Origin of the sequence: Glycomyces harbinensis, from assembly GCF_900101745.1 — a bacterium.
GTDB classification, from domain to species: domain Bacteria; phylum Actinomycetota; class Actinomycetes; order Mycobacteriales; family Micromonosporaceae; genus Glycomyces; species Glycomyces harbinensis.
The window spans coordinates 57,672-115,342 of the sequence record NZ_FNAD01000006.1 but is presented as its reverse complement, the minus strand read 5'-3'; the positions used below and the strand labels follow the sequence as shown (position 1 = coordinate 115,342).

Below are 57,671 nucleotides of genomic sequence, written 5' to 3'. Positions count from 1 at the left end.
GTCGACGAAGACGTGGACGAAGTCGGGCTTCACGTACCGCAGGATGCGCGTGTAGTGCGTGATGAGCAGGACGCCGGGGTTGCTGGTGGCCTTGGCGTGGTTGATGCCCTCGGAGACGGTGCGCAGCGCGTCCACGTCGAGGCCGGAGTCGGTCTCGTCGAGGATGGCGATCTTGGGCTTGAGCAGCTCCATCTGGAGGATCTCGTGGCGCTTCTTCTCGCCGCCGGAGAAGCCCTCGTTGACGTTGCGGTTGACGAAGGCCTCGTCCATCTTGAGGTCGGCCATGGCGCCCTTGAGGTCCTTCATCCAGGTGCGGATCTTGGGGGCCTCGCCGTCGACGGCGGTCTTGGCGGTGCGCAGGAAGTTGGAGACGCTGACGCCGGGGACCTCGACCGGGTACTGCATGGCGAGGAACAGGCCGGCGCGGGCGCGCTCGTCGACGGTCATCGCCAGGACGTCTTCGCCGTCGAGGAGGACCTCGCCGCCGGTGATCTCGTACTTCGGGTGCCCGGCCAGCGAGTAGGCGAGCGTGGACTTGCCGGAGCCGTTGGGGCCCATGATGGCGTGGGTCTCGCCCGAGTTGATGGTCAGGTCGACGCCGTGCAGGATCGGCTTGGCGCCCTCTTCGGTGTTGACCGAGACGTGCAGGTCGCGGATCTCAAGCTTGCTCATGACTGGTGTTCCTTCTCGGCGTCAGTTCGCGGTTTCGGTGGTCTTGGGTTTCAGGCTGAGGTACACGTCGCCCTCGCGCAGCTCGACCGGGTAGGTCGGGACGGCGACGGTGGCGGGCGGCCCGGACGGCTTGCCGGTCCGCAGGTCGAAGCTCGACCCGTGGAGCCAGCATTCGATCGAGCAGTCCTCGATGTCGCCTTCGGAGAGCGCCACGGCGGCGTGGGAGCACTCGTCGTGGAGGGCGAACACCTCGTCGGCCCGGCGGACGAGCACGATCGACGTGCCGTGGATGTCGGCCGCGACGGGCTCGGCCTCCGGCAGGTCGTCGAGCGCGCACACGCGCAGGAAGTCGGCGTCGGTCATCTAGGCACCTGCCTCGATGTCTCCCGGCGCGACGAAGGCACCCGAGTCGAGGCGGGCGACGACGAGCTCGGTGAGCTCCTCGCGCAGGCCCTCGTCGGGGATCTTCTGGAGGACTTCGTTGAAGAAGCCCTTGACGACCAGGCGGCGGGCCTCCGGCTCGGGGATGCCCCTGGACTGGAGGTAGAACAGGTGCTCCTCGTCGAAGCGGCCGGTCGTCGAGGCGTGTCCGGCCCCGGTGATCTCGCCGGTCTCGATCTCCAGGTTGGGGACCGAGTCGGCGCGGGCGCCGTCGGAGAGCACGAGGTTGCGGTTGATCTCGTAGGTGTCGGTGCCGGTGGCCTTGTCCTGGATGAGGACGTCGCCGATCCACACGGTGTGCGCGTCCCGGCCCTGGAGGGCGCCGCGGTAGTTGACGTTGGAGCGGCAGTCGGGGACCGAGTGGTCCACGAGCTGGCGCTGCTCCAGGTGCTGGCCGGCGTCGGCGAAGTAGAGGCCGTAGGCGTCCACGGAGCCGCCTTGGGCGGCGTAGTCGACCGACAGGTACTGGCGGACCAGGTCGCCGCCGAGCGTGACGGCGATGTGGTCGAGTTTGGCGTCGCGGCCCAGGCGGGCCTTCTGGTGCTCGACGTGCGTGGACTCGCGGTCCCATTCGGCGACGACGACCAGGCGCAGGTGCGCGCCGTCGCCGACGGAGATCTCGACGTTGTCGCCGAGGCGGGCCAGGCCGGTGTGGCGCACGATCAGGGTGGCGTCGGCGTGGTGGCCGACCTCGATGAACGTGTGGGCCCAGGTGGCGCCGTCGAGGCCGCCGCCGGTGACGTCGATCCAGACGGGTTCGGACACCCGGGTCTCGGGCGCGACGGCGACGAGGAGGGCCTTCTCGCTCTTGGCCCAGGCGACGGCGCTGGGCCGGTCGAAGGGCGTGAGGATGGAGCCGAGGCGCTCGTCGTCCTTGCCGACGGCCGCGGCGGTGACCCCTTCGGGCAGGCTGCGGATCGCGTACTCGGCGGCCTTGGCCGCGGGCGCGGTCTCGGTCGACTCGAGCCCGGCGAGGCGCTTGACGGGCGTGAAGCGCCAGTCCTCTTCGCGGCCGGTGAGGGCCGGGAAGTCGGCGGGCTCGAACGAGCGCAGCAGCTGGGACTTGGTCTTCGGGGGCACTTCTCCGGCGCCGTGGGTGTGCGGCTTGGCGACTGCCAATTCGATGCTCATGAAATCTCTGGTTCCTAGTCCTCGACCGGTCGCTTAACCGACCGCGCCTTCCATCTGGAGTTCGATCAGGCGGTTCAGCTCGAGGGCGTACTCCATCGGCAGCTCCTTGGCGATGGGCTCGATGAAGCCGCGCACGATCATGGCCGCCGCCTCGTCCTCGGTGAGGCCCCGGCTCATGAGGTAGAACATCTGGTCTTCGCCGATCTTGGAGACCGTGGCCTCGTGGCCCATGTCGACGTCGTCCTCGCGGATGTCGACGTACGGGTACGTGTCGGAGCGCGAGATGGTGTCGACCAGCAGCGCGTCGCACTTGACCGTGGACTTCGAGTGGTGCGAGCCCTCGTCGACCTTGACCAGGCCGCGGTAGGAGGTGCGGCCGCCGCCCCGGGAGATCGACTTGGAGACGATCGTCGAGGAGGTGTGCGGCGCGGCGTGCGTCATCTTCGCGCCGGTGTCCTGGTGCTGGCCCGCGCCGGCCATGGCGACCGACAGGACCTCGCCCTTGGCGTGCTCGCCGACCATGACCACGGCCGGGTACTTCATGGTGACCTTGGAGCCGAGGTTGCCGTCGACCCATTCCATGGTCGCGCCCTGCTCGGCGATGGCGCGCTTGGTGACCAGGTTGTAGACGTTGGACGACCAGTTCTGGATGGTCGTGTACCGGACGCGGGCGTCCTTCTTGACGATGATCTCCACGACCGCGGAGTGCAGCGAGTCCGAGGAGTACACCGGGGCGGTGCAGCCCTCGATGTAGTGCACGAACGAGCCCTCGTCGGCGATGATGAGCGTGCGCTCGAACTGGCCCATGTTCTCGGTGTTGATCCGGAAGTAGGCCTGGAGCGGGATGTCGACGTGGACGCCCTTGGGCACGTAGATGAACGAGCCGCCGGACCAGGTCGCGGTGTTCAGCGCGGCGAACTTGTTGTCGCCCACCGGGATCACCGTGCCGAAGTACTCCTTGAAGAGCTCGGGGTGCTCCTTGAGCGCGGTGTCGGTGTCCATGAAGACGACGCCCTGCTGCTCCAGGTCCTCGCGGATGGAGTGGTAGAGGACGGTCGACTCGTACTGGGCGGCGACGCCGGAGACGAGCTGCTGGCGCTCGGCCTCGGGGATGCCCAGCTTGTCGTAGGTCTTCTTGATGTCCTCGGGCAGGTCCTCCCAGGACTCGGCCTGCCTCTCGGAGGCCTCGACGTAGTACTTGATGTTGTCGAAGTCGATGCCGGACAGGTCGGCGCCCCAGTTGGGCATGGGCTTGCGGCCGAAGAGCTTGAGGCCCTTCAGGCGCAGGTCGAGCATCCACTCGGGTTCGGCCTTGCGCGCGGAGATGTCGCGGACGACCTCTTCGGTCAGCCCGCGGCGCGCGTTCTCGCCGGCGGCGTCGGAGTCGGCCCAGCCGTACTCGTACCGCTCCAGGGAGGCGAGCGCCTCTTCCTGGCTGAGCGGCTCGGGCTTCTGCGTGTCGGTCATCTCAAGTCTCACCTTTGACCTGTCGGGTTATCGGTCCGCGCGTCCGGGGTCGGGCAGCGGAACCGGTCCGCTTCCCCCGTCGGCGCCTGTGGCCTTGCGGCCGTGGGTCTTGCCGGGCACGTGGGTGGTGCACACCCCGTCCCCGTTGGCGATCGTGGCCAGCCGCTGGACGTGGACGCCCAGCAGGCGGCTGATCACCCGAGTCTCCGCCTCGCACAGCTGCGGGAACTCCGCGGCCACGCCCGCCACCGGGCAGTGGTGCTGGCAGATCTGCCCGCCCGAGGCGATGACCGACGCCGTTGCGGCGTAGCCCTCGCCCGACATGGCGGTGGCCAGCGCCTGGGCGCGCGCCATCGGATCGTCCGGGTCGACCGCGTCGAGGGCGGCCCGGCAGCGGGCCTCCAGGCGCGCGACCTGCTCGGCGGCGAAGCCGCCGACGGCGTCCTCGCCTTCGAAGCGGCGGATCCAGCGCAGGGCCTCCATCGCGAGGTCATCGTAGGTGTGGCCGATGTTCGTGCGGGCGGCGGCCGTGAGCTGGTAGCTCTTGGCGGGCCTTCCGCGGCCGGCGGTCCTGACCACGCGGGTCTCGACCTGGCCTTCGGCCTCCATCGCGTCGAGATGGCGGCGGGTGGCGGTGGCGGTGATGCCGAGAGCCTGCGCGAGGTCGACGGCCGTGGCGGGGCCGTGTTCGAGCAGCAGCCTGGTCACTCGGCGGCGGGTGTCCCCGTCCGTCGAGTGGCTGGTCGCCCTCGTCACCATTTCCACAAGGTAAATGTTACTTAATTCGCGGCGGCGCGTCGAGACGACCCGAGGTGAGACGTGGCACTCAGGCTTGCCTAACCTCACCTGTCACGCAAGGCGCGGCCCACACCCGGCGGACCGCGGCAAGAACCCTGACGGGCTTGAGGATAGATTCGCGGCGTGAAGCTCTTGCAGCGGTGGTTCGGTCAGCCCAAGGCGATTCGGCGGTGGGCGCTCGCCAGCGTGGTCGCGAACGTCGGCATCATCGTGACCGGCGGCGCGGTGCGCCTGACCGAGTCGGGCCTGGGCTGCCCCGAATGGCCCAAGTGCACCGCCGATTCCCTGGTCACGACCCCTGAGATGGGGATCTACGGGGTGATCGAGTTCGGGAACCGCGTGCTGACGTTCGCGCTGGTGGCGATCGCGCTGGGCGCCCTGGTGGCGGCGTGGCTGCGCATCCCGCGGCGGAGGTCGCTCGTGAAGCTGGCGCTGCTGGGGATGCTGTACGTGCCGGTGCAGGCGGTCATCGGCGGGATCACCGTCTGGACGAACCTGAACCCGTGGGTGGTGGGCCTGCACTTCCTGGCCTCGATCCCGCTGGTGGCGCTGTCGGTGGCGCTGTACGCGCGCTCGGGCGAGCCGGACGGCGCGGTCGTGCCGCTGGTGCCGCGGGCGGTGGTGCTGCTGAGCAGGGGCCTGGTGGGGGTCGCGTTCGCGGTGATCGTGCTCGGGGTGGTCGTGACCGGTTCGGGCCCGCACGCGGGCGACGCCGACACGCCGCGCAACGGCATGGACCCGGCGCTGATGTCGCAGCTGCACGCGGACCTGGTGTGGCTGCTGCTGGGGCTGACGGTGGCGCTCATCGCGGCGCTGCACGCGGTGAAGGCGCCGGAGGCGGCGAAGCGGACGGCGTACGTGCTGCTGGTCGTGGAGCTCCTGCAGGGGGTCATCGGCTACACGCAGTACTACCTGGACCTGCCGGTGCTGCTGGTGGGGATGCACATGCTGGGCGCCGGGGTGCTGTGGGTCGCGGCGATGGCGGTCCCGTTCAGCCTGCGGCGGCGCGAGCCGCTGGTGGAGGGCGCGCAGGTGCTGCACTACGAGATCCACGGCGAACGCGAGGGCGACCGCATCGTGGAGAAGGAACCCGCCGCCTGACCGAGGGGTCATGACAGGGCCTCCTCGTCCCGACGTCATCGTCCTCCGCCGAGGGGCCGGTGCGCCGCGTCGAACGGAGGAGGCGCTGCGGGCAACGCCCCCATAGAATCCGGGCGTGACTGAAGCGATCACGCGAGCAGACCGCGTTCTCGGGAGCCTGGTCGGCGGCGCCGTCGGGGACGCCCTCGGCTACCAGGTCGAGTTCGAATCCTGGGCCCGCATCCAAGACGAGTACGGACCCGGCGGCATCACCGAGCTGCGGTACAACCGGATCTCCGACGACACCCAGATGACCCTCTTCACCGTCGAGGGCCTGCTGCTGGCCCAGCCCGGCGCCGAGGTCGAGGCCGTCCGGGAGGCGTACCTGCGCTGGCTCCAGACCCAGCGCGAACCCATGCCGCCCATGGCCTCCCAGGGCCTCGCGGCCCAGCCGTGGCTGTACGCTCGCCGCGCGCCGGGCAACGCCTGCATCTCCGGGCTCGCCCACGGCGCGAGGCCCGGCGTCAACCCCAACTCGAAGGGCTGCGGCACCGTCATGCGCTCGGCCCCGTTCGGGCTGCGCTACGGCCCCGAGCGGGCGTTCGAGCTGGCCGAGCGGTGCTCGGCGCTCACGCACGGACACCCGACCGCCGGGTCCTCCGCGGGGGCGTTCGCGATGATGGTGGCGCACCTGGCGAACGGTGAAACGCCGCAGCGGGCGGTCTCGGCGACCATGCTCCACCTGCGCAAGGACCTCGACCGCTCCGAGACCGTCGACGCGCTCCAGCAGGCCTACGAGCTGGCCGGGAACGTCCCTCCCGCGCCGAACACGTGCGCGCCGCTCGGCCAGGGCTGGGTCGCCGAGGAGGCGCTGGCCATCGCGGTCTACTGCCTGCTCGGCACCGACGACGTGCGGGCCGGGCTCATCGCCTCGGTCAACCACAGCGGCGACTCCGACTCGACCGGCGCGATCCTCGGGAACCTCTACGGGGCCGCGTACGGGCACGGCGCCCTGCCGCCCGAGTGGGCCCGGCAGGTCGAGGGGCGGGAGGTCATCGTCGCCCTCGCGGACCTGCTCGGCCCGGTCGATGAGACCGATGCGGTCGCGCCGCAGTCGATGAGCTGACACGAGAACGGCCCGACCGGTCGATGCCGGTCGGGCCGTTCAGGTCCGTTCGTCAGGCGGCAGCCTTGACGGCGGCGGCCACCGCCGGCGCGACCCGCGGGTCCAGCGGCGAGGGGACGATCCGGTCGGCCGCCAGGTCCTCGGCGGCGATGTCGGCGATGGCCCCGGCCGCGGCGAGCTTCATCGCCTCGGTGATCTGCTCGGCCCCGGCGTCGAGCGCGCCGCGGAAGATCCCGGGGAACGCGAGCACGTTGTTGATCTGGTTCGGGTAGTCGCTGCGGCCGGTCGCCACGATCGCGGCGTGGCGCGCGGCGACCTCGGGATCGACCTCGGGAGTCGGGTTGGCCAGCGCGAAGACGATCGCGCCGTCCGCCATGCCCTCGAGCGCGCTTTCGGGGACGCGGCCGCCGGAGACGCCGACGAGGACGTCCGAGCCGCGCAGGGCCTCGGTCGCGTCGCCCTTGCGCCCGTGGCGGTTCGTGGTCTGGGCGAGGCGTTCCTTCACCGGGTTGAGGCGGTCGCGGCCCTCGTGGATGATCCCGGTCGAGTCGCAGACGACGATGTCGCCGACGCCGGCCTCGTTGAGGATCTTGGCGATCGCGACGCCGGCGGCGCCGGCGCCGACCACGGTCACGGTGAGGTCCTCGGGGCGCCGGTCCTGGAGCCGCAGCGCGTTGGTGAGCGCGGCGAGCACGACGACGGCGGTGCCGTGCTGGTCGTCGTGGAAGACCGGGATGTCGAGCAGGGCCTTGAGGCGGTCCTCGATCTCGAAGCAGCGCGGCGCCGAGATGTCCTCGAGGTTGATGCCGCCGAAGGAGGGCGCGATGGCCGCGACGGCGGCCACGATCGCGTCGGGGTCCTTGGTGTCGAGGCAGATCGGGACGGCGTCCACGTCGGCGAACTGGCGGAAGAGCGCGGCCTTGCCCTCCATGACCGGGAGGGAGGCGGCCGGGCCGATGTCGCCGAGGCCGAGCACGGCGGTGCCGTCGGTGACGACGGCGACCAGGTTGGAGCGCCAGGTGTGGGTGCGCGCGAGGGATTCGTCCGCGGCGATGGCCTCGCAGACGCGGGCGACGCCGGGCGTGTAGGCGACGGAGAGGTCTTCGCGGGTGGCCAGCGGGACGGTGGCGGTGGTGCGCAGTTTCCCGCCCAGGTGGGCGAGGAAGATCGGGTCTTGCAGATCGATCACGGATTGAGATGGCACGGAAAGCCTCATTGCTTCGATGATGATCGCCGACTCAGCGGGCGCGGAACGGATGGTTCCGCCGGGATTCGAGTGGCAGGAGAAGACGGCGCCGACGTTTCGGCTCGCGGGCTTGTGGCCCGCGGATGGCACCGAGACTGGGATCACCCAGGCGGTCAGTGTAGCTCAGCGGTGACCGCGATCCGGACGGCGGCGGCGGTCCAGGCCGCGCATTTCGCGGCCTGGTCGTCCTCCCCCAACGCTTTGGACAGTTGGACGAAATCGGTTGCGGCCCTTTGGAGGCCGACGCGTTGCAGCGAGGCCGCGACGGCTTCGACGCGGACGCGCGAGGGCTCGCGGGAGCGGCGCAGGCCCTGATGCGCGAGGTCCGCGCAGGCGGTGATCGCGCCTTCGATCGCGGCCGAGACGGGGTCGCCCACGGGCCGGTCGCCGCCGGCGGCGAGCTCGGCGCTGTCGTCGCCGGGGGCGAGGTCGGGGACGACGGGGCCGTCGGCGGTGAGGATCGCGGTGGGCTCGACGATGAGCTCGCCGCGGTGGCGCCGCACGTGCCCGGCGACGGCGAGGGGCTCGCCGGTCAGGGCGCGCTCGGCGGCCTCGAGGGCGCCGGGGGTGGCGGAGCGGTGCTCGATGCGCAGGCGCGCGGTGCCGCCGCCGGGGGCGGTGACGATCGCTTCGAGGCGCTGCGAGGCGGGGTCGTAGCCGAGGAGTTCGCAGGAGGCGACGGCGATGACGCGCAGGGACTCGGCGGCGACGCGGGGCCTGATGAGCGAGGGCGGCCGGTCGGCGAGTTCGGCGGCGAGGGCGTCGAGGTCGGTGGCGCGCAGCGAGGCCGGGAGGTCGTTCCAGGCGAGGCCGAGCGGGAGCACCTGGGTCTTGGCGAGGCGGCCGGTGCCGAGCTTGAGCGCGCGGGCGGCGGTGCGGGTGGCGGCCTCGGTGACGGTGTTCCCGCCCGCCAGAGCGCCGATCTTGCATCCGGCGAGGCGGCGGCCGGCGAGTTCGGCGCCGGTGAGGGCTTCGGCCGCGTTCTTCGGGTCGGCGGGGACGGGCCAGTCGCGCTGGATGGCGAGGACCATGCCGGTCTCGGGCTGGGCGAAGTAGAGCTCCAGGGTGCGGCGGTCGCCGTCGGTGCCGATGCGGGCGCCCAGGCCGGTGAGGCGGACGAGGGTCAGCGGGGTCGCGTCGGCCTCTTCGCTGCCGAGGACCTGGGCGGCGGGGGTGCCGCCGGGGTGCCCGGCGGCGTTGGCGCGGGCGGGGATCTCGGTGAGGAGGGCGGCGAGTCGCTGCGGGTCGTAGGCGGCGGAGCGGTCCTCGTAGCGCTGGAGCTGGTCGATGAGGTCGTTCACGGCGCCGGCGGGCCAGTGGGCGCGGCGGCGGGTGAGGGCCTTGGACTCGCGCTGGAGGGCGGCGCGCAGGACCGCGTCGGCGCCGTCGGCGCCGTCCAGGAGGACCTGCTCGGTGAGGTGGAGGGCTTCGGCGAGGCTGCCTTCGGGGTCGGTGCCGCCGACGCTGACGGTGGTGGAGCGGTCGGCTTCGCCCTCGCGGAAGGCCCAGACGGCGAGGACGACGGCGGCGGCGCGGGCGGGGCCGGTGGCGTCGGTGTGGGCGTAGCCGACGTCGCCGGGGACGAGGAACTTGACGGTGGCGGCGGGGAGTTCGGCGGTGGCGTGCCGGTCGGGGTCGGGCCAGACGAGGCGGGCGGTGTAGCCGGCGCGGCGGGTCTGCTCGGCGGCTTTGATCGCGTGCGGGCCGAGCGCTTCGCGCAGCTGCTCGTCGGTGATCGAGGCCGGGGTGGCGAGCGCCTGCGGTTCGGGCGGGGCGGTGTCGGTCGGTGCGCTGTCGGCCTGGGCCGCTTCGGCGTCGGCGGGGGCCGCGGCGCCGCGCTGGTAGGCGAGGACGGCGCCGACGCGGTGGCGGCACTTGCCGGGGGCGCCGCAGGTGCAGGTGGCGGTGTCGAGGCCGCCGGTGGCGGGCAGGACCGCGGTGGCGCCGTCGGGGAAGGCGGCGGTGAGGGCGCCGTCGGCGGCGAGGTCGAGGACCGGGACGGCGCCGGCGTCGAGGTCTTTGGCGGCGCGCTTGACCAGGCCGCGGTTGGCGAGCGCCGCGAGGGCGTCGGCGGTGAGGGCGAGGAGGTCGCTTCTGGACACGGTGTTCACTCCGGTTCGGGGAAGGCGGGCGGGGCCAGGGGGTGTCTGGTGATGTCGGGCGAGGCTGGATGCGGGCCGTTCGACATCACCAGACACCCCCTAGGGGCGCGGGCCTCATGTGCCGAGCCTTTCCGCTACGAATTCGACCAGGTTGGAGGGGGTCATGGCGCCGATGTGGGCGCCGACGTCGGCCATGCGCCCGGCGAGTTCGCGGTCGTAGTTGGGGTTGGCGTCCTCGTCGAGGGCGGCGAGGCCGAGGAACTGGGTTCCCTGCTGGCACAGCTGCTTCGTGGTGTGGACGAGCCGGGACGGGTTGCCGCCCTCGTAGAAGTCGGTGATGAGGGCGACGATCGAGCGGCGGGGGTTCTCGATGAGCCCGGCGGCGTATTCGACGGCGCTGGAGATGTCGGTGCCGCCGCCGAGCTGGACCTTCATGAGCAGTTCGACCGGGTCGTCCACTTCGGAGGTCAGGTCGACCACGGCGGTGTCGAAGGCGACCAGGTGGGTCTTCAGGCCGGGGAGGGCGTACAGGCAGGCGGCGGTGACGGCCGAGTGGATCACCGAGCCGGCCATCGACCCGGACTGGTCGACCACGAGCACCATCTGCCACTGCTCCAGGCGTTTGGACGTGCGCGAGTGGAAGTGGGGCCGCTCGATCGCGACGCGCTGGTCCTCGGGCCGGTAGTGCTTGAGGTTGGCGCGCAGGGTCCGCTTGAGGTCGAAGTCGCGGGCGCGGCGGTGCTGGCTGGGGCGGCGGTTGCGGCTGCCGGTGAAGACGGTGCGGACCTGCACCGAGAGCTTCTCGACCAGCTGGCGCACCACCTCCTCGATGATGCGGCGGGCCGCTTCGAGGACCTGCGGGTTCATCAGGTGCTTGGTGCGCAGGACCGCTTTGAGCAGGGCCGGGTTCGGTTCGATGCGCGCGAGCACTTCGGGGTCGGTGAGCACGTCGTGGATCTCGTAGCGCTCCACGGCGTCGCGCTCGAGCCGCTCGATGGTCTCCTTGGGGAAGAGCCGGTGGATGCCGTCGAGCCAGTCGACGGTGGTGAGGATCGAGGGCTCGTCGCCGGCGCCGCGTTCGCCCGAGCGCGCGCCGCCGCGGCGGACGCCGCGCTTGCCGAGGTCGTCGTCGCGGCCGTAGAGCCAGTCGAGGGCGGCGTCGCGCCCGGCGTTCTCCTCGCCGAGGCCGCCGGTGGCGCCTTCGGCGGCGGGCCCGAGGATGAGGCGCCAGCGTTCAAGGTCGGCGCCCATCAGGACTCCGCTCTGCTCGTGGGGACGGGGAAGAGGAGGTTCTCACGCGCGAGGACGTCCTCGACGCGCGATTCGAGGGCCATGGAGGCCGCGACGGTGAGCGGGTCGACGTGGAGGCGCGCGGTCAGGTCGCGGGCGTCGCCGCCGCCGCGCAGCTCCACCACGCGCTGGGCGATGAGGCCCCGCTCGCGCGGGGGGAACATCGCGAAGGCCTGGCGCATCGCGGGCAGGGCGATGAAGAACTCGGCGTCGGTGAGGTCGGCGACCAGGTCGTCGACGGCGCCGATGACGCCTTCCTCCTCGGCGATGACCTCTTCGCGGGCGAGGGAGAACAGTCCGGCGAGCCAGTCGCCGAGCTGGTCGGGTCCCGAGGCGCCGTCGGCCGCGGCCGCCGCGTCGGCGGGCGCGCCGAGGGCCCAGGCGAGGCCGAGGGCGCCGCCGCGCAGGTCCGGCGGGGCCTGCGGGTCGAGTGCGATCCGGTCGGCCGCGCGGGTCACCGACTGGGGCGGCGGCGCCAGTCCGGGCGCGTGGCGCACCGCGTCCCGCAGCGCGCACAGGGCCGCGAGCCGGCCGAGGTCGGCCGGTCCCGGCGGCGCGTGGAAGCCCTCGACGAGCCACAGGATGCGGTCGCACCCCGACGAGACGACCGCGGTGTACAGGTCGCTCCCGGCGGTGCCGAACAGGTGGTCGTGGCGCCACAGCGCCAGGGCCACCGCGAGGGCCCGGCCGACGGCGGCGACGTCGCCGCTGTCGGCGACGGCCGACTCGACGGCCTGGCCGAGCCGGTCGGTCAGGCGGGCCCGGCCGCACAGGGCCGCGTCGAAGAGGATGGCGGCCAGCACGTCCAGGGCGCCGTCGCTGTCGGCGCGCTGTTCGAGCACGGTCTGGGCGGCGTCGCCGAGGGTCGCGCCGAGCGCGCCCGCCTCGATGAGCGACGGCAGGCGGTCCTCGTGCGGCTGCAGGGACCACTGCTCCTCGGCGGTGACGTCGGCGCCGGCGTTCGGGCCCGCGCCGCGGCGCACTCCGGGGATCTTCAGCAGCCGCAGGCAGTGCAGGACGCGGCTGCGCGCGAGGTCCTTCGGCTTGGTGAGGTCGAGCGTGAGGGTGCCGTCCCGGTCGAGGCCGAGGCGTTCGATCTCGGCCTCGGCGTCGGCCACGAGCGGCGGGGCGGGCGTCTCGGGGTGGAGGCGCCCGACGCGCTCGCCGGTGAGGGCGGCGGTCATCTCGACCACGACCGGATGCGTTCCGGCCGTGAGGGTTCCGCGCCTCGTCCACGGCAGCGGCTGTTCGAGGTCGTCGCTGATGAGGGCGCTGGCGAGGCCGTCGAGGAGGTCGGTGCGACCGGGCCGGGAGTGGCCCCGGAGGCGGGCGAGCCCGTCGGTGAGGCTGCGCGCGCCGATGAGGTCCGAAGTGGAGACGTGGAGTCCCTTGCGGCGCAGGCGCGCGGTGATGCGCTCGACGAGGCCGCCGGCCGCGGCGTCGGGCCCGTCCTCCCAGAGCCGCTGGTAGTACTCCGGCGAGGGCATCCCGGACTGGTAGCCGGCGAACGAGTCGAGGCGCCGGAACGAGTAGGGCACCAGGAAGCCGCCGGTCTCCGTGCCTTCGGCGGGGAGCGGGACCTCGGGGGCCTCGGCCGGCCCGGACTCGGCGAGGCGGCGCAGCGCGGGGGCGTGGAAGCCGCCGCACACCACCAGGACCGGGCCGTCGGTCTCGGCGAGCGCGGCCCGGATCCACTGGGCCATATAGGCCTCGCGGGCGGTGTCGGACTCGCTCGCGTCGGATTCGCCGCGCACGAGGTCGAAGTACTCGTCCAGGCGTTCGGCGAGGCCGTCGGGTTCGGCGATCTCGACGAGGTGGTCCCACAGCGCGTCGGTGTTGTCGACGGAGAAGGCGCGGCAGAGCCGTTCGGCCGCTTCGGCGTAGCGGCGCTCGGCGTCCGAGTAGCGGTTCTCGACGCCCTCGAAGGACTGGTGCCAGGCCGGGAAGTCGATGAACCGGACGTCGGCGCCTACACGGCGGCCCTCGCTCAGCGCGATCCACTCGGGCGAGTAGTCGCACAGCGGGGTCCACGAGCGGCGGACGGCGAGGTCGGCGCTGGCGTAGGAGTAGATGGCGACGGGCAGCTCGTGTTCGAGCGCCAGCTCGCCGAGCCGGTCGTTGAAGTCCGCGGGGCCCTCGATGAGCACCGCGGCGGGCCGCAGCCGCTCGATCCGCTCGGCGACCAGGCGGGCGCAGGCGGGCGAGTGGTGCCGCACGCCCTGGACGTGGAGTCGCTCGATCATCCGGGCAGCAGGTTCCGGGCCTGGTAGAGCGACTGCCAGTGCGGGCCTTTGCGCTTGGGGGCCTTCTGCTCCAGGTAGCGGCGCAGGCGCGCGAGGTCGTCGGCGTTGTCCTTGGCGGCGGCGCCGGCCATGCAGTCGACGATGTCGCCCGCGTCGGCCTCGCCGCCGCGCAGGTACCAGGCCTTGATGCCCACGGCGTGGGCCACGGACACGGCCTCGGCGGTGGACATGACCGCCTGCGGGCGCCCGCTGCCCTGGTCGCCGGAGCGGAGGTCGCGGAAGACCCGCACGAGCACTTCGAGGACGTCCCGGTCCGGGGGCGCGGGCACGCCGGAGCGCGCGAGCGCGGCGGCGGCCTCGTTCTCGACCAGGTCGAGTTCGGTCTTGAAGTCGGCGATGGGGAAGACGGTCTCGAAGTTGAAGCGGCGCTTGAGGGCCGCGCTCATCTCGTTGACGCCGCGGTCGCGGGTGTTGGCCGTGGCGATGATGTTGAAGCCTTCGCGGGCGAAGACCATCGGGTCGGCTTCGAGTTCGGGGATGGCGAGCACCCGGTCCGACAGGGGCGACAGCAGGGAGTCCTGGACTTCGAGGGGGCAGCGGGTGATCTCCTCGAAGCGGACGACGCGGCCCTCGGCCATGCCCCGCAGGAGCGGCGCGGGCACGAGTGCGCGCTGCGTGGGGCCCTCGGAGACGAGCAGGGAGTAGTTCCAGGAGTAGGCGATCTGGTCCTCGGTGGTGGAGGCGCCGCCCTGGATGGTGAGGGTGGAGTCGCCGGAGACGGCGGCGGCGATGAGCTCGGACAGGAGCGACTTGGCGGTGCCGGGCTCGCCGACGAGCATGAGGCCGCGGTTGGTCGCGAGGGTCACGAGCGCGCGGTCGATGAGCGAGGGGTCGCCGACGAACTTCTTCGCGATGCCGCGCGACTCGTCGCCGACGACGAAGGTGCGGGCGGCCTGGAGGCTGAGGGCCCAGCCGGGCGGACGGGGCGCGTCGTCCTCGGCGGCGAGCTTGGCGAGCTCTGAGGCGTAGCGGCGCTCGGCGGGCGGTCGCTGGAGGCGCGGTTCGGGTGTGGCGGCGGTGTCGGTCATGGCGGCCTTCTAGGTGAGGAGTCCGGTGGCGCGGGACAGCCCGGCCAGGATCTCGGAGACGGTGACGGGGTCGACGGCGTCGCCGCGCAGGGTCGGGACGTCGCTTCGGCGGTTCTTGGTGGTCGAGAACCAGATCGCCAGGACGCGGTGGCGCCCTTGCGGATCGGGTTCGGCGAGGTCGGGGCTGGGGTCGATTTCGGCCATGAGGCGGGCGCCGCCGGGCAGTTCGCGGTCGAACAGGTGGGTGCCGCGGCGGTGGGTGACGGACTGCTGCTTCCCGCCCCAGTAGAGGAACTTCCAGGTCATGACCTCGCGCATGGCGCCGAAGACGGCGGTGCGGCCGGTGAAGCGGTGGAGGACGCCGCTCTCGGCCTCTTCGGGGGTGAGGACCATCGCGGGGCGGGCGAGCTGGTCGAACGGCTGGAGGACTTCGTAGTCGGCGAAGACCTCGGTCCACCGGGCCAGGTCGGGGCCGAGCAGCGCGGGGTGGGCGAGGCGGACGCGGGCGTCGGGGCCCAGTTCGAACGGCTTGTCGTCGGCGTCGGCGAGGCTGCCGTCCTCGGCGAGGCGGAAGCACCGCGGGTCGGTGTCGGTCTCGCCGAGCCACAGGAGGCGGCGGGCGAGCGAGCCGATCACCGGATGGGCGGCGAGGCCGGCGAACTCGGCGGGCTCCCAGACGCGGCCGGTGTGCATGGCGTCTTCGAGGCGGCCGCTCTGGACGGTGATCTCGGCGGCGAGGTCCTTGGCGAGGCCGCGGAAGCGGGCCTGGGACGCGGCGGCGAGGGCGGGATCGTCGCGGACGCCGGGTTTCGGCGGCTTGGCGCGGGTCTTGCCGGAGGCGTCGGTGACGCTGAGGTTGAGCCGGTCGTCCACGTCGACGCGGAAGGAGCGCGGCCCGAAGTCGAGCGTCAGCGCCTCGTCGAGGCCCAGGCGCGGGGCGCGGCGGTCGGCCAGCGCTTCGGGGGCGTCGCCGAGCCGTTCGGCGACGATCGCGCAGCGGCGGGCGGCGGCCTCGCGCACTTTCGGCTGCTTCGCGGTGCGCGACAGGCGGTGGAGCGGGTCGAAGGCGTCTTCGGCGGGCAGGGCGGTGAGCGTCTCGAGTGCGATGTCCGTCCACTCGGGATGGCGGGCGTGCCAGCGGGGGGCGTGCTCCTCGATGAGGCGGGCCGCGTCGGCGCCGCCGAAGAGCGCCAGCTGCTCGACGGCCCAGAGGTCGCCGTCGGGTGTGCCGGCGCTGATCCACATCTCGGCCAGGGCGAGTGAGAACCGGGCGAGCGATTCGCGGTCGAGGCCGGCGGCGGCGAGCGCGACCCCGGGGTAGGGGACGCGGGGCGCCCACTGGGAGAGGACGTCGAACAGGTTGATGACGGCCCTGCGGCCGAGGACCGCCGAGCGGTCCTTCAGCAGGACCGGCGGCAGGTGGTCGGGGTCGGCCCACGGCCGCGCGTTGGGCGCGCTCAGCAGGGGCTGGGTGAGGTCGGGGTCGAGGACCGCGTCGACGGCCGCGACCGCTTCGGGCCCGTGGGGTTCGACGGCGCGGAGCACGGCGCCGGTGCCGTGGCGCCAGGCGACCAGGCGCAGGCCCGCGCGGGCGGTGGTGCGCTGGTAGGCCTTGGGGCCGAAGGCGTGCGGGACGAGGAGGGTCGCGGCGTGCGGCCCGTGGCGGTCGAACCAGTCGAGTGCGGCGCTGCGGCCGTTCTTGATGCGCACGAGCCAGTGGGCGGCGATCTCCGCGGCGGCGGCGCTGCGGATCGGCGTGAGGGCGCGGCCGTGCCAGGGGGCGCGGCGCACGGCTTCGGCCACGTCGTCGGCGATGGCGGGGCCTTTGCGGGCGAGCTGGGCGAGGCCGCTGTCGCCGAGGTTGAGTCCGTCGCGGTAGCCGGCGAAGTGGTCGTCGTCGCCCCAGAATTCGTCGTCCCATTCGATGACGTTGGGTTCCAGTGCCAGGGCGCGCTCGTGCTCCCCCGGTCGGCCGACGATCACCGGGTCGGGAGCGGTGAGCCCTTCGATCGCTCCGGGGGCCTTGGTCTTGCGGCGCTCGTTCCACGACGGGGAGACGAGGATGGCGGGGAGCCGCTCGGGTTCGGCCTCGGGCAGGCCGGTGTCGGCGGTGAGCGCGGCGAGGGCGTCGCGTTCGGCGCCGGTGAGCCCGGGGGCGGTCAGGCAGGCGGGCGACGCGGCGACGAGGGCGGCCAGGCGCGCGCGCTCCAGCGGTGTGGCGGTGGGGAGGCGCGCGGCGGTGAGGCGGGCGGCGCGGGCGGGGAACCGGGAGGCGGCCTCCGCCGCCGCGGCGGCGGCGCGGGGTTCGGCGCCGCGGTCGAGCAGGAGCGACATCGCCTCGTCGGCGGGGAACACGGCGAGGCCGTTGTACAGCTCGCCGCGGGCGGGGCCGGCGATGAGCTTGTACTGGAGGGACTTCTCGATGACGGGCAGGGCCGCGCGGCCGAGTCCCGCGATGGCTTCGGCGACGGCTTCGCGCGAGACGTAGTAGGGCTCGAAGGCCTTGCGGCCGATGAGTTTCAGGTGGGCTGGTGTGCTGACGAGCGACCAGGTGAGGCGTTCGACCAGCGTGCTCTCGCGCGGCAGGACGCCTTCGGTGAGGACTTCGGCGGCCCAGTCGGCGCGGTCGGGCACCAGGAGCGAGGCGGCGAGGCGCTTGAGGGGCGTGTCGCGGTGCTCGGCGGCCCGGGCGCAGATGCGGGCGTGCTCGGCGTCGTCGGCGGCGGCGACCAGGGCGCGCACCGCGGCGAGCGGGCCGTCGCCGGGGGCCCAGACGTTGATCTTGTTGCGGAAGTACATGGGTACGACGGGGCGGAGGAAATGGCCCTTCTGGCGGTGGGTCGTGCTGGTCGCGGCGAGGTCCTCGATCGCGGCGGCGACGGCGAAGGCCGGGCCGTGCTCGGCGACCCAGGAGTCGAGGCTCTCGCGGATCGCGGCGTGGGAGAGGACGAGGCGGTCCTTGCCGATGCCGGCCGGCGAGTCCGATATGCCGTGTTCGGCGCCGCGCAGGATGATGGCGGCGACCGCGGCTCCGGCCGGATCGGGTCGGCCGCCGAGGTGTTCGCGGGCGCGCTCGGCGAGCGCGGGGTCGGTGAGTTCGTGCGACAGCACCTCGTCGACCACGTCCTGGTGCCGCTCGGTGAGGGTCGCGAGGTCCTCGAACACGCCGATGCGGTAGGCGTGGCGGAAGCCGTCGCCGCGGCGGGGAAGCGCCAGCTGCCGCCACTCGGGCGGTGGATCGAATCGATCCTCTTGGGGCACAACGTGTTCGGTCATGTACTTCTTTTCATGAGGCGGTCGCGTCCACACGAGCATAGAGTCCGGGTGCGACATCGCATGCAGACCCGTGGGGCGCGCATGTACGAAGACGCCCCGGCCGTCGGCCGGGGCGCGCCGGTCTCACTCGCTCTTCGCGACCCGCGCCAGCGTCGCGATGACCTCGGAGAGCGCCACCGGGTCGGCTCCGGTCGGGAAGCGGACCGATTGCAGGACTTGGACTTCCTCGGCGTCGAAGAGGTAGCCGCCGCCGAAGCCCGGGGACAGGTCGACCTCGACCGCTCCCCCGCCGGCCAGGCGCCGCGACAGGCCGGACGTCCAGCCCGAGCCCTCCTTGCGGACCGGGCGCCAGCCCTTGCGGGTCAGGTTGAAGAGGGCGCCGGTGCCGCCCTTCCCGCCTTCGAACCGCGTCAGCCTCCCGGCCGAGGCCTCCGCCCCGGTGGGGGCGTGCACGGGCCGCGCGAGCTGGTCGAAGGGCTGGAGGATCTCGTAGTCGGCCAGGATCTCCGCCCAGACCGGGAGCGCGTCGCCGAGCAGGACCGGGTGCGCGAGCCGGATGCGGGCGTCCTCGGGGAGGGCGAGCGCGTCCTCGTCGGCGCCGGTGCAGGTGCGGTCCTCGGCGAGCCGGAACACGACCGCGCCCGCGGCCGACTCGGCCCGCCAGACCAGCCGCTTCGCCAAGTGCCACATCAGGGCGTGGTCGACCAGGTGGCGGCGGAACTCCGGGAGCGTCCAGGTGCGGCCGTCGACCATGGCCCGCTCCAGGCGCGGGACCTGCTCGGTCGCGACGGACTTCAGTCCTCGCGTGAGGCGTTCGAACCGCTTGGCGGCCTCGGCCGCCGCTTCCGGGTCGTCGTCCGCGTCCGGTTTCGGCAGGCTCCTGCGGACCTTGCCGCGCTCGTCGATCACGAAGGGCCGCAGGCGCTCGTCGAAGCCGACCTTGAAGCGGCGCGAACCGTAGCCGAGCTCGAGGGTCGCGTCCTCGCCCAGTTCGAAGTCGGGGACGAGACTGTCGGCCAGCTGCTCGACGTCCAGGCCCATGCCGGCGGCGATGAGGTCGATCTGGTCGGCCGCGGACTCCTTGAGCGCCTTGGAGTCGACGGTCCGCCGCAGCCGGTGGACGGCGAGCAGTGCCTCTTCGGCGTCGACGGCGCCCAGCACCTCCAGCGCGGTCTGGGCCCGCTTGACCAGGCCCGCGCCGGTCCAGGGCCCGATCAGCGCTTCGAGCCGTTCGACGGTGCCGGCGTCGGCGAACCGGGCGAGCTGCGTGAACGCCCACGAGTCCTTGCCGGGGGCGTCGGCGATGAGCCAGGACTCGAAGACCGCCCAGGAGAACTCGCTCAGGCTCGCGGCGTCGCAGTGCTCCTTGGCCGCGTCGAGGCCCGCATAGGGGATCGCGAGCGAATCGAGCGCCATCGCGCCGACGAGGTGGCCGACGGCGGCCCGGGGCAGGCGGTGCCCGCGCCCGGCGAGGAGCACGGGCATGCCGAGGACCGGCTCGACCCATTCGGGCACGCGGGGCGCCTTGCGGCCGTGGAGGTCGAGCGGGTCGGCGGTGAGGATCGCGGTGACGGCGGCCTCGGCGCCGTACCCGGCCGCGGCGGCCAGGACGGCGGCGTCGCCGTGGGCGCGGGCGAGGTGGCGCAGGACCGCTTCGGCGGCGCGCTGGGTCTTGCCGGCCGGGCCGATCGCGTCCGGGGTCAGCCAGGCGGCGGCGTCGGTGCCGTGGCGGGCGAGCCAGGCGGTGACGCTGGCGCGGGTCGAACGCAGGCGCACGAGCCAGTCGGCCGCGATGCGGGCCGCCTCGACGCCGCCGATCGGCGGGAGCGCCCGGTGGTGGCGGGGCGCCTTGGCGAGGGCCGCGAGCACTTCCGGCACGGCCTCGGCTTCCCCTTCGGCGAGGCGGCGGCGGGTCTCGTCGACGATCTTGCCGCCTTCGGCCCAGGTCTCGCGCTCGCCGTCGCGCCAGCGCAGGACGGCCGCGTCGACCGGCGCGACCTCGATGACGGTGCGCTTGACCTTGGGGCGCTTGAGGGTCCAGGGCGGGTTCGCGAGGAACGCGGGGACGTCCGGGGTCTCGGGCGGGGCGTCGTCCAGGTGCACGAGGCGGTCGATCGCCTGCCGCACTTCGGGTTCGGCGGCGGCGACGGCTTCGGCGAGGGCCGGGACCGCGGTGGTCAGGTGCGCGTACCGCGAGCGCTGCGCCGCGGCGGCGCCGTCGGCGAGCCGGACGACGGCGCGGACGGTGCGGCGGGGGAACCGCTCCGCGGCGAGCCGGGCGAGGTGGGCGGTCTCCTCGCCGACCCAGCCGGTGAGGAGGTATTCGACCGCCGCGTCGTGGGGCAGGGTCGCCAGCATCGTCTTCAGGGTGCCCCTGCCTCGGGGTTCGGTGCCGCGGTTCAGGGTCTCGACCAGGAGGGGGACGGCGTCGGGGCCGCAGGACTCGAGCAGGGACCTGATCGGACGCTCATAGCGGTTGTACTCGTCCAGGATGGTGATGCCGGCGGCGGTGAGCTGGTCGATCGAGGTCACGCTGGCGATGAGCTGCTCCTCCACGCCCCATGCCCGGCTCTCCCATTCGGGGAACTCGTTGCACGCCTGGTCCACCCAGTCCTGCTCGGTGGGCATGACGAACGCGCGGGCGTGGCGCTGGCGGTGGTTGCGGCCCAGCGGCTCGAACAGCTCGCGGTAGCGCCGGTACTCGGGTTCGGGCACGCCGGCGAGCATCTCGCGGACCCGCTGGGTCTCCATGCCGCGGCCCCAGGCCCCGCCCGCCGGAATGGTCGGGGCGAACTCCACGGCGGGCTCGTCGGAGCCGTTGTTGTAGTGGTGGAGCGGCTGGCGGAACCGGGCGCCGATGACGCGGACCGCGCTCTGCTGGAGCACCGCGCAGGCGGCGAACTCGGGGCCGTGCTCGCCGTGCCAGGCGTCGTACTGGACGTAGCGCCGCTCGCCCCACAGCTTGGCGCCCACGGCGAAGGCGATCTCGAAGACCGCGGCGGCGCCGAGCGGGTCGGGTTCGCCGTCGAGGTAGGACCGCATCGCGGCACCGATGGCCGGGTCGGTGGTCGGGGACTCGATCGCGGTGCGGAAGCTCTCGCGGCGCTCGTCGAGGCCGATCCGGTGCCAGAGGTCCACCATGTAGTCGCGCGGCGGGTCGACCGGGGTCGCGGAAGGGCGGCCGCGGCCGGTCGGCGGTCGCAGGTGCGGGGCGTCCGACCCGTCCTGGTCCGCGTACAGCGTCCACCGCTCGAAGACGTCCTCATCGGCCTCGAAGTCCGGGACTCGCGACTGGTCCTGCTGGGCGGCAACGGCTTCGGTCATCGTCTTCCTTCGCGCGTAAGGGGATGTCGCATCGAGCATAAGCGCTGGGTGCGACATCCCCGGCGGGACTCAGGAGCCGGCGGTGAGGCGCTCCAGCGCGACCAGGATCTCGGAGGCGGTCAGCGGGTCGATGCCCTCGGGCATCCGCTGGGTCTCGCGCGATCGGTCGTACCAGTAGACCTCGCTGTGCCCGATGTGGACGCTCTCGAGTTTCTGGACCGGGTTCTCGGCGATCATGCCGACCCAGATGCCCGGGCTGAGCGCGATGGTGACGTACCCGCCGCTGGGGAGCGGGTAGTGGATGCCCGGTTCGACGCCGCCGTCCTCGGGCGCGGCGCGGCGCCAGCCGCGCTTGGTGAGGCCCAGGAGGCGGCCGACCTCGACCTGCTTGTCCTCGAAGCGGGTCAGGTGCCCGGTGGCGAGCTCGTCCTCGGTGAACGCCATGACCGGCCGCGCAAGCTGGTCGAAGGGCTGGAGGATCTCGTAGTCGGCGAGGACTTCCGCCCACGCGTCGACTTCCTTGGGCTCCATGTGGATCGGATGGGCGAGGCGTACGACGGCGTTCTCGGGCAGGGTGAACGCGTCGTCGGCGGCGTCGCTGTAGCTGCCGTCCTCGGCGATGCGGAAGCCGGTGCGGGCGCCGTCGGCCTCGGCGAGCCACACGAGGCGGCGGGCCAGGTGCTTGACGAGGGGGTGCTCGGCGAAGAAGCGGCGGAACTCGTCGGCATTCCAGGTGCGGGCGTTGACCATCGCCGCCTCGAGCCGCGAGACCTGGTCCGAGGCGGCGGTCCGCAGCTCCTTCTTCAGCAGTGAGAAGCGCTGGTAGGCGGCATCGGCGACCGCGGCGTCGTCCTTGGCGCCGGGCTTGGGGAGGCTCTTGCGGGGCTTGCCGTCCTCGTCGGTGACGTACGGCTTGAGCTGCTCGTCGAAGACCACGGTGAACTTGCGCGGACCGTAGTCGAGGACCAGGGCCTCGTCGCCGAGCCCGAAGCCGGGGACGAGGCGGTCGGCGAGCTGGTCGCGGCTCAGGCCGAGTTCTGCGGCGATCGTCTCGATCTGGACGCCCGCCTCCTGCTTGAGCGCCTTGAACTTCACCTTCTCGGCGATGCCCTGGATGGCCCGCAGGGCCTCCTCGGTGCCGATCGCGCCGAGGACGCCCAGGCCGTTGACGGCCCGCTTGTGCTGGCTCAGGCCCGGCCATTCGCGGATCTTCGGGGCGAGCAGGCGCACGGTGTCGTCGTCGGCGAAATGGGCGAGCTGGGTGAGCGCCCAGCCGTCCTTCGACGGCCCGCCCTCCGCGAGCCACACCTGGAACAGGGCCCGGCTGAACCGGGCGAGCGACGCGCGGTCGCAGGCCTCGGCGACGACGTCGAGTCCCGCGTACGGGTATTCGGGGGTCGTCAGGGCGAGCACGGTGATGAGGTGGCGCACCGACTCGGCCGGGAGCGCGCGGTCGCCGGCCAGGACCTGCGGCAGCATCGCCGGGTCGGCCCACGCGCCGGGCTTGGGGAGCTTCACGCCGCGCGGTTCGAGCGGGTCGCCGTCGAGCAGGTCCCGGATCGCCGCCGCGGCGTCGTCTCCGTAGGACGCGGCGGCGGCCTCGACCACCGCGTCGCCCTGGCGAGCGGCGATGAACGCCAGCGCGCCTTCGGCGACCCGGCGGGCCCGCTTGTCGGCGCCGAGGGCGTCGGGGACGAGCATGCGGGCGCCCTCGGTGCCGTGGCGGTCGAACCAGGCGACGGCGCTGGCGCGCGCGGACTTGAGGCGGTCGAACCAGTCGGCGGCGAGGCGGGCCGCGTCGAGGCTGAGGATCGGCACGAGCGCGCGGTGGTCGGCGGCGTTCTTGCGCAGGTGCACCAGGATGCGCTGCGCGACGTCGGCTTCGAAGCGCGAGAGGACCACGTTGATGTCGCTGGAGGTGTACGGGGCGAACGCGCCGTCCCACTTCTCCAGGGCCTCGGCGGCGATCGCCAACGGCGCGTAGGCCAGGGCGATCGCGTACATGCGGCCGTCGTGGTGCTTGCCGGCTCGTCGGATGGAATGGTGCCAGTCGTCTTCGGTGTGGTTGCGGAAGTAGTTCGCCTCGGGGACGGACCAGCGTTCCCGCTCGCCCTCGGCCCAGGTGACGGCGATGCCGTCTGGCGCCGCGAGGCCGTCGAGGACGACCGGCTTGGTCTTGGGCCGCTTCTTGGTCCAGGGCGGGGAGGTCAGTAGTGTCGGCAGGTCGTCAACGGCCGCTTCGGGAACCGATGAGCAGGCGAGGAGTGCTTCGATCGCGGCGCGGTCGGGGTGCGCGGCGCGGACCGCTTCGGGGACGAGCGCGGCGAGCGAGGCCAGGCGCGGCCGCAGCTCGGGGGCGAGGGCGGCGTCGGCCGCGGCGATGGCGCGCAGGGCGCGGCGGGGGAAGCGCGCGGCGGCGCTCGCGGCGGCCCGGTACACGCCGGGTTCGGCGAGGTTGCCGACGAGGTAGGACATCGGCTCGTCTCCGGGGATGAGGCCGACGGCTTCGAGCAGGTTGGCGCGGCCGTCTCCGTCGACCTGCTGGCGCAGGGTCGCGGTGAAGACGGGCAGGCTCGCGGCGCCGAGGTTGTGCAGGAGCGTGCCCGTCAGGTGGGTGCCGGCCTCCCACCGCTCGAGCTTCGACAGCCCCGCCGCGGTCAGCTGCTCGGAGGTGGAGACGAACTCCCACAGGATCTTGTCGGTGTAGTAGCCGTCCAGGTCCTTGTATTCGCGGCAGACCTCGTCGACCCACTCCCGCTGCTCGGGGAGCAGGAGGCCGACGAGGAAGCGCTCGGTGGGGCCGGTCCGGAACGCGGCGGCCGCGGCGACCACCGCCGCGTACTCGGCCTCGTCGGCTGCCGCGATGAGGCCGCGCAGGGCTTTGACGCCTTGCTGGACTTCGTGGAAGAGGGCGCCGACGTGGCCGAGGCGCACGACCGCGAGTTTGCGCTGCGCGATGTCGATCGCCTTGCCGCGCTGGTAGAGGTTCCACGGGTTCACCTGCAGGGCCGCGAGCGAGGCGGTGAGGGCGAACGCCAGGCCGTGTTCGAGGACCCAGGCGTCCAGCTCGGGTCGCAGCATCGAAGGGGACTTGTGCCGGTCGGAGCCGCGCAGCAGGACGGCGACGACGCCGGCGCCGTAGGCGTCGAGCCCGCCGTCGAGGTGGCGCAGGCCCGCGGCGGCGAAGTCCTGGTTGTCGGGCTGGGCCAGTGCGGCGCGCAGGTCGGCGTCGTGCGCTTTGGCGAGGCCGCGGAGCCGCTCGGGGGCGTCGGGGTCGAGTTCGACCGGGGGGCCGGTGCGGCGGCCGCGGAACGGGAGGAGTCCGTCCAGCCATGCTTCGGGGACGACCAGCCGGTCTTCTCGGGGTGCAACGGTGTCAGTCATGCGCGTCCTTCATGCCGCCGGGGGGATGTCGCTCCGAGGATAGGGCCCGGGTACGACATCCCCCGCGTTCCTATGCGGTGCCGGTGAGGCGGGCGAGGCCGCTGAGGGCCTCGGAGGCGGCCACCGGGTCGATGCTCTCGGGGACGGCGCCGGAGGGCGCGTGGTAGTACTCCTCGACCGCCGCGAGGCGCACGGTCTCGAGGGTCTGGCGGTCGTACTCGCGGACCGATCCGGTGTAGACGCCCGGATCGAGGCGGACGCTGACGCAGCCGCCGCCGGGGAACGTGTAGGCGATGCCGGGCTCCATTCCGGCGTCCTCCGGTGCGGCGCGGTGCCAGCCGCGGCTCGTCATGCCGAGGATGTGGCCGATGTCGACGGTGGCGCCCTGGAAGCGGGTGAGGACGCCGGTCTTCAGCTCCTCGTCGGTGAAGGCCATGACGGGCCGCGCGAGCTGGTCGAACGGCTGGAGGATCTCGTAGTCGGCGAACAGCTCGGCCCACGCGTCGACGGACGGTCCCAAGTGGATCGGATGCGCGAGGCGGACGACGGCCTCGTCGTGGAGCGCGAACGCCTCGTCGTCGGCGTCGCCGAGGGAGCCGTCCTCGGCGATGCGGTAGGCGGTCCGCTCGCCGCCGTGCTCGGCGAGCCACACGAGGCGGCGCGCGAGGTGGCCCGCGAGCGCGTGCTCGGCGAACAGCCGCCGGAACTCCGCGGCGGTCCAGGTGCGGCCGTGGATCATCGCGGATTCGAGCCGCTTCACGAGGTCGGCGGCGACGGCGCGCAGTTCCTTCTTCAGAGCGGTGAAGCGCCGGTAGGCGTCCTCGGCGAGGTCGGGGTCGTCCTTCGCGCCGGGCTTGGGGAGGGTCTTGCGGGGCTTGCCCGCGTCGTCGGTGACGTACGGCTTCAGCTGCTCGTCGAAGGCCACGGTGAAGGTCCGGGGGCCGTAGTCGAACCGCAGGGAGCCTTCGGCGCCGAGCCCGAAGTCGGGCACGAGGCGGTCGGCGAGCTGGTCGGCGGTCAGGCCCAGGTCCGCGGCGATGGCCTTGACCTGCCCGTGGGCCGCCCAGCGGATCGCGTCGAACTTCGCCTTCGCCGCGATGTTCTGGACGGCCCGCATCGCCGGCTCGGTGCCGATGGCGCCCAGCACCTTCAGGCCCAGGACGGCCCGGTGGTGCTGGTTCTCCCCCGGCCATTTCGCCACGAGCGGCGCGAGGGTGCGGACGGTGTGGTCGTCGGCGAAGTGCACGAGCTGGGTGACGGCCCAGCGGTCCTCGCCGGGCGAGCCCGCGGCGGTCCACAGGTCGAACAGGGCCAGCGAGAAGCGGTTGAGCGAGTCGCGGTCGCAGGCCTCGGCGACGACGTCGACGCCCGCGTACGGGTGGTCGGGGCCGCCGAGGGCGAGCACGGTGACGAGGTGGCGGACCGCGTCCTGCGGCAGCGCCCGATCGCCGTCCTTGAGGAGCACCTGCGGCAGCAGCGCCGGCGCGGCCCAGGCCGCGGGCTTGGGGATCTTCACGCGGAGCGGGGCGGACCGCTCGGTGCCGATCAGGGCGCGGACCGCGGCCGCGGCATCCTCGCCGTACTGCGCCGCGGCCCCTTGCACGACGTCGGGCCCGTGCTCGTCCGCGAGGTGGTACAGCGCCTCCTCTGCGGAGGCGCGTCGCCGCTTGGCCTTGCCGAGGGCGTCGGGGATGAGGAGCGCGGCGGCGTCGGGGCCGTGGCGGTCGAACCAGGCGACCGCCGTCTCGCGCACGGTTTTGAGGCGCGCGAAGCCGTCGGCCATGAGCCGGGCGGCCTCGAGGTTCGCGACGGGGACCAGGACTTCGCGCAGGCTCGCGTGGGTCGCGGCGCCGACGGCGACCTGTTCGGACACGGCCTCGCCGAAGCGTGAGAGGAGCTTCTTGAGGTAGGACATGGCGATCCAGTCGTCCAGGCCCTCGGCATTCCATCTGCCGGCGAGCGGCGCGGCGATGTCCCGGGGCGCGTCGACCAGGAAGCGCAGGCCCTGGTTCGGGCCGAGCTCGCCGTCGGCGAACCGCTCGGCGATCACGCGCCAGCGTTCCTCCGTCCGCTTCTCCGCGACGTCGTAGCCGACCTCCGACCACGCCTCGGGCTCGCCGTCGGCCCACACGACGCGGTTGATCGCGGGCGGGACGAGGCCTTCGACGACCACGGCCTTCACCTTGGGGGCCTTGACGGTCCACGGCGGCGCGACGAGCAGTTCGGGCAGGTCGGCGGGGTCGGCTTCGGGATGGCGCGCGCTGGCTTCGAACAGCGGCGCGACGCGGTCGCGGGTATCGGCGTCCAGGTGCGCCAGCGCGGCCCGGAGGACCGGGTCGGCGTGGACGAGGGCGGCGAGGCGCTTGCGGCCTTCGGCGTCGGCCCCGGGCAGGCGGGCGGCGACGGTGTGCAGCGTGCGCAGCGGGAATCGCTTCGCGGCCTCCATCGCGAAGGCGAAGATCCCGGGCTCGCCGAGGTGGTCGGCGAAGTACGCCATGGCCTCGTCGGAGGGCAGCACGGAGAGGGCCTGGTGGCAGGTCTTGACGTCGCCCGCTTGGTAGGCCCAGCCGACGCTGGCGGCGAGCACCGGAACGGCGTCGGTGCCGAGTCGGCGGACCAGACCGGCGACGATGGCGGAGGTGTGGTAGTCGTCCGACAGGACGGAGAGCCCCAGTGCGGCAAGCTGTCCGGTGGTGGTGACCGCCTCGCTCACCAGGGCCGCGGTGGCCCAGTAGTCGGCGTTCTCCTGAAGGTGCTCGGCGCACACTTCGTCGGCCCAGTCGCGCTCGTCGGGGACGAGGAGGGTCACCGCGAACCGCTGGGCGGCGGTGGCGCGGTGGCCGGCCAGGGCCGCGACGACGGCGGCGTACGCGTCGTCCGCCGCGGCCGCGAGCAGCGCCCGCATGTCGCCGAGCATGGAGCCGCTGCTGACCGAACGGTGCCAGGTGCCCCAGCTGAGTTCCATGCGCTGGAGTTCGATGGGACGCTGCGAGACCCACCCCGCGTACAGGGTGAGGTACTCGGCCAGGGCCCGTGCGGCGAAGGTGAGGCCGTGCTCGGCGATCCAGAGATGCAGGAGCGGTCGGGCCGGGTCGGCGTCGTAGCCGATCTTGCCGTTGAGCATCGCCATGGCGGCGGCGGCGCCGAGCGGGTCGGGCTCCCCGGCGAGCAGCGCCCGCAGGGAGGGGAGGAACTGCTCGTGCCGGGACGGGTCCAGGGCCTGGTCGAGCCATGCGGTCTCGGCGGTGAGGCGGCGCCGCCCGTTCGCGGCGTCGAGCCTGACCTTGTGGGGCTTCCCGGTGGTCCGCGTGGGTTTGACCAGCCGTTCCCAGGATTTCGGGAAGTCGAGCAGGTCTTCGTCGGGCAGATCCGTGGCATCGGTGGGGTTGGTCATGCGGGCCACCCTAAAGGCCGGGTGCGACAGCGCTGGATTCCGCGAAGTCATTGCACCACAGAAGGAATCAAGCCGTCGCTCATGGTGAGCCTGTCGGGCGGGCCACGATGGCGCGCCGAACCGACCTTCCGGTTGGTAAAGTAGGGCGCATGAGTTCGAGAGACCACATCCTCGACGGCGCGCTGGCCCTGCTCAAGGCCGGTTCGACCGTCTCCTTGGAGTCGGCCGCGAAGCGGTCCGGCCTCACCAAACCGGGGGTCATGTACCACTTCGGCACGAAGGAGGCCCTGATGATCGCGCTCCTGGACCGGGTGGTCGACGGCTGGGAACGCGACCTCGCCGCGCGCCTGCCCGGACCCGTCGAGGAGGCCGCGCCCGCCGCGCGCCTCCGCGCCTACCTGGGCTGGGCCCTCGAATGCGAGGTCGACCAGAGCGACCTGGTGATGTTCGCCGACCCGCGGCTGCGCGACCGGCTCATCGCCCGGTGGGTCCAGCGCATGCGCCCCTGGCTCGAGGTCCCCGCCGATCTGCCCGCGACCGAGCAGGCCCGGCTCACCGCGGTGCGCCTGATCGCCGAGGGCACCTGGTTCGCCGACGCGCTCTGCGCGCTGCCGCCCGAAGGCGAGGCGCGCGAACGGCTCGCCGACCTCGCCGACCGAATCCTGGAGGGGTCCGAATGAACTGGAAGCCGTGGCTGCTGCTGGCCGGAGCGATCGGCAGCGAGGTCACCGGCTCGCTCTCGCTCAAGGCCGCGACCGAACAGCCGGGCTGGTACGCGCTGTTCGCGGCGGGCTTCCTCTCTGCGTTCGCGTTCCTCGTCGGCGTCCTGAAGGCCGGCATGCCCTTGGGCGTCGCCTACGGCGTCTGGGGCGCGATGGGCGTCGCGCTCACGGCGGTGTTCGGGGCGGTCCTCTTCGGCGAACCGCTCACCGGCGTCATGGCGGCGGGCATCGCGCTGATCATGGGCGGGGTCTTCACCATCGAGTTCGGGTCGCAGCGCGCGGCCGAGCGCCGGCAGGAGGCCGCGGCATCATGACCTGGGTGTTCCTCGCAGTGGCGATTCTGTTCGAAGTGGCGGCGACGCTGGCGCTGAAGGCGGCCACCGACGGCCGCAAGGCCTGGTACGCGCTGGTGGTCGCCGGGTACGCGGTGGCGTTCACCTCGCTGACCCTGGTCCTCGACATGGGCATGGGCATCGGCGTCGCGTACGGCGTCTGGGCCGCGGCGGGCGTCTCCATCACCGCGATCGCGAGCAGGTACCTGTTCGGCGAGCCGTTCACCAAGGTGATGGCCCTGGGCATCGCCATGGTGGCGGCGGGCGTCCTCCTGGTCGAGCTCGGCGCCGCCCACTGACCTCCTCCAGGTGACATCCGGAGCACTCCCTGCGAGGGGGCCCGCCGTCCGGGCCCCCTTGATGGTTCGATTGACCGATGCATCCACGGATCGAGGAACTCAGCTGGCGATCGAGCCCGATGGGCGAGATCAGCCTGCGTCGCCGCTACGACGAAGTCGTGGAGACCGACGTCTACGAGGTCAAGCTCGACGACGAGTTCCTCATGTCGAGCCTGTTCCCGGTCGCCGAGATCGAACTGGCCCGGCTCGGACTGGCGCGCACGGCCGGCACCGGCCTCGACGTGATCGTCGGCGGACTGGGCCTGGGCTACACGGCCCAAGCGGCCCTTGAGGACCGGCGGATCGCCACGCTCAGGGTCGTGGAGTACTCGGACGCGGTCATCGACTGGCACGAGCGCGACCTGATCCCCGACACCGCCGGTCTGGCCGCCGACTCCCGCGTCCTGCTGGACCGGGCGGACTTCTTCGGCGCCGCGATGAGCGAGACCGGCTTCGACCCCGAGCGGCCCGGGCGCACCTACGACGCCGTGCTGCTGGACATCGACCACACACCGCGGCACGTGCTGCACGCCCCGCACACCGCGTTCTACACCGTCGAGGGGCTGCGCGCGCTGTCCGCGCACCTGCGCCCCGGCGGCTGCTTCGCGATGTGGTCGGACGACCCGGCGGAGGACGAGTTCATGGCCGCGCTCGGCGAGGTCTTCACCGACGTCGACAACGAGCAGATCTGGTTCGACAACCCCTACACCGGCGGCGAGTCCTCGAACTCGGTGTACCTGGCCACCAAGGCCTGACGGCGTACGGCGAAGGCCCGGCCGATTCCTCGGCCGGGCCTTCGCGACGTTTCAGTGCCTCACATGAAGAAGCTGTCGATCGCCAGCGCCAGGAACAGCAGCGTCAGGTAGCTGACCGACCAGTGGAACAGCCGCATCGGCTTGGGGTCCTCGCCGCGGTTGACGCGGCCGAGGAGCTTGTGGCACTCCAGGACGAACATCCCGCCGGTCACCACCGCGACGACGCCGTAGAGCCAGGTCGAGCCGAGCGGGACGGCGACCAGGGAGACCAGGAGCATCGCCCAGCCGTAGACGACCGACTCGATCGCCACGCGCTTGGCGGGGGCGACCGCGGGGAGCATCGGGATGCCGGCGGCGGCGTAGTCGTCCTTGAACTTCATCGCCAGCGCGTAGAAGTGCGGGGGCTGCCACAGGAAGACCACGGCGAACAGGACCCAGGCCATCCAGGACATGTGCCCGGTGACGGCGGCCCAGCCGATGAGCACGGGGGCCGCGCCGCAGGCGCCGCCCCACACCGTGTTGTACGGGGTGGTCCGCTTGAGCCAGATCGTGTACACCACGTCGTAGTAGACGATGGCGCCGAAGGTGAGGAGGGCGGCGAGCCAGTTGACGGACAGGCCCATGCCCAGGACCGCGATCGTGCCGATCACGAGCCCGAAGATCAGGGCGTTGCGCGGCGGGATCTGGTGCTTCGCGAGCGGGCGCCGCGCGGTGCGGCGCATGAGCTTGTCGATGTCGCGGTCGATGTAGCAGTTGATCGCGTTGGCCGAGCCGGCGGCGAGCGTGCCGCCGAGGAGGGTCGCGATCACGGCGGTCAGCGACGGGAGGCTGTCCGACTCCATTCGCGCGGCCACGAGCATCGCGGGGATGGTCGTGATGAGCAGCAGCTCGATGATGCGCGGTTTCGTCAGCGACACATAGGCGCCGACCAGTGTCCGAAGATCCGGGCGCGCCTGGGGGGCGGCGCCCGGTTCGGGCAGTTCGATTCGCTTGCGGGCGGGCCGGGGGCGGTCGGCTACGGCGCCGGTCAAGTCGGGGCGGGTCGGATCCTCGTTCATCACCGCTCACCATACGGTCTGTGCGGGTGTGACCGAGGCCTGGGTCGACGCCCCCCACCAGCGGTTTTCAAATGCGAGACTTGCTCGTGGGCGGGTTCACAACGCGTCGAATTCCGTCCTCCGAGAGACCACGCATAAAGTTCAGCCTGTGTAGGTAGGGTCGAAAGGCACACGTCAAAGGCCCAAATACGACGAGTATCTAGGAGTAACGCAGTGGCACAGTTCGAGTGGACCGAGCTCGACCAACAGGCGGTTGACACGGCGCGGCTGCTCGCCGCCGACGCGGTCGAGAAGGCCGGCAACGGCCACCCGGGCACCGCCATGAGCCTGGCGCCGGTCGCCCACACCTTGTTCCAGAAGGTCATGCGGCACGACCCGAGCGACCCGCAGTGGGAAGGGCGCGACCGCTTCGTGCTCTCCTGCGGACACTCCAGCCTGACCTTGTACGTGCAGCTGTACCTCGCCGGCTACGGCCTGGAGCTGGAAGACCTCAAGAGCCTGCGGCAGTGGAACTCCCTGACGCCGGGCCACCCCGAGGTCGGGCACACCGCCGGCGTCGAGACCACCACCGGCCCGCTCGGCCAGGGCCTGGCCACCGCGGTCGGGATGGCGATGGCCGCCCGCCGCGAGCGCGGCCTGTTCGACCCCGAGCCGGCCGTCGGCGAGAGCCTGTTCGACCACTTCGTGTACGTCCTGGCCTCCGACGGCGACATCGAGGAGGGCGTGACCCACGAGGCCTCCTCCATCGCCGGCGTGCAGGAGCTGGGCAACCTGGTCCTGATCTACGACGACAACGAGATCTCCATCGAGGACGACACCCGGATCGCCCTGGGCGAGGACGTCGCCAAGCGCTACGAGGCCTACGGCTGGCACGTCCAGGACGTGGACTGGCGCGACGGCGACGAGTACCGGGAAGACCCCGAGGCCCTGTTCGAGGCGATCGAGAAGGCCAAGGCCGTCACCGACAAGCCCTCGCTGATCCGCCTCAAGACCATCATCGGCTGGCCCGCCCCCAAGAAGCAGAACTCTTACGCCGCACACGGTTCCGCCCTGGGCAAGGACGAGATCGCCGCGACCAAGGAGATCCTCGGCTTCGACCCCGAGCAGTCCTTCGCCGTCGCCGACGAGGTCCTCGCCTACACACGGGGCGTCGGCGAGCGCGGCCGCGCCGGGCGCTCCGAATGGCACACCCGGTACAACAACTGGGCCGCCGAGAACCCCGAGAAGAAGCAGCTGCACGACCGCCTGTGGGCCGGCGAGTTCCCCGAGGGCTTCGCGGCCGCGTTCCCCGAGTTCGAGCCCTCCGCCAAGGGCGTCGCCACCCGCGCGGCCTCCGGCAAGGTGCTCTCCGCGCTCGCCCCGGTCCTGCCGGAGCTGTGGGGCGGCTCGGCCGACCTGGCCGGCTCGAACAACACCACGATGGACGGCGAGCCGTCGTTCCTGCCGCTGTCGCGCCAGACGAAGGCCTACCCGGGCAACCCCTACGGCCGGACCCTCCACTTCGGCATCCGCGAGTTCGCCATGGGCGCGATCCTCAACGGCATCAAGCTCCACGGCCCCACCCGCCCCTACGGCGGCACCTTCCTGGTCTTCTCGGACTACATGCGCGGCGCGGTGCGCCTCGCGGCCCTGATGAAGACCCCGGTCGTCTACGTGTGGACGCACGACTCGATCGGCCTCGGCGAGGACGGCCCGACCCACCAGCCGGTCGAGCACCTCGCGGCCCTGCGCGCGATCCCGGGCCTGGACGTGGTCCGCCCCGGCGACGCCAACGAGACCGCCGTGGTGTGGAGGACCCTCCTGGAGAGGGCCGACCGCCCCACCGCGCTGGCGCTGACCCGCCAGAACATCCCGGTGTACGACCGCTCGAAGTTCGCCTCCGCCGAGGGCGCCGCCAAGGGCGCCTACACGCTGCTGGACACCGAGGGCACCCCCGATGTGATCCTGCTCGGCTCGGGCTCCGAGGTCCAGCTCGCGGTCGACGCCGCGGAGACCCTCGCCGGCGAGGGCGTCAAGGCCCGCGTCGTGTCGGTCCCGTCCATCGAGTGGTTCGCCGACCAGGACGAGGAGTACCGGGAGTCGGTGCTGCCCAAGGCCGTCAAGGCCCGCGTGTCGGTCGAGGCCGGCATCGCCCTGTCCTGGAGGGACCTCGTGGGTGACGCGGGAGTCAGCGTCTCCCTGGAACACTTCGGTGCCTCCGCGCCGTTCGAGAAGTTGTACGAGGAGTTCGGGATCACCGCCGCCGCCGTGGCGGACGCGGCCCGCTCCTCCATCAAGAAGGCACAGCAGTAGCGACGCTCGCGGGCCGGCCACCGGCCCGCGAGCGTCGCCGAATGAAGCGGATAACGAGTTACTAGCTGGAAAGCTGGAGGAACCGATGAGCGCGAACGAGAACCTCGCCGGACTGTCGGCCGCGGGGGTGTCCGTCTGGCTCGACGACATCTCACGCGGGCGACTGGAGACGGGAAACCTCAAGGATCTCGTCAGTGGGTCGTCCGTCGCGGGCGTCACGTCGAACCCGTCCATCTTCGCCGCCGCCCTCGCCAAGGGCAGCGGTTACGACGAGCAGATCGCCGACCTGGCGGTCCGGAAGGTGAGCGTCGACGAAGCCGCTCGCGCCATCACCACCTTCGACATCCGCTGGGCCGCGGACGTCCTGGCGCCGGTCTTCGAGACCACCGGCGGCCAGGACGGCCGCGTGTCCATCGAGGTCGACCCGCGTCTGGCGCACCAGACGCAGGCGACCATCGCCGAGGCCAAGGCCCTGTGGTGGGCCGTGGACCGGCCCAACACGATGATCAAGATCCCCGCCACGGAGGCCGGACTCCCCGCCATCACGGCCGCGATCGCGGCGGGCATCAGCGTCAACGTGACCCTGATCTTCTCCCTGGAGCGCTACCGCGGCGTCATGGACGCCTACATGGCCGGACTCGAGTCGGCCAAGGCCGCCGGGATCGACCTGTCCACGATCCGCTCGGTCGCCTCGTTCTTCGTGTCCCGCGTGGACTCCGAGATCGACAAGCGGCTCGACGGCATCGGCACCGACGAGGCGCTCGCCCTCAAGGGCAAGGCCGCCATCGCGAACGCGCGCCTGGCCTACCAGGAGTTCGAGAACGCCTTCGGGTCCGCGCGCTGGGAGGCGCTGTCCGCGGCCGGAGCCGTGCCGCAGCGTCCGCTGTGGGCCTCCACCTCGGTCAAGAACCCCGACTACCGCGACGTCATGTACGTCGAGGACCTCATCGCCCCCGGCACCGTCAACACGATGCCCGAGGGCACCATCCACGACTTCGCCGACCACGGCGAGGTCGAGGCCGACACCGTCCGGCCGTTCTACGCCGACGCCGCCACCGTCATGCTCCGTCTGGAGCGGGTCGGCGTCGACTACGCGGACGTCGTGAAGGTCCTGGAGGACGAGGGCGTGGAGAAGTTCATCGTCAGCTGGAACCAGCTGCTGGACCAGATCCGGTCGAAGCTCAGTGAGAACACGTCCGAAGAAGGCGGAGAACAGAAGTGAGCGAGCCGATGGGGAAGATGGAAGCCGCCGGGGGCCTCGCGGTCACCACGGGCGTCGACGTGAACGCCGACGTCGACCGGCTCAGGGCCGAAGGCGTCCCGGCCAGACTGGCCGCCAAGGACGCGACCCTCTGGGGTCCCGACGCCGCCGAGGAGGCCGCGATCCGCCTCGGCTGGGTCGACACCTTCGTGACGTCGAAGGAACTCCTCGCGCCGCTCGCGAAGCTGCGCGCCGAACTCAACGAGCAGGGCATCGACCACATCGCCCTCGCGGGCATGGGCGGCTCCTCGCTCGCGCCCGAGGTCATCTCCCGGACCCTGGACCTGGGCATCAGCATCCTCGACACCACCGACCCCGGCCAGATCGTCGCCGAGCTCGGCGAGGCCTCGCTGCGGCGCACCGCCGTCGTGGTGTCCTCCAAGTCCGGGTCCACCGTGGAGACCGACTCCCAGCGGCGCGCCTTCGAGGCCGCGTTCAAGGGCGTCGGCATCGAGGACTCGACCAAGCGGTTCGTGTTCGTCACCGACCCCGGCTCCGCGCTGGAGGCGCTGGCAAAGGAGCAGGGCTCGCACCTGTTCCTCGCGGACGCGAACGTGGGCGGCCGCTACTCGGCGCTGACCGCGTTCGGGCTCGTCCCGACCGCGCTCGCGGGCGCCGACGTGGCCGAGCTGATCGAGCAGGCCGAGGCCTTCGCGGCCACGATCGAGAACGACGGCGACAACCCGGCCGTGGTCCTGGGCGCGGTCATCGCGGCCAAGCCGACGATCACCATCGCCGACGACGGCACCGGCGTCGTGGGCCTGGGCGACTGGGCCGAGCAGCTCATCGCCGAGTCCCTCGGCAAGGACGGCAAGGGCACGCTCCCGGTCGTCCTCGAAGAGCCCGCCGCCGCGGGCGCCCGCGGCTCCGACCGCGTCTACGCCACCGTCGGCGGCTCCTCGACGGGCCTGCCCGCCTCGGGCTCGCAGCTGGCGATGCCCGACGTGGTCGTGAACGGCCCGCTGGGCGCGCAGTTCCTCGCGTGGGAGCTCGCGACCGCCTACGCCGGCTACCTGATCGGGATCGACCCGTTCAACCAGCCGAACGTGACCGAGTCCAAGGAGAACACCAACCGCATCCTGGCCGACGGGCTCCCCGAGGAGCGCCCGCACGCCGTGGACGGCGCCGTGGAGATCTACGGCTCGCACGCCGACACGGTCGCCGGAGCGCTCGGCGAGGTGCTGACGAACGCCGACCGCGAGGACGCCTACATCGCGGTCCTGGCCTACCTGGACCGGATCGACGACGCCTCGGTGGCGGCGCTCCGCGCCGAACTGGCCGATCGCACCGGCGCCCCCGTCACCTGGGGCTGGGGTCCGCGCTTCCTGCACTCGACGGGCCAGTTCCACAAGGGCGGGCGCCAGACCGGCGTGTTCGTCCAGATCACCGGCGAGGTCGGCGAAGACCTCGTCATCCCGGGCCGCGACTACACGTTCGCCGGGCTCCAGGCCGCGCAGGCCGCCGGCGACCGCCAGGCCCTCGAATCGCGCGAGCGCCCGCTCGTGCGCTTCCATCTCACCAACCGCAAGCACGGGATCAACCAGCTGCTCCATGCGGTGAGGGAGCTGAGCTAGATGGGTTCCGACATCCAAGCCAACCCGCTGCGCGACCCGGCCGACCGCCGGCTGCCGCGCATCCCCGAGCCGTGCGCCCTGGTGATCTTCGGCGTCACCGGCGACCTCGCCAAGAAGAAGCTGATCCCGGCGATCTACGACCTGGCCAACCGGGGCCTCCTCCCGGCGTCGTTCGTGATCGTCGGCTTCGCCCGCCGCGACTGGGGCGACGAGACGTTCGAGGAGATGTCGCTCCAGGCGGCCAAGGCGCACGCGCGCACCCCGTGGCGCGACGAGGTCTGGGCGCGGCTCGCCGGCAACTTCAAGTTCGTGCCCGGCACGTTCGACGACGACGAGGCCTTCGACCGCCTCGACGCGACGGTCGACGAGCTGCGCGAGACCCACGGCATCATCGGCAACGCGGCGTTCTACTTCTCGATCCCGCCGATGGCGTTCCCGACCGTGCTCAAGCAGCTCCAGCGCACCGGCATGTCCGACAACCGCCAGGACCGCGGCGGCTGGCGCCGGGTCGTGGTCGAGAAGCCCTTCGGCGAGGACCGCGAGTCCGCGCACGAGCTGAACGGCCTGGTCGACCGCGTCTTCACCGCGAACGACGTGTTCCGCATCGACCACTACCTCGGCAAGGAGACGGTGCAGAACATCTTCGCGCTGCGCTTCGCCAACGCGATGTTCGAGCCGATCTGGAACTCCAACTACGTCGACCACGTCCAGATCACCATGGCCGAGGACGTCGGCATCGGCTCGCGGGCCGGGTTCTACGACGACAACGGCGCCGCCCGCGACGTCCTCCAGAACCACGTCCTCCAGCTCCTGGCCATCGCGGCCATGGAGCAGCCCAACGGGTTCGAGGCCGAGGAGATCCGCACCGAGAAGCTGAAGGTCCTGCGGGCCATCAAGCTGCACGACGACCTGGAGGCCACGGCCATCCGCGGCCAGTACGCCGACGGGTGGGTGCAGGGCCGCCCGGTCCAGGGCTACCTGGCCGAGGACAACATCCCGCCGAACTCCACCACGGAGACCTACGCGGCGGTCCAGATCGGCATCCAGAACCGGCGCTGGAACGGCGTCCCGTTCTACCTGCGCACCGGCAAGCGGCTCCCCAAGCGGGTCACCGAGATCGCGGTGGTCTTCAAGGAGGCCCCGCACATGCCCTTCGCCGACTACGACACCAAGACGCTCGGCAACAACCAGCTGGTCATCCGCGTCCAGCCGGACGAGGGCATCACCGTCAAGTTCGGCTCGAAGGTCCCCGGCACCGGCATGGAGCTGCGGGACATCTCGATGGGCTTCGGCTACGGCGAGACCTTCACCGAGTCCAGCCCCGAGGCCTACGAGCGGTTGATCCTCGACGTGCTCCTGGGCGACAAGACCCTGTTCCCTGACGCGCAGGAAGTGGACGCGTCCTGGGCCGTGGTCGACCCGCTGGAGGACTACTGGGCGACGACCAAGCCCGAGCCGTACGAGTCCGGGACCTGGGGCCCGACCGGGGCCGATCTCATGCTGCAATCGTCCGGCCGCCGCTGGCGCCGGGCCTAGAAGGGGAGTCTGGACGTGCACCTGAAGGACACCACCACCGGCGACATCATGAAGGCCCTCGACGGCCTCCTCCACGAGGTCGGCGGCGGCTCCAGCCTCGCGCTCAACCTGGTCGCGCTGACCACCGAGGACGAGCGCGAGGAGGTCGAGAAGGCCGCCTCGTTCGCCGCGCAGGAGCACCCGTACCGTTTGATCCTGGCGATCCCGCGCGACCTCGACGCCGAGGAGCCGCGCATCGACGCCGAAGTGACCGTGGGCGAACGGCTCGGCTCGGCCGAGGCGATCATCCTGCGCCTCGACGGCCCGGCCGCCGCGCACCTGACCTCGATCGTGCTGCCGATGCTCGCGTCGGACGTGCCCGTGGTCACCTGGTGGCTGCTCGACCCGGTCCGGTACGGACTGGAGTCGGAGCTGCGGTCCTTCGCCGACCGCCGCATCACCTACTCCGCCCGCGCGGCGGACCCGGTCCAGTCGCTGTACCGGCGCGCCGAGACGTACGCGGCGGGCGACACCGACATCTGCTGGACCCGGATCAGCCTGTGGCGCTCGCTCATCGCCAGCGCCTTCGACGGCGTGACCCAGGCGGTCGAGAAGATCACCATCAAGGCGGACGACGACGACCCGTCGGCGCAGCTCATGGCCGCGTGGCTCCACACGCGGCTGGGCGTGCTCCCCGATGTCGTCGACACCGAGGTCGAGCGCAACTCCGAGCACCTGCCCGCGATCGCCTCCGTGGCGTTCACGATGGCCGGGGGCGAGACCATGGAGGTCGAGCGGAAGGCCGACGGCACCACCGTGCTGCGCCAGGCGGGGCTGCCCAAGCGCCGCCAGACGCTGCAGGGGCGGACCCTGGGCCAGCTGCTGGCCGAGGAGCTGCGGCACATCGACCCGGACACCGCCTACCGGCGGGTGCTCGACACCTTCCAGGAGCAGTACCAGGCCGAGCGGGCCGGCGCATGAGCCGTTCCGGTGCGGTGATCGTCCACGAGGACGCCGAGGTGCTGGCCGAGGCGGTAGCGTCGCGGCTGGTGAACCGGCTCGCGGACGCGCAAGCGCACCGCGGTTCGGCGTCGATCGTGCTGACCGGCGGCCGCATCGCGGCGAAGGTGTACGCGAACATCCTCGGGTCGAAGATCAGCAGCGTCGTGGACTGGTCGCAGGTCGACTTCTGGTGGGGCGACGAGCGTTTCCTGCCCGCGGGCGACCCGGATCGGAACGAGACCCAGGCCCGCGAGGCGTTCCTGGACCACCTGCCGGTGGATCCGGCTCGGGTGCACCCGATGGCCGCGTCCGACGCGGTGGGGACTCCTGAGGAGGCCGCGGCGCTGTACGCGGCGGAGTTGGCGAAGGCTGCGGGCGGCGAGGGCGTTCCGGCGTTCGACCTGCTGCTGCTGGGCATCGGCGAGGACGGGCACGTCGCGTCGCTGTTCCCGGGCAACCCGGCGCTGGAGGCCGAGGGTTCGGCGGTGGGGGTGCGCAACTCCCCCAAGCCGCCTCCCGAGCGCGTCTCGCTGACGATGGGGGCGATCAACACCGCCCCGGCGGCGTGGATCATCGCCTCGGGCGAGGGCAAGGCCGACGCTGTCGACGAGGCTCTGGCGAAGCGCGAGCTCCCGGCCGGACTGGTCGCGGCGCAGGGCCACACGAGGTGGCTGGTCGACAAGGCCGCCGCGTCGGGGTTGAAGCACCTGGAGTTCTGACGGCACGGATGAGGGCCCGGAGCATTCGCTCCGGGCCCTCGCCGTATTCGAAAGCGGCGGATCGCCCAACCTTGCGTCTCCCGGCCGCCGGGTGAGAGGTGATGCGGTGCTAGAAGAAGGAACGCTCGCCGCGGGCGGCGGCGCGGGCGGCGAGCGCTTCGGCGAGGAGGTCTTCGGCCTCCTCTTCGCTGCGGCGCTCGCGGACGTAGTTCAGATGGGTCTTGTACGGCTTCGCCGACTGGCGTTGGGGAGGATTGTCTTGATCGGGGCTGGCGGGCCAGCCGCAGCAGGTGCAGTCCCATTCCTGAGGGACCTCGACATAGAGCGCGAATGACCTGACGGTCTCGTGTCCGTTGGCGCACCAGTACTTCACGTGCTGCCGGGGAACCGGTTCGCCGCGTTCCGGGTGACGGCCAGATGCGGCGCCGATTCGAGTGCCGCGGATGGCTTGTCCGTTGGACATATGTGTGATCGCTCCTCACAGATGGGGGATCTTCTGTGGATGTCGGCCGGGCGCGCCACTGGACGAGGAGTCCGCGGGAGGAAGACCGCGGCTCCCCGAGTTTCGCCGTGGAGGCACCGGCCAGGGCAGACGGGGTACCGCCCGCCGCAATTCTATGACGTAACGCACACACTGTAAAGACTGTCATGAAGTACTTCGATGTATGGAAGCAATGCCGGGCCCCGAGTTCCCGGCTTCGATCAGAAGTGATGCGGCCCTATGCGATCCGCAGAACGATCTTGCCGCGGGTGCGACCGGACATGCTCGCCCGCCAGGCGTCGGCGGTGCGTTCGAGCGGATAGGTCTCGGAGATGGGGACGATGAGCTGCCGGGCCTCGGTGAGCGCGGCGAGGGCTTCCAGGTCCTCGGCGGTGACGCTGATGAAGACGTACTGGCCGCCCTTCTCGCGGATGTCGGGGTCGACGACCGAGACGATCCGCTCGGGCGCGGTGCCGGACTTGAGGGAGACGTCCGCGGCCTCTCCGCCGATCGCGTCCAGGGCCGCGTCGGGCCCGTCCGGGACGAGCAGCTTCACCCGTTCGGCGAGCCCGGGCCCGTATTCGACGGGTTCGGCCCCGAAGGCTCTGAGGAAGTCGTGGTTGCGGACGCTGGCGGTGCCGATGACACGGGCGCCGCGGGCCTTGGCGATCTGCACGGCGAGGACCCCGACGCCGCCCGCGGCGGCGTGGACGAGGACGGTGTCGCCCTCGGTGACGCCCACGGCGTCGAGTGCTTGGAGCGCGGCCAGTCCGGTGAGCGAGAGCCCGCCCGCGGAGGCCCAGTCGAGCGAGGGGGGCTTGCGGGTGACCATGTGCGGTTCGGCGACGGTGTACTCGGCGTAGGTGCCCCACTTGGCGATCGGGCGCCGCACGTAGCCGAAGACTTCGTCGCCGCGCGCGACACCGGTGACGGCGGCGCCGACGTCGGTCACGATTCCGGCGGCGTCCCAACCGGGGATGAGCGGGAACTCCCCCGGGATCATCGCGTCGAGGTACCCGGCCCCGAGCTTCCAGTCCACCGGGTTGACTGAGGTCGCCTTGAGCTTGACGAGCACTTCGCCGGCGCCGACGGGCGGCGGGGGAATCTCGCGGAGCTGGAGATCGTCGGCCCCGCCGTAGTGGGGCAAAACCACTGCCTTCATAAGCCCGATCTCATCACGAATCGGTGCTTACGGTGACGATATTCCCACGGGTGACTGTATTACCATCCCTACCCCCCACCCACCCGGGGACAGTAGCGCCCATCGTTTCGCGCGGGTACGACAAGAACGGGCGCCCGCGGCCGCCGTGTCACCCGAAAGAGCGCCGAACGCGAAGCGGGGCCCGGCGAGCATTGCTCGCCGGGCCCCGCCGGAAGTCTTGTGGTGCTTAGACCATGGCCCGCAGCAGGAGCCCGAAGGCCACGATGGCGGCGAACCAGACGACGCCCACGGCGATCGTGATCCGCGTGAGGTTCTTCTCCGCGACGGACGACCCCGACGCGACGGAGGACATGCCGCCGCCGAACATGCTCGACAGACCGCCGCCCTTGCCCTTGTGCAGCAGCACCATGAGGATCAGGATCGCGCTGGCGAGCAGCAGGATGATCAGAAGGGCGTAACTCAGAACCGTCATCATCGGTGATCGGGTGTCCTCTCGACAAATCTGCCCGTTATGGGGCGCGGGCCGGGATGAGTCTATCGCAGCCTTATCTCTGACTTAATCTGACTGCCTTCAGTCAGAATCGACCGTCAGGCCTGCTCATTGGAATGCAAGGAGCCGCCGTACGTCGTTGTACGGCGGCCCTGTCTGCGGCCCGCAGCGCTCAGCTCGTGCGCTGCGGGCGAAACTTGCCACTTGCTGCTTGCTACGCCCCGTGGTGCTCGGGGAAGCGCACGATCTTGGCGAACTCCTCGGCGTCCAGGCTCGCGCCGCCGACCAGGGCGCCGTCGATGTCCGGCTTGCCCATGATCTGCGAGACGTTCGAGGACTTCACCGAACCGCCGTAGAGGATGCGGACCCGCTCGGCCACCGCGCCGAACTTCTCGGCGAGCGCCGCGCGCAGGGCCCCGATGACCTCCTGGGCGTCCTCGGGCGTGGCCGTGCGGCCCGTCCCGATGGCCCAGACCGGCTCGTACGCCACGACGACCTTCTCGAGCTCTTCCTCGGTGAGGCCGTCGACGGCGGCGATCAGCTGGCTGACCGTGTGCGGCACGTGGTCGCCCGCCTCGCGGACGTCCAGCGCCTCGCCGACGCACAGGATCGGGGCGATGCCGTTGTTGAGCGCCTGGCGGACCTTCGCGGCCACCAGTTCGTCGCCCTCTTCGTGGTACTGCCGGCGCTCCGAGTGGCCCACGGCCACATAAGAGCAGCCGAGCTTGGCGAGCATCGAGCCGGCGATCTCGCCGGTGTAGGCGCCCGACGGGTGCGCGGACAGGTCCTGGGCGCCGAAGCCGATGGTCAGCTTGTCGCCGTCGACCAGCGTCTGCACGCTGCGGATGTCGACGAACGGCGGGAGGACGACGGTCTCCACCGCTTCGAGCTGCTCGCGGGTGAGGCTGAAGGCCAGCTTCTGCACCAGTGCGATCGCTTCGAGGTGGTTGAGGTTCATCTTCCAGTTGCCGGCGATGAGCGGCACTCTCTTAGTCACAGCGTTCACTCCGTTTTGGGGAGAGGACGTCGCGAAGCGGCGTCCGGCGGGCGGGGTGACGGGTGCGGGCCACAGTCACCTTCTACTTCTCCAGTGCGTCCAGGCCGGGCAGCGTCTTTCCTTCGAGGTATTCGAGGCTCGCCCCCCCGCCGGTCGAGATGTGGCCGAAGCCGGCCTCGGGCAGGCCGAGGGTCCGGACCGCGGCGGCGGAGTCGCCGCCGCCGACCACGCTGAACGCGTCGGAGTCCACCAGCGCCTGAGCGACGGTCTTCGTCCCTGCGGCGTAGTCGGGGAACTCGAACACGCCCATCGGGCCGTTCCAGAACACGGTCTTGGCCCCGGCGATCCGCTCCGCGAACTGCTTCGCGGACTCGGGTCCGATGTCCAGGCCCATGCGCTCGGCCGGGATGGCGTCCACGGCCACCGTCAGCGGTTCGGCGTCGGCGGCGAACTCGGCGGCGGTGGTCGTGTCGACCGGCAGCAGCAGTTCGACGCCGAGCTTCTCGGCGCGCTCGAGGTAGGACTTGCAGACCTCGATCTGGTCCTTCTCCAGCAGCGATGAACCGACCTCGTAGCCCTTGGCCGCGAGGAAGGTGAACATCATGCCGCCGCCGACCATGAGCGTGTCGACCTTGTCGAGCAGGTTGTCGATGACGGCGAGCTTGTCGGAGACCTTCGCGCCGCCGAGGATGACCACGTACGGCTGCTCGGGCTTGCCGGTCAGCTTCGAGAGGACCTCGACCTCTTTGGCGATGAGCCAGCCCGCGTAGTGCGGCAGGACCTTCGCGACGTCGTAGACGGAGGCGTGCTTGCGGTGGACCGCGCCGAAGGCGTCGTCCACGTACACGTCGCCGAACGCCGCGAGCTGGCCCGCGAACTCGGCCCGCTCGTTCTCGTCCTTGCTGGTCTCGCCCTTGTTGAACCGCAGGTTCTCCAGCAGCAGCACGTCACCGTCGGTCTGGGCGACGGCCTTGTTCTCGGCGTCGGAACCGACGGTGTCGGTGGCGAAGGCGACCTCGCGGTCGAGGATCTCGCCGAGCCGCAGGGCCACGGGGGCCAGCGAGAAGGCGGGGTCGGGCTCGCCCTTGGGGCGGCCCAGGTGGGAGCACACCACGACTCGGGCGCCGGCCTCGGCCAGCGCCTTCACCGTGGGCGCGACGGCGCGGATGCGGCCGTCGTCGGTGATGTTCCTACCGTCCAGAGGCACGTTGAGGTCGGCGCGTACGAGTACGCGCCGACCGTTGACGCCCTCCTGCAGGAGTTCGTCGAGCGTCTTCATCAGACTCTTAGCCGACCAGTTCGACGAGGCTGACGAGGCGGTTCGAGAAGCCCCACTCGTTGTCGTACCAGCCGAAGACCTTGACCTGGTTGCCGATGACCTTGGTCAGGAGGCCGTCGATGATGCACGAGTGCGGGTCGGTCTCGATGTCCTTGGAGACGATCGGGTCCTCGGTGTAGGCCAGGATGCCCTTGAGCGGGCCCTCGGCGGCGGCCTTGAACGCGGCGTTGACCTCTTCGGCGGTGACCTCGCGGGAGGCCTCGAAGGTGAGGTCGGTGATCGAGCCGGTCGCGATCGGGACGCGCAGCGAGTAGCCGTCGAGCTTGCCGTTGAGCTCGGGCAGCACCACGCCGACGGCCTTGGCGGCACCGGTCGTGGTGGGCACGACGTTCAGGCCGGCGGCGCGGGCGCGGCGCGGGTCCTTGTGCGGGCCGTCCTGCAGGTTCTGGTCCTGCGTGTAGGCGTGGATGGTGGTCATGAGGCCCTTTTCGATGCCGACGGCTTCGTTGAGGACCTTGGCCATCGGCGCCAGGCAGTTGGTGGTGCAGGACGCGTTCGAGATGATGTGGTGCTTCGAACCGTCGTACTTGTCGTGGTTGACGCCCATGACGACGGTGAGGTCCTCGTTCTTCGCCGGAGCGGAGATGATGACCTTCTTGACGGTCTCGCCGAGGTGCGCGGCGGCCTTGGTGCCGTCGGTGAAGAAGCCGGTGGACTCGATGACGACGTCCGCGCCGACCTCGGCCCACGGGATGTTGCCGGGGTCGCGCTCGCTGAAGGCCTTGATGGTCTTGCCGTTGACGGTGATCTCGTCGGCACCGACCTTGACCTCGTACGGCAGGCGGCCGAGGATCGAGTCGTATTTCAGGAGGTTCGCAATGGTGTCGACGTCGCCGAGGTCGTTGAAGGCAACGATTTCGATATCGGCACCGGAGGCGAGAACCGCCCGGAAGAAGTTGCGCCCAATGCGGCCGAAGCCGTTGACGCCAACGCGGATGGTCACGTGGCCATCTCCTCGCTTGAACAGGATCGGATATCTGACTGAGACCGGAGGCGGTCTCGCACGCGATCCGTTCATCCGAAGAGCGACGGTGGAACAGATCGCTGTTCGGCCTCGTCGCCGAGCACTCCTTGACCCTACCGCTCCGGTTCTCGGACCATTCGCGGCTGGCTCCCCCCGATCATGTCACACCCGGAACAAGGGTGTGACATCGCGGTTAAGCCTAACCCTTGGGAGCTCGCCTTTCGCGCGCACCGCGCCCGGGGTCCGCCCTGGTGGGGGCCTTTATCCGACGAGTGCCTCTTCTTCGGCGACGACGTCGTCGGGACCGGGCACGCCGTTCTCGTGGGCGCGCTTGGTGGCCATGTTTATGAGGCGCCTTATGCGCCCGGCGATCGCGTCCTTGGTGAGCGGCGGGTCGGCGAGCGCGCCGAGTTCCTCGAGGGAGGCCTGGCGGTGGTCGAGGCGCAGGCGCCCGGCGGAGGCGAGGTGCTCGGGGACGTCGTCGGCGAGGACTTCGAGGGCGCGGGTGACCTTCGCGGCGGCGGCCACGGCCGCGCGCGCGGAGCGGCGCAGGTTGGCGTCGTCGAAGTTCGCGAGGCGGTTGGCGGTGGCGCGGACTTCGCGGCGCACGCGGCGCTCTTCCCAGGTGAGGACCGAGGAGTGGGCGCCGAGGCGGGTGAGGAGCTCGCCGATGGCGTCGCCGTCGCGGATGACGACGCGGTCGACGCCGCGCACGTCGCGGGACTTGGCGCTGATGCCGAGGCGGCGGGCCGCGCCGACGAGGGCGAGCGCGGACTCCGGGCCCGGGCAGGTGACCTCGAGGGACGAGGAGCGGCCGGGCTCGGTGAGCGAGCCGCGGGCGAGGAAGGCCCCGCGCCAGGCGGCCTCGGCGCAGCACGGGTAGGCGCCGACGACGTGGTTGGGCAGGCCCCGGACGGGGTAGCCGCGCTGGTCGGTGAGGCCGATCTGCTTGGAGAACGCCTGGCCGTCGGCCATGACGCGCAGCAGGTAGTGGTTGTTGCGGCGCAGGCCCGCGGCCACGAGGACGTGGACCTCGGACTCGTAGTTGTAGAGGTCGACGATCATGCGCTTGGCGCGGCGGGCGACGTTCCCCGCGTCGACCTCGGCCTCGACGACGACGTTCCCCTGGCCGACGAGGTGGAGGCCTCCCGCGAAGCGGAAGAGCGCACCGAGCTCGGCGCGCTGACAGCAGGACTTGGTCACCTCGATACGACTGAGCTCGTCCTTGACCTCCGAGGTCATCGCCATTCGTTAACCACCATCTTCGACCAGCAGGTTTCCCAATACGGCCGCCAGCGCGGCGACGTCGTGCGTGACGCCGTCGGCGGCGAGGTCGGCCGCGATCAACTCGGCCTCCAACGATTGTGCCGCACTGTTCAACGATTCGGGATCGTCGAGGGTTCGGGCGTCGCCCGAGACGACGTAGTGAAACCGGACACCTTCGGCGTAACGGCGCAGCGTGTCGACGTGTCCGGCGAGGGTGAGGCCGTCGGTCTCCTTCTCCTCGGAGAGGTTGAGGACGACGATGCGGCGGGCCTTGGCGGCGCCGATGGCCTCGCGCAGGTCCGGCAGGAGCAGGTGCGGGATGACGCTGGTGTACCAGGAGCCGGGGCCGAAGACGTGCCAGTCGGCCTCGGCGACGGCGTCGAGGGTCTCGGGGCAGGCGATGGCGTCGGCCGGGAGCAGTCTGACGTCGCGGACGCTGCCGTCGGCGACGGCGACGTCGTGCTGCCCGACGATGGTGCGGATGCCCGAGCCTTCGGCGAGGTCGGCCTCGATGTCGAGCGGGGTGCGGGACATGGGGAGGATGCGGGCGCGGGAGTCGAGGAGGCGCCCGGCGACGTCGAGGGCTTCGACGGGGTTGGCGTGGCGCTCCAGGAGCGCGGTGAGGACGACGTTGCCGACGGGGTGGCCGGTGAGGAAGTCCTCGCCGCCGAAGCGGTGCGAGAACAGTTGGGCCGCTTCGATCTTCGCGGGGTCGGCGGTGGCGACGAGGGCTTTGCGGAGGTCGCCGGGCGGCAGGACCGGGCGGGTGGCGCGGATGTCCCCCGAGGAGCCGCCGTCGTCGGCGACGGTGACCACGGCCGTCAGGTCGATGTCGAGCCGGGAGAGGGCGCGCAGCGAGGCGGAGAGTCCCCGCCCCCCGCCGAACGCGACGACTTTGAGCATCAGCGGTTACCTCGGAATCAGGGTGCTGGGGGTTCGGGGCGGCGGCCGGGCTCGATGATCGCGCGTCGTTCGAGGAGGTCGGGGCCCTCCCCGGGTGCCTCCGGCCAGGCCGGTCCCTTCCCTGCGCTGCCCGCGGGTCCCGGTCCGGCCCTGCGGGGCCGGGGCGGTCCGCCGAGGCGGCGCGGCGCGGGGGCGGTCACTCGTTCCCCCGGTCGCGGTGGTGGGTGTTGGCCGGGAACCCGGCGGCGTTGAGCCGCTTGGCCAGCTCCTCGGCGATGGCGACGGAGCGGTGCTTGCCGCCGGTGCAGCCGATGGCGATCGTCATGTATCGCTTGCCTTCCCGTTCGAACCCTTGAGTGGTGCCGAGCAGCAGGGTGGCGTAGGCGTCGACGAAGTCCTCGGCGCCGTCCTGGCCGAGGACGTAGTCGGAGACGTCCCGGTCGGTTCCGGTGTGCTCGCGCAAGGCGGGAACCCAGTACGGGTTGGGAAGGAATCGTACGTCAGCGACGTAATCGGCGTCGCGCGGGATGCCGTACTTGAACCCGAATGACAGGCAGGTGAACTGGAGTCCCGGCGAGGACGGCGCGAGGAAGGCGTCCTCGACGCGGGCCCGCAGCTGGTTCTCGTTCAGGTGCGTGGTGTCGAAGAGGGTGTCGGCCGAGCCGCGCGCGGGCTCCAGGAGGATCCGCTCGGCGGCGATGCCGTCCGCGAGCATCCCGTCCCCTTGGAGGGGATGGGCGCGGCGGACCTTCTCGAAGCGGCGGATGATGACGTCGTCGTCCGCGTCGACGAACACCAGGTGCGGTTTGAAGCCGCCCTTGCGGAGGTCTTCCAGGACGCCCACGAGGTCGGTCATGAACGCGCGCGAGCGCACGTCGAGGACCATCGCGGTGCGCCGTACTTCCTCGCCGCCGGCCGCGGCCAGTTCGGCGGCCTGGCTGACCAGGGATTCGGGAAGATTGTCGATCACGTAGTAGCCGACGTTCTCCAGAGCGCGGGCCACCGTAGAGCGCCCGCCTCCGGAGATGCCGGTGACGATCACGAGGTCCAATTCGCTGCGGTCGCTCGAACCCGCATGCACAGCTGCCACACCCATAAGTCCAGTATCCCCGAAATCGATCCTGCTGCCGTGGTGACACGGCATCGGCGTACCCGCCGAGCTGACAAGCGTATAGGTACCAGCCGCGTCTCAAGCGGCGTTGTCATCGGGATTACGCAGATGTGTCTGCAAGGCCTCGGCCAGTTTCGGTCCGATACCGGGCACGGCTTCCAATTCGGACAGTTCGGCTTCGCGGATGCGCTTGACCGAGCCGAACTGCTTGATGAGCGCCTTGCGCTTGGACTCGCCGAGACCGGGCACGTCGTCGAGGGCCGAGGCCGACATCGACTTGCGGCGCCGGGTGCGGTGCAGGGAGATCGCGAATCGGTGGGCCTCGTCGCGGACGCGCTGCATGAGGTACAGGGCCTCGGAGGTGCGCGAGAGGATGACCGGGTACTCCTCGCCGGGGAGCCAGATCTCCTCCAGGCGCTTGGCGAGGCCGGCGAGGTTGATGGAGTCGATGCCGAGTTCGGCGAAGACCGCGTCGGCGGCGGCGACCTGGGGCTGGCCGCCGTCGACCACCAGGAGCTGCGGCGGGTAGTGGAAGCCGCGCCTGGGTTCCTCGCCCTCCTCCATGGGGGAGCCGACGGGCTGGTCGCCGAGCTTGGAGAGCCTGCGGCGCAACGTCTCCTGGAGCGAGGCGAGGTCGTCCTTGCGTTCGCCCTTGATGACGAAGCGGCGGTACTCGCTCTTGCGGGGCAGGCCGTCCTCGAAGACGACCATGGACGCGACCACGGCCTCCCCCTGGGACTGGGAGACGTCGTAGCATTCGATCCGCAGCGGCGCCTCGGGCAGGTCGAGGGCGTCGGCGAGCTCCTCGAGGGCCTTGGACCGGGCGGTGAGGTCGCCGGCCCGCTTGAGCTTGTGCCGCTGGAGGTTCTGCAGGGCGTTCTTCTCGACGGTCTCGGCCAGCGCGCGCTTGTCGCCGCGGCGGGGGACGCGCAGGTCGACCTTGGCGCCGCGGCGCTCGGAGAGCAGCTCGGCGAGGGCTTCGGCGTCGTCGGGCAGGGCCGGGACGAGGACTTCGCGGGGCACGACCTCGTTCTGCTCGCCGTAGAACTGGAGGCAGAAGCGCTCCACGATCCCGGCGAGGTCGACCGGTTCGGCCTTGTCGATGACCCAGCCGCGCTGGCCGCGGATGCGGCCGCCGCGGACGTGGAAGACCTGCACGGCGGCTTCGAGCTCGTCGTCGGCCACGGCCATGACGTCGCAGTCGACGTCTTCGGCGAGGACGACGACCTGCTGTTCGAGGACCTTGTCGAGGGCGCCGAGGTCGTCGCGGAGGCGGGCGGCCCGCTCGAATTCGAGGGCCGCGGAGGCCTCCTGCATCTCGTTGATGAGGCGCCGGCGGACGGGGGCGGTGTCGCCGGCCATGAAGCTGCAGAAGCCGTTGACGAGTTTGCGGTACTCCTCGGCGGTGATGCGCCCGACGCACGGGGCCGAGCACTTGCCGATGTCGGCGAGCAGGTTCGGGCGCCCGATCCGGTTGCAGCGCTTGTATTCGGAGTCGGAGCAGGTGCGGATCGGGAAGACGCGGGTGAGGAGGTCGAGGGTCTGGCGGATGGCCCAGGGCGAGCCGAAGGGCCCGAAGTAGCGCACGCCTTTGCGGCGGTTGCCGCGCATGACCTGGGCGCGGGGGAACTCCTCCCCCACGGTGACCGCGAGCCAGGGGTAGGACTTGTCGTCCTTGAACATGACGTTGAAGCGCGGGTCGTACTCCTTGATCCAGGTCCACTCCAGTTGGAGGGCCTCGACCTCGGTGGCGACGACGGTCCACTCGACGCTGCGGGCGGTGTTGACCATGCGGCGGGTGCGCTCGTGCAGGCGCGTCTCGTCCGCGAAGTAGGAATTGAGGCGGTTGCGGAGGTTCTTCGCCTTGCCGACGTAGATCACCCGCCGGTCGCGGTCCCGGAATCGGTAGACGCCCGGTTCGGTCGGAATGGTGCCGGGAGCGGGACGGTAGTCAACTGCCACACGGCAAGGCTATATCCCGCCCCCGACACTCCGGTATCACGGCTTGGCCGCGATGGCCCGCAACTCGAGCTGGAGGTCGTCGACGTCCTGGCGCGGGATGCCGCGCGCGCAGAACCACGACCCGAGGTTCTCGACGTCCCTGGTCAGGAAGTCGAGGCCCAGCGGGTTCGCGTAGATGTCGACGATCTGCGGGAGGTCGAGGACGACCAGGCGGCCGTCGTGGACGACCGTGTTGTACGGCGAGAGGTCGCCGTGGGCGAATCCCAGCTCGGTCATGCGCCGCAGCGCCTCGGAGGCCTGCTCCCACAGGCTCTCCAGTTCGACCTCGTCGGGTCTGGTCTCGGCCAGGCGCGGTGCGGCGGTGCGGCCGTGCCCGATGAACTCCATGACGACCTCGGTACCGAGGATCTGCACGGGGTAGGGCACGGGGACGCCCGCGGTGTAGAGGCGCTTGAGCGCGTCGAACTCGCTGGCGGCCCAGCGTCCCGCGGCCTGCTCGAGGCCGAAGGTGGTGCGCTTGGCCATGGCGCGGGCGTCGCGCGAGCGCTTGGCGCCGCGTCCGGCCGTGTAGTCGCCGGCGCGGTTGAACTGGGTGTGCTCGGCGCTGCGGTAGCGCTTGGAGGCGAGGATGACGGCGACCTCGGTGTCGGGGACGGCCCGTTCGATGAGGAAGACGTCGGCTTCCTTGCCGGTCTTGAGGACGCCGAGTTCGTAGTCGACGGCGCCGTGGTCGGTGATGACCCAGGCGGGCAGCGGTTCCGGGCCGCGCTGGAGCGGCTCGGAGTCGTGCCAGATGGTCCAGCGGTCCCCGGCCGGAGGCCGGTCGTCGTTGGGCATCTCGTCGAACTCGGTGCGCATCTCCTCGAACCGGGCTTGGTCCTCGGCCGAGAAGACTTCGTCGTCGTCGAAATCGCGGCGGCGGCGCTTGGTGGACTGGAATGACTCAGTGGTCTGGGGCTTGCGTGGCAAGGTAACGGGCTCCTGTGGAGTACACCGCGGCACGCTACTGGGTTTACGGCACCAGTGTCAGATCGCGCCTGCGGAAGGTGAACTGAGTTTCGAGGCAAGGTCGAGAACAGTGACAGCCATCAGTAACACCTCCATTCGCAAGCGTCCCGGGTGGAATGCTCCGGGCAACAGCGATGACTTTAGCGAAGCCTCCCCGGGGGGCGCAAGTCTTTTTTCGCGGTGTTCCACGCCACTTCAGTTGCCGGCGGAATCGTAGGCGCGCACGCCCGCCCGGAAGACCCACACGGCGGCCAGTGCGCACGCGGCGGCGGCCAGCGGCGGGCCGATGAGCCACCACGCGTCGAGCCGGCCGGTGAGGATCTGGGCGGGGACGAAGCTCGCGAACGCCAGCGGCAGGCCGAAGGTGAGGACCAGGCGGACCCCGATCGGGAAGATCGTCAGCGGGAAGCGCATGGCCTCGTTCTGGAGTTCGGTCAGCATGAACGCGATGACGGGGGTGCGGCCCTTCATCCAGAAGTTCGCGGCGTTCGCGATGGTCAGCAGCGCCGCCTGGATGATCGAGGCGCACACGAGCAGGAAGAGGCCGACCGGGATCGCGGCGAGGCCCAGGCCCGCGCCGGTCCAGCCGATCGCGATCATCACCAGGCCGAGGGTCATCTCGCCGAAGACCTGCATGCCGAGGTGCTTCGACGCGACCTGGACGAGGACGGGCGCGGGCCTGGTGAGCCGGTAGTCCATGTCGCCTTCGACGATCATCTTGCCGGTGTCCCAGATGCCGTCCCAGAACAGGGCCGTGGAGGACCAGGAGGTCGCGAGGAAGCCCGCGAGGACGAGCATCTCGTGGTAGCCCCAGCCGTCGATGGCGTTGACGTTGGCGAACAGGATGCTCAGGAACGCGAACAGGACGACCTGCCAGAGCGTCCCGGCGATCGACATGATCCAGAAGTCGGCCGGGTACTCGGCCATCGAGCGCAGGTAGGCGCCGATCGAGCGGCGGTAGACGGCGCCGGCGTGGCGCATCCGCGCGGTGTCAGCCGCCATGGACGGTCACCTTCTTCACGAGCTGGTTCCAGATGAGGCGGCCGCCGAGCCACAGGCCGAGGGCCCAGACCGCTTCGGCGGCGATGAGGCCGAGCCCGCCGAGGGCGTCGACGCGGCCGAGGTAGATCGACGCGGGCGTGGTGGTGAAGTGGACGAACGGGAGGCTCCACGCGACGCCCTGGAGCCACACGGGCATGAGGGCGATCGGGACCATCATCCCGGAGAAGAACGCCAGGAAGCAGTCCCTGGCCCACTGGATGCCCAGGTAGCGCTGCGTCACGAAGCAGGCGAGGACCGACAGGTAGTTGATGCCGAACGCCAGCGGGAAGATGAACAGCAGGCTGAGGACGGTCAGGGCCGCGGCGAGCGGCGAGGCGGGCGGCGCGGGCCGGAAGATCAGGACCGCCGCGACCGTGCCGAGGACCGCGGCGGGCACCGAGGCGGCCATGCCGCCGATGTACTCGGCGGCGCGGGCGCGCTGGAAGTCGATCGGCTTGGTCAGGTCGACCGCGACGAGCCCGTCGAGGATGCGGTTGGCCATCTCCCAGTCCGCGCCGGCCCAGGCGAGGGTCGAGGTCAGGAAGCCGATGATGAGGTAGGCCTTCATGGACTGCCAGTCGTAGCCGCCCAGCTCGCCGTCGCCGATGAGGTTGCTCCAGACGGCGAGGCCGGCCAGGAGCGACCAGCCGCCGAACAGGACCGAGAAGAGCCAGGTCGTCTTGTAGGCGATCTTGCGCTTGAACGAGATGGTCGCGAGCGCGACGTCGATGCTTGCCAAGGTCAGTGTCCCGAGGAGTCGTAGGAGCGCAGGCCGAGCCGGTATATGCCGACCGCCGCGAGGACGGACGCGACGGCGGCGAGCGGGGTGCCGATGAGCCACCAGGCCGACAGGTGCCCGGTGAGGACGGCGACGGGCACGAAGTTGACGAAGGCGACCGGGACGACGAACATGGTCACGATCCGCACGCCGGCCGGGAAGAGCCCCAGCGGGAGGTTCATCGCGCTGTTCTGGAGGTCGATGAGCATGAACGCGAAGGGCGACATGGGGCCCTTGATCCAGAAGTTCACCGCGCAGAACACGGTGATGAGCGCGCCCTCGATGACGATGGCGCAGAGGATGCCGAGGATGCCCACGGGGACGGCGGCGAGGCCCAGGCCGGCGCCGATCCAGCCGAAGACGACCATGACGAGCCCGAAGCCGACCTCGCCGAAGCCCTGCATCCCGATGTGGGTGGTCGCGACCTGGACGACCACCGGCGCGGGACGGGTGATCCGGTAGTCGATCTCGCCCTTGAGGATCATTCCGCCGGTGCTCCACACGCCGTCGCACAACAGGGCGGTCGAGCCGGCGGCCACGGACAGGAGCCCGGCGAGCATGACCATCTCGTGGTAGTCCCACCCGGCGACGTCGGGGACCGCGGCGAACAGGACCGTCAGGAACGCGAGCTGGAGGACGTTCCACATCACGCCCGCGGAGGCCATGACCCAGAAGTCGGCCGGGTACTCGGTGATGGCGCGGATCTGGGCGACGAGCGAGCGCCCGTAGACGCCGCCCACGTGCCGCGCGGTCAGGGACCTGCCGGGCGTCGAGGTGTCAGCCACCGTGCACCGTCACTTTCTTGACCGCCTGGCGGAACACGAGCCGGCCGCCGAACCACAGCCCGAGGGCCCAGGCCGCCTCGGCCGCGAGGAGGCCCAGCGCTCCGGCGGTGTCGACGCGGCCGAGGTAGATGGCGGCGGGCGTGGTCGTGAAGTGCGGGAACGGCAGGGCCCAGGCGACGGCCTGGAGCCAGGAGGGCATGAACGCCAGGGGGATCATCATCCCGGAGAAGAAGCCGAGCAGGGCCTCGCGCAGCCACATGACGCCGATGTACCGCTTGGTCCAGAAGCACACCAGGACCGTGAGGTAGGTGATGCCGAAGGCGAGCGGGAAGATCAGGACGAAGCTGACGGCGGTGAGGACCCCGGCGAGGGCCGAGGCCGGGCCGGGCGGGTCGAAGAGCAGCCAGGCGCCGACGACGCCGACGATCACGGTGGGGACGGTGGAGATCATGGAGCCGATGTACTCGGCGGCGCGGGCCCGCTGGAAGTCGACGGGCTTGGTCAGGTCGATCGCGATGTGGCCGTCGAGGATGCGGTCGGCGATGTGCCAGTCCGCGGCGCCGAAGACCACGGTCGCGGTGATGAACCCGATGATGATGTAGGCGCGCATCGACTCCCAGTCGTAGCCCGACAGCGCGCCGTCGGCGAGCAGGTTGCGCCACATCGCCATCGAGACGAGCATGGCGCCGCCGCCGAGGACCAGGGCGACCATCCACTGGATCTTGTACGCCAGGCGGCGTTTGAACGCGACGGTCGCGAAGGCGCGGTCCACCGCGAAGCCCTGCGTCAAGTGGTCACCCCGATCGGGGGTACGCGGGAGGTCACTTGGTGAGCTCCCCCGCGTAGAGGCGGCGGATGACGTCCTCGATGCTCGGCTCGGAGAGCGAGAGGTCCCTGGGGCGCAGGTGGCCGGTGACGTCGGCGAGGACTTCGGCGGTGGTGAAGCGCGCCGACTCGTAGGTCACCTTGACCTCCGAGGGGGCGTCGCCGGCGGCCCAGGCGTAGTCGGGGAACTTCTCGCTCAGCTCGGGGAGGTCGGCCGGGCCGTCGAGGATGAGGTGCACGGCCTTGGTCGTGATGTAGTGGGCCTTGAGTTCGGTGATCGGGCCGTCGTAGGCGATGGCGCCCTTGTCGATCACCACGATCCGCTCGCAGACCTCCTCGATGTCGGCGAGGTCGTGGCTGGTCAGCAGCAGCGTGGTGCCGTCGTCGACGAGCTCGCGCAGGAACGCCCGGAGGCGGTCCTTGACGGAGATGTCCAGTCCGATGGTCGGCTCGTCGAGGTAGACCATCTTGGGGTCGTGGATGAGCGCGCAGGCCAGGTCGGCCCGCATCCGCTGGCCGAGGGAGAGCGTGCGGGCCAGCGCCGGCATGAACTCGCCGAGGTCGAGGAGTTCGTCGAACTTCGCGATGCGCCGCTTGTAGTCGGCTTCGGAGACGCCGTACATGTGCTTGAGGAGCTTCAGGGACTCCTCCACCGGCAGGTCCCACCACAGCTGGGTGCGCTGGCCGAAGAGCACGCCGATGTCGTGGGCGTTGGCGATGCGCTCGGTGTGCGGGTCGCGGCCCATCACCCGTACGGTGCCCTCGGAGGGCTTGAGGATGCCGGTGAGGAGCTTGACGGTGGTGGACTTGCCGGCGCCGTTGGGCCCGACGTAGGCCACCGACTCGCCCGCGTCGACCGAGAGGTCGATCCCGTCGACCGCGGTGTAGTTCTTGTATCTGCGCTGCGCGAGGTGTTTGACGGCGCCCTTGAACCCCGAGGCCTTGTCAGGCCTGCGGAAGGTCTTGGTGAGGGATCGGGCTTCGAGAATCGGCATCCTTCAACCGTAGGAAAATCGAGTGGGAGCGGGCCACTCGTTTTCCGCGGTTCAGGACGCCGGTTCGGCCTCCCGGGCGGGTTCGGCGGGGGGTCCTTGGGCCGGTACGGCCTTGCGGGCCTGGAGCTTTCGCCGGATCAGGCCGGGCAGGCGGGGCAGATTGCGAATCAGGTCACGTGGCCGGATTCGTTCCAGCGGCAGGAAGCAGGCCATGGCGACCATATGGGGCAGGAAGCTGATCCCGACGGCGAGGAACACCGTCAGGTGGAACAGGTAGAAGAACGCCACGATGCCGTACTTGAACCGTTTGGCCGCGACGAACATGACGATGGGACTGAGCAGTTCGAAGGTGACCATGCCCCATTGGGAGGCGCGCAGCATCCACGGGAAGTCCAGCAGCCAGTTCGAGAACTCGGTGCCGCGGCGGATGATCGCCCAGGTCATGGTCGCCGAGTTGACCCATTCGAAGCCGCCGTAGCGGAACTTGGCCCAGGCGGCGAAGAAGTAGGTGCAGACCACGCCGATCTGGACGAGGTTGAAGCCCCAGCCGACGTGCTCGGAGAGGTTGCGGCGGTCGCCCCACCTGGCCTTCGGCATGGTCGGCAGCAGGAACAGCAGGAGGAGGAACCCGAACTTGCCGTGGTCGACCTTCCCGTAGGACATCGCGATGATCATCCACTCGAAGTAGGCGACCGCGACGATCCAGCCGAAGAGCCGCGGGGCCTTGCCGAGCATCATCGGGATGGAGGCCGCGAGCATGACCAGCAGCGTGCCGACGACGATCCAGTAGCCGGGGACGGGGAAGACCGGCAGGACGCGGGCGATGAACAGCGGCTGGTACAGCTCCCCGGGGACGTGGCGGTGCCCCAGGATCCACGGCATGTACCACCACCAGTCGACCCAGATGAAGGCGCCGGCGAGGAAGCGCATGGCGGCGACGCGGCCGAGCGCGACGGGCTGGAAGAACCAGCCGGTGGCCTTGCGGGCGCTGATCTTCTGAAAACCGCGAAGCTGCGTCACGCGTCGGTTCCTTCGCGGGTCCAGGAAGCCTCGACGACCTCGATCACTTCGCCGGTCTGGTAGCCGTCCTCGAGCTCGTACCGGCGCTCGATGATCTCGACGGTGACGATCTCGGGCTTGTCGGGGTTGGTGTTCTCGTAGGCCTCGGCGATGTACTCCAGGAGCGAGGGGTCCTCGATGAAGCGGCTCTTCTGGCCTTCGAGTTCGGCGCGGCGGAAGCCCGTGGTGGACTCCCTGAGGCTGAACCGCTCGCCCTCCTCGTTGACCGCTTCGACGCGGGTCGAGCCGGCCCAGCCGTCGAGCTCCTTCGAGAACGAGTACATCTTGAAGGGCGCGAAGGGGAAGAAGTCGTCGGCGCCCCAGAAGGTGGTGGCGGTGACGAGGGCGAGCACGACCGCGGTGACGGCGATGCGCACGGCCTTCCCGACAGGGCGGACCGTGGAGAGGCGGGGTTCGTCGACTGGCACGGCAAGAGTATTTCACGTGCCCGCCACCGGCCGGGGCGGCGGACGACGGCGGGGCTCAGCCGGTGGTCTCCATTTCGGCCGCGGGCTCGGGTGCGCCGCGCCGCGGCGTGTCCTTGCCGCCCTTGAGCTTCGCCCGGGCCCTGCGGGCGAGGTCCTTGGGGTCGATCCGCTCCAGCGGCAGGAAGCAGGCCATGGCGAACAGGTGCGGCAGGAAGCTGATGGTCAGTGCGGCGAAGACCGCGACGTGGAAGGCGTAGAAGAACGCGACGATCGAGTACTGGATCCGCTTCCAGGGGTAGACGAAGAGCACCAGCGGTGTCAGCAGCTCGAAGGCGATCATGCCCCACTGGGCCGCGTTGAGCAGCAGCGGGAAGTCGAGCATCCAGTCCGAGAAGGGCGTGCCGCGGCGGATGATCGCCCAGGTGAAGACCCCGGAGTTGGCCCATT

At 71.2% G+C, this 57,671-nt stretch carries 46 protein-coding genes (2 of these 46 cut by a window edge); 12 read left to right on the top strand and 34 right to left on the bottom strand.

Annotation, left to right across the window (positions count from 1 at the left end; genetic code table 11):
- The 5 genes in view from sufC to BLQ63_RS11955 are tightly spaced (at most 33 nt apart) and all read right to left on the bottom strand, a layout consistent with a single transcriptional unit that may run on beyond the window.
- Positions 1 to 672, bottom strand: the 5' portion of a protein-coding gene (gene sufC, locus BLQ63_RS11975; RefSeq protein ID WP_091034319.1) for a Fe-S cluster assembly ATPase SufC. The gene continues 90 nt to the left of window position 1, outside the view; the window shows 672 of its 762 coding nt (coding positions 1-672); its start codon is at positions 670 to 672; the stop codon falls past the left edge of the window.
- Positions 673 to 693: 21 nt separating this feature from the next.
- A complete protein-coding gene (locus BLQ63_RS11970) occupies positions 694 to 1,035 on the bottom strand; it encodes a non-heme iron oxygenase ferredoxin subunit (RefSeq protein ID WP_091034316.1) in 342 nt (113 codons plus the stop codon).
- Positions 1,036 to 2,244, bottom strand: coding sequence for a Fe-S cluster assembly protein SufD (gene sufD / locus BLQ63_RS11965; RefSeq protein WP_091034314.1), 1,209 nt, complete (start codon positions 2,242 to 2,244; stop codon positions 1,036 to 1,038). It abuts the gene before it with no gap.
- Between the two features lie 33 nt (positions 2,245 to 2,277).
- Positions 2,278 to 3,711 carry a Fe-S cluster assembly protein SufB gene (gene sufB, locus BLQ63_RS11960; protein ID WP_091034311.1) on the bottom strand — a complete coding sequence of 478 codons (1,434 nt, stop codon included), beginning with the start codon at positions 3,709 to 3,711 and terminating at the stop codon, positions 2,278 to 2,280.
- Between the two features lie 27 nt (positions 3,712 to 3,738).
- Entirely contained in the window at positions 3,739 to 4,470 is a 732-nt protein-coding gene (locus BLQ63_RS11955; RefSeq protein WP_091034308.1) for a helix-turn-helix transcriptional regulator, read from the bottom strand.
- 162 nt (positions 4,471 to 4,632) lie between these two features.
- Here BLQ63_RS11955 and BLQ63_RS11950 point away from each other — a divergent pair, with 162 nt between their 5' ends.
- Entirely contained in the window at positions 4,633 to 5,610 is a 978-nt protein-coding gene (locus BLQ63_RS11950) for a COX15/CtaA family protein (RefSeq protein WP_091034305.1), read from the top strand.
- A 115-nt stretch (positions 5,611 to 5,725) separates the two neighbouring features.
- Positions 5,726 to 6,715 (top strand): ADP-ribosylglycohydrolase family protein, encoded by a 990-nt coding sequence (locus BLQ63_RS11945; RefSeq protein ID WP_091034301.1) that lies wholly within the window; start codon positions 5,726 to 5,728, stop codon positions 6,713 to 6,715.
- A 52-nt stretch (positions 6,716 to 6,767) separates the two neighbouring features.
- Here the strand turns inward: BLQ63_RS11945 and BLQ63_RS11940 are convergent, their stop codons facing one another.
- From BLQ63_RS11940 to BLQ63_RS11900, 9 genes are all read right to left on the bottom strand, one after another.
- Positions 6,768 to 7,931, bottom strand: a complete 1,164-nt coding sequence (locus tag BLQ63_RS11940) for a malic enzyme-like NAD(P)-binding protein (RefSeq protein ID WP_091034297.1) — start codon at positions 7,929 to 7,931, stop codon at positions 6,768 to 6,770.
- A 143-nt stretch (positions 7,932 to 8,074) separates the two neighbouring features.
- On the bottom strand, positions 8,075 to 10,063 hold the full coding sequence (locus BLQ63_RS29635; protein ID WP_143014858.1) for a hypothetical protein: 1,989 nt from the start codon (positions 10,061 to 10,063) through the stop codon (positions 8,075 to 8,077).
- A gap of 114 nt (positions 10,064 to 10,177) precedes the next feature.
- Positions 10,178 to 11,317, bottom strand: a complete 1,140-nt coding sequence (locus BLQ63_RS11930) for a VWA domain-containing protein (RefSeq protein ID WP_177154916.1) — start codon at positions 11,315 to 11,317, stop codon at positions 10,178 to 10,180.
- Positions 11,314 to 13,596, bottom strand: a complete 2,283-nt coding sequence (locus tag BLQ63_RS11925) for a DUF5682 family protein (protein ID WP_091034285.1) — start codon at positions 13,594 to 13,596, stop codon at positions 11,314 to 11,316. Before BLQ63_RS11925 ends, BLQ63_RS11930 begins: the two co-directional genes overlap by 4 nt.
- Positions 13,593 to 14,684, bottom strand: a complete 1,092-nt coding sequence (locus BLQ63_RS11920) for an ATP-binding protein (protein ID WP_091034281.1) — start codon at positions 14,682 to 14,684, stop codon at positions 13,593 to 13,595. The genes BLQ63_RS11925 and BLQ63_RS11920 overlap by 4 nt, the downstream gene beginning before the upstream one ends.
- A 9-nt stretch (positions 14,685 to 14,693) precedes the next feature.
- Complete coding sequence (locus tag BLQ63_RS11915) at positions 14,694 to 17,960, bottom strand: DUF4132 domain-containing protein (protein ID WP_143014857.1); 3,267 nt, start codon at positions 17,958 to 17,960, stop codon at positions 14,694 to 14,696.
- A 123-nt stretch (positions 17,961 to 18,083) separates the two neighbouring features.
- Entirely contained in the window at positions 18,084 to 21,284 is a 3,201-nt protein-coding gene (locus BLQ63_RS11910) for a DUF4132 domain-containing protein (RefSeq protein ID WP_143014856.1), read from the bottom strand.
- 69 nt (positions 21,285 to 21,353) lie between these two features.
- Complete coding sequence (locus BLQ63_RS29630; protein WP_091034269.1) at positions 21,354 to 24,668, bottom strand: DUF4132 domain-containing protein; 3,315 nt, start codon at positions 24,666 to 24,668, stop codon at positions 21,354 to 21,356.
- 70 nt (positions 24,669 to 24,738) lie between these two features.
- Positions 24,739 to 28,062, bottom strand: a complete 3,324-nt coding sequence (locus BLQ63_RS11900) for a DUF4132 domain-containing protein (RefSeq protein ID WP_143014855.1) — start codon at positions 28,060 to 28,062, stop codon at positions 24,739 to 24,741.
- Between the two features lie 149 nt (positions 28,063 to 28,211).
- Between BLQ63_RS11900 and BLQ63_RS11895 the strand changes: the two genes are divergently transcribed.
- The 4 genes from BLQ63_RS11895 (at position 28,212) to BLQ63_RS28410 (ending at position 30,209) form a co-directional block, all read left to right on the top strand.
- Positions 28,212 to 28,742, top strand: coding sequence for a TetR/AcrR family transcriptional regulator (locus BLQ63_RS11895; protein WP_091034261.1), 531 nt, complete (start codon positions 28,212 to 28,214; stop codon positions 28,740 to 28,742).
- Positions 28,739 to 29,098: a DMT family transporter gene (locus BLQ63_RS11890; protein WP_091034258.1), complete on the top strand. Its 360-nt coding sequence runs from the start codon at positions 28,739 to 28,741 to the stop codon at positions 29,096 to 29,098. The genes BLQ63_RS11895 and BLQ63_RS11890 overlap by 4 nt, the downstream gene beginning before the upstream one ends.
- On the top strand, positions 29,095 to 29,415 hold the full coding sequence (locus tag BLQ63_RS11885) for a DMT family transporter (RefSeq protein ID WP_091034256.1): 321 nt from the start codon (positions 29,095 to 29,097) through the stop codon (positions 29,413 to 29,415). The genes BLQ63_RS11890 and BLQ63_RS11885 overlap by 4 nt, the downstream gene beginning before the upstream one ends.
- Before the next feature lie 77 nt (positions 29,416 to 29,492).
- The gene (locus BLQ63_RS28410; protein WP_177154894.1) at positions 29,493 to 30,209 is read left to right on the top strand and encodes a polyamine aminopropyltransferase; all 717 of its coding nucleotides are present in this window, start codon (positions 29,493 to 29,495) and stop codon (positions 30,207 to 30,209) included.
- 59 nt (positions 30,210 to 30,268) lie between these two features.
- On the opposite strand, the gene BLQ63_RS11875 is transcribed toward BLQ63_RS28410, so the two are convergent.
- Positions 30,269 to 31,267: a heme o synthase gene (locus BLQ63_RS11875; RefSeq protein ID WP_091034250.1), complete on the bottom strand. Its 999-nt coding sequence runs from the start codon at positions 31,265 to 31,267 to the stop codon at positions 30,269 to 30,271.
- 213 nt (positions 31,268 to 31,480) lie between these two features.
- Between BLQ63_RS11875 and tkt the strand changes: the two genes are divergently transcribed.
- From tkt to pgl, 6 genes are all read left to right on the top strand, one after another.
- Positions 31,481 to 33,559, top strand: a complete 2,079-nt coding sequence (gene tkt / locus BLQ63_RS11870) for a transketolase (protein ID WP_218125218.1) — start codon at positions 31,481 to 31,483, stop codon at positions 33,557 to 33,559.
- An 85-nt stretch (positions 33,560 to 33,644) separates the two neighbouring features.
- Positions 33,645 to 34,781, top strand: coding sequence for a transaldolase (gene tal, locus BLQ63_RS11865; RefSeq protein ID WP_091034245.1), 1,137 nt, complete (start codon positions 33,645 to 33,647; stop codon positions 34,779 to 34,781).
- Positions 34,778 to 36,394, top strand: a complete 1,617-nt coding sequence (locus tag BLQ63_RS11860; RefSeq protein ID WP_091034241.1) for a glucose-6-phosphate isomerase — start codon at positions 34,778 to 34,780, stop codon at positions 36,392 to 36,394. Before tal ends, BLQ63_RS11860 begins: the two co-directional genes overlap by 4 nt.
- Entirely contained in the window at positions 36,395 to 37,930 is a 1,536-nt protein-coding gene (gene zwf / locus BLQ63_RS11855) for a glucose-6-phosphate dehydrogenase (RefSeq protein ID WP_091034236.1), read from the top strand.
- Positions 37,931 to 37,945: 15 nt separating this feature from the next.
- Positions 37,946 to 38,890: a glucose-6-phosphate dehydrogenase assembly protein OpcA gene (locus BLQ63_RS11850; RefSeq protein WP_091034233.1), complete on the top strand. Its 945-nt coding sequence runs from the start codon at positions 37,946 to 37,948 to the stop codon at positions 38,888 to 38,890.
- The gene (pgl, locus tag BLQ63_RS11845) at positions 38,887 to 39,630 is read left to right on the top strand and encodes a 6-phosphogluconolactonase (protein WP_091034229.1); all 744 of its coding nucleotides are present in this window, start codon (positions 38,887 to 38,889) and stop codon (positions 39,628 to 39,630) included. Before BLQ63_RS11850 ends, pgl begins: the two co-directional genes overlap by 4 nt.
- Before the next feature lie 109 nt (positions 39,631 to 39,739).
- On the opposite strand, the gene BLQ63_RS11840 is transcribed toward pgl, so the two are convergent.
- From BLQ63_RS11840 to BLQ63_RS11750, 19 genes are all read right to left on the bottom strand, one after another.
- A complete protein-coding gene (locus BLQ63_RS11840; RefSeq protein ID WP_091034226.1) occupies positions 39,740 to 40,093 on the bottom strand; it encodes an RNA polymerase-binding protein RbpA in 354 nt (117 codons plus the stop codon).
- A 256-nt stretch (positions 40,094 to 40,349) separates the two neighbouring features.
- A complete protein-coding gene (locus BLQ63_RS11835; RefSeq protein WP_091034223.1) occupies positions 40,350 to 41,273 on the bottom strand; it encodes an NADP-dependent oxidoreductase in 924 nt (307 codons plus the stop codon).
- Between the two features lie 226 nt (positions 41,274 to 41,499).
- Positions 41,500 to 41,745 (bottom strand): preprotein translocase subunit SecG, encoded by a 246-nt coding sequence (gene secG / locus BLQ63_RS11830; protein WP_218125217.1) that lies wholly within the window; start codon positions 41,743 to 41,745, stop codon positions 41,500 to 41,502.
- A gap of 232 nt (positions 41,746 to 41,977) precedes the next feature.
- A complete protein-coding gene (tpiA, locus tag BLQ63_RS11825; RefSeq protein WP_177154893.1) occupies positions 41,978 to 42,760 on the bottom strand; it encodes a triose-phosphate isomerase in 783 nt (260 codons plus the stop codon).
- An 82-nt stretch (positions 42,761 to 42,842) separates the two neighbouring features.
- Positions 42,843 to 44,039, bottom strand: coding sequence for a phosphoglycerate kinase (locus tag BLQ63_RS11820; protein WP_091034211.1), 1,197 nt, complete (start codon positions 44,037 to 44,039; stop codon positions 42,843 to 42,845).
- A gap of 7 nt (positions 44,040 to 44,046) precedes the next feature.
- The gene (gap, locus tag BLQ63_RS11815; protein ID WP_091034203.1) at positions 44,047 to 45,042 is read right to left on the bottom strand and encodes a type I glyceraldehyde-3-phosphate dehydrogenase; all 996 of its coding nucleotides are present in this window, start codon (positions 45,040 to 45,042) and stop codon (positions 44,047 to 44,049) included.
- A 282-nt stretch (positions 45,043 to 45,324) separates the two neighbouring features.
- Positions 45,325 to 46,311, bottom strand: a complete 987-nt coding sequence (whiA, locus tag BLQ63_RS11810; RefSeq protein ID WP_091034198.1) for a DNA-binding protein WhiA — start codon at positions 46,309 to 46,311, stop codon at positions 45,325 to 45,327.
- A 3-nt stretch (positions 46,312 to 46,314) separates the two neighbouring features.
- Entirely contained in the window at positions 46,315 to 47,232 is a 918-nt protein-coding gene (locus tag BLQ63_RS11805) for a gluconeogenesis factor YvcK family protein (RefSeq protein WP_091034197.1), read from the bottom strand.
- Positions 47,233 to 47,428: 196 nt separating this feature from the next.
- Complete coding sequence (gene rapZ, locus BLQ63_RS11800) at positions 47,429 to 48,328, bottom strand: RNase adapter RapZ (RefSeq protein WP_091034194.1); 900 nt, start codon at positions 48,326 to 48,328, stop codon at positions 47,429 to 47,431.
- Positions 48,329 to 48,421: 93 nt separating this feature from the next.
- Positions 48,422 to 50,305 carry an excinuclease ABC subunit UvrC gene (uvrC, locus tag BLQ63_RS11795; protein WP_091034189.1) on the bottom strand — a complete coding sequence of 628 codons (1,884 nt, stop codon included), beginning with the start codon at positions 50,303 to 50,305 and terminating at the stop codon, positions 48,422 to 48,424.
- 36 nt (positions 50,306 to 50,341) lie between these two features.
- Positions 50,342 to 51,274: a serine protein kinase RIO gene (locus BLQ63_RS11790; RefSeq protein WP_218125216.1), complete on the bottom strand. Its 933-nt coding sequence runs from the start codon at positions 51,272 to 51,274 to the stop codon at positions 50,342 to 50,344.
- Positions 51,275 to 51,508: 234 nt separating this feature from the next.
- Positions 51,509 to 52,315 carry an ABC transporter permease gene (locus BLQ63_RS11785; protein WP_091034185.1) on the bottom strand — a complete coding sequence of 269 codons (807 nt, stop codon included), beginning with the start codon at positions 52,313 to 52,315 and terminating at the stop codon, positions 51,509 to 51,511.
- The gene (locus BLQ63_RS11780) at positions 52,305 to 53,093 is read right to left on the bottom strand and encodes an ABC transporter permease (RefSeq protein WP_091034180.1); all 789 of its coding nucleotides are present in this window, start codon (positions 53,091 to 53,093) and stop codon (positions 52,305 to 52,307) included. Before BLQ63_RS11780 ends, BLQ63_RS11785 begins: the two co-directional genes overlap by 11 nt.
- A gap of 2 nt (positions 53,094 to 53,095) precedes the next feature.
- Positions 53,096 to 53,917 (bottom strand): ABC transporter permease, encoded by an 822-nt coding sequence (locus tag BLQ63_RS11775; protein WP_091034175.1) that lies wholly within the window; start codon positions 53,915 to 53,917, stop codon positions 53,096 to 53,098.
- The gene (locus tag BLQ63_RS11770) at positions 53,910 to 54,707 is read right to left on the bottom strand and encodes an ABC transporter permease (RefSeq protein ID WP_091034172.1); all 798 of its coding nucleotides are present in this window, start codon (positions 54,705 to 54,707) and stop codon (positions 53,910 to 53,912) included. Before BLQ63_RS11770 ends, BLQ63_RS11775 begins: the two co-directional genes overlap by 8 nt.
- Before the next feature lie 31 nt (positions 54,708 to 54,738).
- Positions 54,739 to 55,737 carry an ABC transporter ATP-binding protein gene (locus BLQ63_RS11765; protein ID WP_091034168.1) on the bottom strand — a complete coding sequence of 333 codons (999 nt, stop codon included), beginning with the start codon at positions 55,735 to 55,737 and terminating at the stop codon, positions 54,739 to 54,741.
- Between the two features lie 51 nt (positions 55,738 to 55,788).
- Positions 55,789 to 56,757: a hypothetical protein gene (locus tag BLQ63_RS11760; protein WP_091034165.1), complete on the bottom strand. Its 969-nt coding sequence runs from the start codon at positions 56,755 to 56,757 to the stop codon at positions 55,789 to 55,791.
- Entirely contained in the window at positions 56,754 to 57,224 is a 471-nt protein-coding gene (locus BLQ63_RS11755; RefSeq protein ID WP_143014854.1) for a hypothetical protein, read from the bottom strand. The genes BLQ63_RS11760 and BLQ63_RS11755 overlap by 4 nt, the downstream gene beginning before the upstream one ends.
- Before the next feature lie 55 nt (positions 57,225 to 57,279).
- Positions 57,280 to 57,671, bottom strand: the 3' end of a protein-coding gene (locus tag BLQ63_RS11750) for a hypothetical protein (protein WP_091034154.1). Its footprint extends 532 nt past the window's final position; only the last 392 of its 924 coding nucleotides appear in the window; its start codon lies off the right edge, out of view; its stop codon occupies positions 57,280 to 57,282.

Coding starts and splice junctions, on each gene's coding strand:
- BLQ63_RS11970 (WP_091034316.1), bottom strand. CDS start 1,035: ATGACCGACGCCGACTTCCTGCGCGTGTGCGCGCTCGACGACCTGCCG.
- sufD (WP_091034314.1), bottom strand. CDS start 2,244: ATGAGCATCGAATTGGCAGTCGCCAAGCCGCACACCCACGGCGCCGGA.
- sufB (WP_091034311.1), bottom strand. CDS start 3,711: ATGACCGACACGCAGAAGCCCGAGCCGCTCAGCCAGGAAGAGGCGCTC.
- BLQ63_RS11955 (WP_091034308.1), bottom strand. CDS start 4,470: ATGGTGACGAGGGCGACCAGCCACTCGACGGACGGGGACACCCGCCGC.
- BLQ63_RS11940 (WP_091034297.1), bottom strand. CDS start 7,931: ATGAGGCTTTCCGTGCCATCTCAATCCGTGATCGATCTGCAAGACCCG.
- BLQ63_RS11925 (WP_091034285.1), bottom strand. CDS start 13,596: ATGATCGAGCGACTCCACGTCCAGGGCGTGCGGCACCACTCGCCCGCC.
- BLQ63_RS11920 (WP_091034281.1), bottom strand. CDS start 14,684: ATGACCGACACCGCCGCCACACCCGAACCGCGCCTCCAGCGACCGCCC.
- BLQ63_RS11915 (WP_143014857.1), bottom strand. CDS start 17,960: ATGACCGAACACGTTGTGCCCCAAGAGGATCGATTCGATCCACCGCCC.
- BLQ63_RS11910 (WP_143014856.1), bottom strand. CDS start 21,284: ATGACCGAAGCCGTTGCCGCCCAGCAGGACCAGTCGCGAGTCCCGGAC.
- BLQ63_RS29630 (WP_091034269.1), bottom strand. CDS start 24,668: ATGACTGACACCGTTGCACCCCGAGAAGACCGGCTGGTCGTCCCCGAA.
- BLQ63_RS11900 (WP_143014855.1), bottom strand. CDS start 28,062: ATGACCAACCCCACCGATGCCACGGATCTGCCCGACGAAGACCTGCTC.
- BLQ63_RS11895 (WP_091034261.1), top strand. CDS start 28,212: ATGAGTTCGAGAGACCACATCCTCGACGGCGCGCTGGCCCTGCTCAAG.
- BLQ63_RS11890 (WP_091034258.1), top strand. CDS start 28,739: ATGAACTGGAAGCCGTGGCTGCTGCTGGCCGGAGCGATCGGCAGCGAG.
- BLQ63_RS11885 (WP_091034256.1), top strand. CDS start 29,095: ATGACCTGGGTGTTCCTCGCAGTGGCGATTCTGTTCGAAGTGGCGGCG.
- BLQ63_RS28410 (WP_177154894.1), top strand. CDS start 29,493: ATGCATCCACGGATCGAGGAACTCAGCTGGCGATCGAGCCCGATGGGC.
- BLQ63_RS11875 (WP_091034250.1), bottom strand. CDS start 31,267: ATGAACGAGGATCCGACCCGCCCCGACTTGACCGGCGCCGTAGCCGAC.
- tal (WP_091034245.1), top strand. CDS start 33,645: ATGAGCGCGAACGAGAACCTCGCCGGACTGTCGGCCGCGGGGGTGTCC.
- zwf (WP_091034236.1), top strand. CDS start 36,395: ATGGGTTCCGACATCCAAGCCAACCCGCTGCGCGACCCGGCCGACCGC.
- pgl (WP_091034229.1), top strand. CDS start 38,887: ATGAGCCGTTCCGGTGCGGTGATCGTCCACGAGGACGCCGAGGTGCTG.
- BLQ63_RS11840 (WP_091034226.1), bottom strand. CDS start 40,093: ATGTCCAACGGACAAGCCATCCGCGGCACTCGAATCGGCGCCGCATCT.
- BLQ63_RS11835 (WP_091034223.1), bottom strand. CDS start 41,273: ATGAAGGCAGTGGTTTTGCCCCACTACGGCGGGGCCGACGATCTCCAG.
- secG (WP_218125217.1), bottom strand. CDS start 41,745: ATGACGGTTCTGAGTTACGCCCTTCTGATCATCCTGCTGCTCGCCAGC.
- BLQ63_RS11820 (WP_091034211.1), bottom strand. CDS start 44,039: ATGAAGACGCTCGACGAACTCCTGCAGGAGGGCGTCAACGGTCGGCGC.
- whiA (WP_091034198.1), bottom strand. CDS start 46,311: ATGGCGATGACCTCGGAGGTCAAGGACGAGCTCAGTCGTATCGAGGTG.
- BLQ63_RS11805 (WP_091034197.1), bottom strand. CDS start 47,232: ATGCTCAAAGTCGTCGCGTTCGGCGGGGGGCGGGGACTCTCCGCCTCG.
- rapZ (WP_091034194.1), bottom strand. CDS start 48,328: ATGGGTGTGGCAGCTGTGCATGCGGGTTCGAGCGACCGCAGCGAATTG.
- BLQ63_RS11785 (WP_091034185.1), bottom strand. CDS start 52,315: ATGGCGGCTGACACCGCGCGGATGCGCCACGCCGGCGCCGTCTACCGC.
- BLQ63_RS11765 (WP_091034168.1), bottom strand. CDS start 55,737: ATGCCGATTCTCGAAGCCCGATCCCTCACCAAGACCTTCCGCAGGCCT.